At 67.1% G+C, this 56,716-nt stretch carries 52 protein-coding genes and 1 pseudogene (2 of these 53 running past the window's edge); 21 read left to right on the top strand and 32 right to left on the bottom strand.

The window, feature by feature from the left end; translation table 11 throughout:
• The 13 genes and pseudogenes from E8M01_RS26750 to E8M01_RS26685 all read right to left on the bottom strand — a co-directional run.
• Positions 1-1,341, bottom strand: the 5' portion of a protein-coding gene (locus E8M01_RS26750) for a ShlB/FhaC/HecB family hemolysin secretion/activation protein (RefSeq protein ID WP_246088446.1). The gene continues 402 nt to the left of window position 1, outside the view; 1,341 of the gene's 1,743 nt are visible here — the first part of the coding sequence; its start codon is at positions 1,339-1,341; its stop codon lies beyond the left edge, outside the window.
• Positions 1,342-1,647: 306 nt separating this feature from the next.
• A complete protein-coding gene (locus E8M01_RS26745; RefSeq protein ID WP_136962937.1) occupies positions 1,648-6,687 on the bottom strand; it encodes a beta strand repeat-containing protein in 5,040 nt (1,679 codons plus the stop codon).
• A 290-nt stretch (positions 6,688-6,977) separates the two neighbouring features.
• Positions 6,978-7,985 (bottom strand): helix-turn-helix transcriptional regulator, encoded by a 1,008-nt coding sequence (locus E8M01_RS26740; protein WP_136962936.1) that lies wholly within the window; start codon positions 7,983-7,985, stop codon positions 6,978-6,980.
• A 130-nt stretch (positions 7,986-8,115) separates the two neighbouring features.
• Entirely contained in the window at positions 8,116-8,484 is a 369-nt protein-coding gene (locus E8M01_RS26735; RefSeq protein ID WP_136962935.1) for a GFA family protein, read from the bottom strand.
• A gap of 90 nt (positions 8,485-8,574) precedes the next feature.
• Positions 8,575-9,237: a class II aldolase/adducin family protein gene (locus E8M01_RS26730; RefSeq protein WP_170182094.1), complete on the bottom strand. Its 663-nt coding sequence runs from the start codon at positions 9,235-9,237 to the stop codon at positions 8,575-8,577.
• A gap of 10 nt (positions 9,238-9,247) precedes the next feature.
• Positions 9,248-10,759 carry an amidohydrolase family protein gene (locus E8M01_RS26725; RefSeq protein ID WP_136962933.1) on the bottom strand — a complete coding sequence of 504 codons (1,512 nt, stop codon included), beginning with the start codon at positions 10,757-10,759 and terminating at the stop codon, positions 9,248-9,250.
• 16 nt (positions 10,760-10,775) lie between these two features.
• Positions 10,776-11,801, bottom strand: a complete 1,026-nt coding sequence (locus E8M01_RS26720; RefSeq protein ID WP_136962932.1) for a s-methyl-5-thioribose-1-phosphate isomerase — start codon at positions 11,799-11,801, stop codon at positions 10,776-10,778.
• A gap of 8 nt (positions 11,802-11,809) precedes the next feature.
• Positions 11,810-12,658 (bottom strand): nucleoside phosphorylase, encoded by an 849-nt coding sequence (locus tag E8M01_RS26715; protein WP_170182093.1) that lies wholly within the window; start codon positions 12,656-12,658, stop codon positions 11,810-11,812.
• 56 nt (positions 12,659-12,714) lie between these two features.
• Entirely contained in the window at positions 12,715-13,548 is an 834-nt protein-coding gene (locus tag E8M01_RS26710) for an ABC transporter permease (protein WP_246088445.1), read from the bottom strand.
• Positions 13,545-14,339, bottom strand: a complete 795-nt coding sequence (locus tag E8M01_RS26705) for an ABC transporter ATP-binding protein (protein ID WP_246088444.1) — start codon at positions 14,337-14,339, stop codon at positions 13,545-13,547. Before E8M01_RS26705 ends, E8M01_RS26710 begins: the two co-directional genes overlap by 4 nt.
• 4 nt (positions 14,340-14,343) lie before the next feature.
• Positions 14,344-15,230 (bottom strand): annotated as a pseudogene (locus tag E8M01_RS26700) (ABC transporter substrate-binding protein).
• Between the two features lie 336 nt (positions 15,231-15,566).
• Positions 15,567-17,060 (bottom strand): aminotransferase-like domain-containing protein, encoded by a 1,494-nt coding sequence (locus E8M01_RS26690; RefSeq protein WP_136962927.1) that lies wholly within the window; start codon positions 17,058-17,060, stop codon positions 15,567-15,569.
• A 47-nt stretch (positions 17,061-17,107) separates the two neighbouring features.
• Complete coding sequence (locus E8M01_RS26685; protein ID WP_136962926.1) at positions 17,108-17,596, bottom strand: hypothetical protein; 489 nt, start codon at positions 17,594-17,596, stop codon at positions 17,108-17,110.
• 334 nt (positions 17,597-17,930) lie between these two features.
• Here E8M01_RS26685 and E8M01_RS26675 point away from each other — a divergent pair, with 334 nt between their 5' ends.
• Positions 17,931-18,698 carry an SDR family oxidoreductase gene (locus tag E8M01_RS26675; RefSeq protein ID WP_136962925.1) on the top strand — a complete coding sequence of 256 codons (768 nt, stop codon included), beginning with the start codon at positions 17,931-17,933 and terminating at the stop codon, positions 18,696-18,698.
• A gap of 16 nt (positions 18,699-18,714) precedes the next feature.
• On the opposite strand, the gene E8M01_RS26670 is transcribed toward E8M01_RS26675, so the two are convergent.
• The gene (locus E8M01_RS26670) at positions 18,715-19,137 is read right to left on the bottom strand and encodes a GNAT family N-acetyltransferase (protein ID WP_136962924.1); all 423 of its coding nucleotides are present in this window, start codon (positions 19,135-19,137) and stop codon (positions 18,715-18,717) included.
• 60 nt (positions 19,138-19,197) lie between these two features.
• Here E8M01_RS26670 and E8M01_RS26665 point away from each other — a divergent pair, with 60 nt between their 5' ends.
• Positions 19,198-20,097, top strand: coding sequence for a lytic transglycosylase domain-containing protein (locus E8M01_RS26665; RefSeq protein WP_136962923.1), 900 nt, complete (start codon positions 19,198-19,200; stop codon positions 20,095-20,097).
• A gap of 149 nt (positions 20,098-20,246) precedes the next feature.
• Positions 20,247-22,145: a molecular chaperone HtpG gene (gene htpG / locus E8M01_RS26660; RefSeq protein WP_136962922.1), complete on the top strand. Its 1,899-nt coding sequence runs from the start codon at positions 20,247-20,249 to the stop codon at positions 22,143-22,145.
• Positions 22,146-22,163: 18 nt separating this feature from the next.
• On the opposite strand, the gene E8M01_RS26655 is transcribed toward htpG, so the two are convergent.
• From E8M01_RS26655 to E8M01_RS26635, 5 genes are all read right to left on the bottom strand, one after another.
• On the bottom strand, positions 22,164-23,003 hold the full coding sequence (locus E8M01_RS26655; protein ID WP_136962921.1) for an NHL repeat-containing protein: 840 nt from the start codon (positions 23,001-23,003) through the stop codon (positions 22,164-22,166).
• Positions 23,004-23,109: 106 nt separating this feature from the next.
• On the bottom strand, positions 23,110-24,414 hold the full coding sequence (locus E8M01_RS26650; protein WP_136962920.1) for an MFS transporter: 1,305 nt from the start codon (positions 24,412-24,414) through the stop codon (positions 23,110-23,112).
• Between the two features lie 221 nt (positions 24,415-24,635).
• Positions 24,636-25,304: a DUF4286 family protein gene (locus tag E8M01_RS26645; protein WP_136962919.1), complete on the bottom strand. Its 669-nt coding sequence runs from the start codon at positions 25,302-25,304 to the stop codon at positions 24,636-24,638.
• Positions 25,305-25,405: 101 nt separating this feature from the next.
• Positions 25,406-26,335 (bottom strand): LysR family transcriptional regulator, encoded by a 930-nt coding sequence (locus tag E8M01_RS26640; protein WP_136962918.1) that lies wholly within the window; start codon positions 26,333-26,335, stop codon positions 25,406-25,408.
• Positions 26,336-26,410: 75 nt separating this feature from the next.
• On the bottom strand, positions 26,411-27,373 hold the full coding sequence (locus tag E8M01_RS26635; RefSeq protein WP_136962917.1) for an SDR family NAD(P)-dependent oxidoreductase: 963 nt from the start codon (positions 27,371-27,373) through the stop codon (positions 26,411-26,413).
• A 94-nt stretch (positions 27,374-27,467) separates the two neighbouring features.
• On the opposite strand from E8M01_RS26635, the gene E8M01_RS26630 reads away from it, so the two are divergent.
• Positions 27,468-28,373, top strand: coding sequence for a LysR family transcriptional regulator (locus tag E8M01_RS26630; RefSeq protein ID WP_136962916.1), 906 nt, complete (start codon positions 27,468-27,470; stop codon positions 28,371-28,373).
• 103 nt (positions 28,374-28,476) lie between these two features.
• On the opposite strand, the gene E8M01_RS26625 is transcribed toward E8M01_RS26630, so the two are convergent.
• On the bottom strand, positions 28,477-30,063 hold the full coding sequence (locus E8M01_RS26625; RefSeq protein ID WP_136962915.1) for an AMP-binding protein: 1,587 nt from the start codon (positions 30,061-30,063) through the stop codon (positions 28,477-28,479).
• A 294-nt stretch (positions 30,064-30,357) separates the two neighbouring features.
• Here E8M01_RS26625 and E8M01_RS26620 point away from each other — a divergent pair, with 294 nt between their 5' ends.
• Complete coding sequence (locus E8M01_RS26620) at positions 30,358-30,633, top strand: GNAT family N-acetyltransferase (RefSeq protein WP_136962914.1); 276 nt, start codon at positions 30,358-30,360, stop codon at positions 30,631-30,633.
• 181 nt (positions 30,634-30,814) lie between these two features.
• Positions 30,815-31,687, top strand: coding sequence for a DMT family transporter (locus E8M01_RS26615; RefSeq protein ID WP_246088443.1), 873 nt, complete (start codon positions 30,815-30,817; stop codon positions 31,685-31,687).
• A gap of 212 nt (positions 31,688-31,899) precedes the next feature.
• On the opposite strand, the gene E8M01_RS26610 is transcribed toward E8M01_RS26615, so the two are convergent.
• From E8M01_RS26610 to E8M01_RS26600, 3 genes are all read right to left on the bottom strand, one after another.
• Entirely contained in the window at positions 31,900-32,505 is a 606-nt protein-coding gene (locus tag E8M01_RS26610; RefSeq protein WP_136962912.1) for a flavin reductase family protein, read from the bottom strand.
• Between the two features lie 8 nt (positions 32,506-32,513).
• Positions 32,514-33,464, bottom strand: coding sequence for a carbon-nitrogen hydrolase family protein (locus tag E8M01_RS26605; RefSeq protein ID WP_136962911.1), 951 nt, complete (start codon positions 33,462-33,464; stop codon positions 32,514-32,516).
• A gap of 78 nt (positions 33,465-33,542) precedes the next feature.
• Positions 33,543-35,177, bottom strand: a complete 1,635-nt coding sequence (locus E8M01_RS26600; protein WP_170182092.1) for an MFS transporter — start codon at positions 35,175-35,177, stop codon at positions 33,543-33,545.
• Between the two features lie 220 nt (positions 35,178-35,397).
• On the opposite strand from E8M01_RS26600, the gene E8M01_RS26595 reads away from it, so the two are divergent.
• Positions 35,398-36,264 carry an IclR family transcriptional regulator gene (locus E8M01_RS26595; protein WP_136962909.1) on the top strand — a complete coding sequence of 289 codons (867 nt, stop codon included), beginning with the start codon at positions 35,398-35,400 and terminating at the stop codon, positions 36,262-36,264.
• 7 nt (positions 36,265-36,271) lie between these two features.
• Here E8M01_RS26595 and E8M01_RS26590 read toward each other — a convergent pair whose 3' ends face one another.
• Positions 36,272-36,754, bottom strand: a complete 483-nt coding sequence (locus tag E8M01_RS26590; protein WP_136962908.1) for a nuclear transport factor 2 family protein — start codon at positions 36,752-36,754, stop codon at positions 36,272-36,274.
• A 160-nt stretch (positions 36,755-36,914) separates the two neighbouring features.
• Between E8M01_RS26590 and E8M01_RS26585 the strand changes: the two genes are divergently transcribed.
• Positions 36,915-37,316 (top strand): winged helix-turn-helix transcriptional regulator, encoded by a 402-nt coding sequence (locus tag E8M01_RS26585; protein ID WP_136962907.1) that lies wholly within the window; start codon positions 36,915-36,917, stop codon positions 37,314-37,316.
• A 56-nt stretch (positions 37,317-37,372) separates the two neighbouring features.
• Here the strand turns inward: E8M01_RS26585 and E8M01_RS26580 are convergent, their stop codons facing one another.
• Both E8M01_RS26580 and E8M01_RS26575 read right to left on the bottom strand, forming a co-directional pair.
• On the bottom strand, positions 37,373-38,101 hold the full coding sequence (locus tag E8M01_RS26580) for a class I SAM-dependent methyltransferase (protein ID WP_136962906.1): 729 nt from the start codon (positions 38,099-38,101) through the stop codon (positions 37,373-37,375).
• Positions 38,102-38,278: 177 nt separating this feature from the next.
• The gene (locus E8M01_RS26575) at positions 38,279-39,481 is read right to left on the bottom strand and encodes an acyltransferase family protein (protein WP_136962905.1); all 1,203 of its coding nucleotides are present in this window, start codon (positions 39,479-39,481) and stop codon (positions 38,279-38,281) included.
• A gap of 147 nt (positions 39,482-39,628) precedes the next feature.
• Here E8M01_RS26575 and E8M01_RS26570 point away from each other — a divergent pair, with 147 nt between their 5' ends.
• Both E8M01_RS26570 and E8M01_RS26565 read left to right on the top strand, forming a co-directional pair.
• On the top strand, positions 39,629-40,555 hold the full coding sequence (locus E8M01_RS26570) for a LytTR family DNA-binding domain-containing protein (protein WP_170182091.1): 927 nt from the start codon (positions 39,629-39,631) through the stop codon (positions 40,553-40,555).
• A 124-nt stretch (positions 40,556-40,679) separates the two neighbouring features.
• Positions 40,680-41,789, top strand: coding sequence for a DUF1176 domain-containing protein (locus tag E8M01_RS26565; protein ID WP_170182090.1), 1,110 nt, complete (start codon positions 40,680-40,682; stop codon positions 41,787-41,789).
• 2 nt (positions 41,790-41,791) lie between these two features.
• On the opposite strand, the gene E8M01_RS26560 is transcribed toward E8M01_RS26565, so the two are convergent.
• Complete coding sequence (locus E8M01_RS26560; protein WP_342778632.1) at positions 41,792-42,121, bottom strand: DUF6665 family protein; 330 nt, start codon at positions 42,119-42,121, stop codon at positions 41,792-41,794.
• A 169-nt stretch (positions 42,122-42,290) separates the two neighbouring features.
• On the opposite strand from E8M01_RS26560, the gene E8M01_RS26555 reads away from it, so the two are divergent.
• Complete coding sequence (locus E8M01_RS26555; RefSeq protein WP_136962902.1) at positions 42,291-43,673, top strand: DUF2252 domain-containing protein; 1,383 nt, start codon at positions 42,291-42,293, stop codon at positions 43,671-43,673.
• A gap of 81 nt (positions 43,674-43,754) precedes the next feature.
• Here E8M01_RS26555 and gcvA read toward each other — a convergent pair whose 3' ends face one another.
• Entirely contained in the window at positions 43,755-44,747 is a 993-nt protein-coding gene (gene gcvA, locus E8M01_RS26550) for a transcriptional regulator GcvA (protein WP_246088442.1), read from the bottom strand.
• A 44-nt stretch (positions 44,748-44,791) separates the two neighbouring features.
• Between gcvA and E8M01_RS26545 the strand changes: the two genes are divergently transcribed.
• The 3 genes from E8M01_RS26545 to E8M01_RS26535 all read left to right on the top strand — a co-directional run bounded on the left by E8M01_RS26545 (position 44,792) and on the right by E8M01_RS26535 (position 45,981).
• On the top strand, positions 44,792-45,028 hold the full coding sequence (locus tag E8M01_RS26545) for a DUF1127 domain-containing protein (protein WP_136962901.1): 237 nt from the start codon (positions 44,792-44,794) through the stop codon (positions 45,026-45,028).
• A 35-nt stretch (positions 45,029-45,063) separates the two neighbouring features.
• Positions 45,064-45,318 (top strand): YjiS-like domain-containing protein, encoded by a 255-nt coding sequence (locus E8M01_RS26540; protein WP_170182089.1) that lies wholly within the window; start codon positions 45,064-45,066, stop codon positions 45,316-45,318.
• A 156-nt stretch (positions 45,319-45,474) separates the two neighbouring features.
• Positions 45,475-45,981, top strand: a complete 507-nt coding sequence (locus E8M01_RS26535; RefSeq protein ID WP_136962899.1) for a histidine kinase — start codon at positions 45,475-45,477, stop codon at positions 45,979-45,981.
• A 19-nt stretch (positions 45,982-46,000) separates the two neighbouring features.
• On the opposite strand, the gene E8M01_RS26530 is transcribed toward E8M01_RS26535, so the two are convergent.
• Positions 46,001-46,540, bottom strand: a complete 540-nt coding sequence (locus tag E8M01_RS26530) for a DUF930 domain-containing protein (protein ID WP_246088441.1) — start codon at positions 46,538-46,540, stop codon at positions 46,001-46,003.
• A gap of 40 nt (positions 46,541-46,580) precedes the next feature.
• Entirely contained in the window at positions 46,581-48,221 is a 1,641-nt protein-coding gene (gene groL / locus E8M01_RS26525; protein ID WP_136964848.1) for a chaperonin GroEL, read from the bottom strand.
• A gap of 370 nt (positions 48,222-48,591) precedes the next feature.
• Between groL and E8M01_RS26520 the strand changes: the two genes are divergently transcribed.
• On the top strand, positions 48,592-49,095 hold the full coding sequence (locus tag E8M01_RS26520; RefSeq protein WP_136962898.1) for an Hsp20/alpha crystallin family protein: 504 nt from the start codon (positions 48,592-48,594) through the stop codon (positions 49,093-49,095).
• Between the two features lie 143 nt (positions 49,096-49,238).
• On the opposite strand, the gene E8M01_RS26515 is transcribed toward E8M01_RS26520, so the two are convergent.
• A complete protein-coding gene (locus E8M01_RS26515; RefSeq protein WP_136962897.1) occupies positions 49,239-49,829 on the bottom strand; it encodes a TetR/AcrR family transcriptional regulator in 591 nt (196 codons plus the stop codon).
• 178 nt (positions 49,830-50,007) lie between these two features.
• Between E8M01_RS26515 and E8M01_RS26510 the strand changes: the two genes are divergently transcribed.
• Entirely contained in the window at positions 50,008-51,018 is a 1,011-nt protein-coding gene (locus E8M01_RS26510) for an SDR family oxidoreductase (RefSeq protein WP_136962896.1), read from the top strand.
• A 27-nt stretch (positions 51,019-51,045) separates the two neighbouring features.
• Here E8M01_RS26510 and E8M01_RS26505 read toward each other — a convergent pair whose 3' ends face one another.
• A complete protein-coding gene (locus E8M01_RS26505) occupies positions 51,046-52,074 on the bottom strand; it encodes a GlxA family transcriptional regulator (RefSeq protein ID WP_215908804.1) in 1,029 nt (342 codons plus the stop codon).
• Between the two features lie 103 nt (positions 52,075-52,177).
• Between E8M01_RS26505 and E8M01_RS26500 the strand changes: the two genes are divergently transcribed.
• The 5 genes in view from E8M01_RS26500 to E8M01_RS26480 are tightly spaced (at most 28 nt apart) and all read left to right on the top strand, a layout consistent with a single transcriptional unit that may run on beyond the window.
• Positions 52,178-53,221 carry an ABC transporter substrate-binding protein gene (locus E8M01_RS26500; protein WP_136962895.1) on the top strand — a complete coding sequence of 348 codons (1,044 nt, stop codon included), beginning with the start codon at positions 52,178-52,180 and terminating at the stop codon, positions 53,219-53,221.
• 27 nt (positions 53,222-53,248) lie between these two features.
• On the top strand, positions 53,249-54,307 hold the full coding sequence (locus E8M01_RS26495) for an ABC transporter ATP-binding protein (RefSeq protein ID WP_136962894.1): 1,059 nt from the start codon (positions 53,249-53,251) through the stop codon (positions 54,305-54,307).
• Positions 54,308-54,324: 17 nt separating this feature from the next.
• Entirely contained in the window at positions 54,325-55,152 is an 828-nt protein-coding gene (locus E8M01_RS26490; RefSeq protein WP_246088440.1) for an ABC transporter permease, read from the top strand.
• The gene (locus E8M01_RS26485) at positions 55,149-55,934 is read left to right on the top strand and encodes an ABC transporter permease (protein ID WP_136962892.1); all 786 of its coding nucleotides are present in this window, start codon (positions 55,149-55,151) and stop codon (positions 55,932-55,934) included. The genes E8M01_RS26490 and E8M01_RS26485 overlap by 4 nt, the downstream gene beginning before the upstream one ends.
• A 28-nt stretch (positions 55,935-55,962) precedes the next feature.
• Positions 55,963-56,716: the 5' portion of a proline racemase family protein gene (locus E8M01_RS26480; RefSeq protein ID WP_136962891.1), read on the top strand. Its footprint extends 260 nt past the window's final position; 754 of the gene's 1,014 nt are visible here — the first part of the coding sequence; it begins with the start codon at positions 55,963-55,965; the stop codon falls past the right edge of the window.

Genomic DNA, 56,716 nt, shown 5'->3' with positions numbered 1-56,716 from the left:
GAACGAGGTCTGGGCGCGGGCGCGCAGGTCTATCGCCAGATGCTCGATCAGCTGCTGGCTATAGCCGAGATAGAGTTCGAGCTTCTGAAAGCTCGCATCGATGCCCTGGCGCGACAGGGGCAGAAGCGGGGTGGCATCTTCGGCCGAACGGGCGCCCAGCCCATTGATGCCGAAAGAACCGGTGACCCGGCCGGTCACCTGGCCGCCCCAGGGCGACAGCCACAGGACATCGCTCGCGGCCCTGACGATACGCAACCGGTCGAGCGAGATCGGTGCGCTCAAGGGGGTGATGACCGAGACGCGCTCCTCCTGGGCATCGAAGCTCAGTTCCGAGCCAAGGGTGAAGTCGCGCGACCGGATCAGCGGATAGCGCAGCCGCGCCGAGATGCGATCGAAGGACGAGGTCGAGCCGAGGCCGTTGGCCGCGGCCCGCGGCGTCGCCCGGGTATTGGTGGCTTCGAGATTGAAGGTCAGGCCGTCGAGGCCGAGCGGCATGACGATGCCGGCGGCCAGCGAACGGTTGAGCGGTTCGTTGGCGAAGACGCCGTGATCGCCGCCATTCGGATAGCCGGATGCCCTGAGATAGAGCTGTTCGCCGGCGCCCGCCGCCGAGTTGAGCTCGACGCCGAAGCCGCTGTTGATCCGACCGAGCGCAGAAGACAACGTGTTGTCGATGGTCAACTGGCCGGAAATGATCCGGTGCTTGGCCTCGACCACCAGGACGCTGGCCCCGGGCGCCACACCGGCCGTCAAGGTCGAGCGCAGGATCGTGCCAGGCGTATCGCTGGCCAGCAGCAGTTTCCGCTCGATCAGCCTTAGCGTGATGCCCCGTTCGCCGACGATCGGCGCCAGCAGCGCTTCGATCCGGCCGCGCACCGCCTCGGGCACACCCCTGACGTCGATCCGCTCGATGAAGCCATCGACCACGACAAGGCGCAGCCGTGCGCCGTTGACGATGCGCTGCGCCGGCAGGATCACCCGCACCAAGCCGTAGCCGGCACGGGCATAGGCGACTTCCAGCGCGCGGGCGACCGCGAAGATCTCGGCGGCGGTCACCGTGCGGCCAGCCAGCGGCGCGGTGATCGCACGGGTCGCTTCGGCCATGGCCGGAAGCCCGCCTTCGACGACGATGTCGCGCAGGCGGACGCTCAGCCGCTCGGCGCCGGGCGGCGCCTCCAGGCCCCGCCCCTCCGGGATGACCAGGGCACCCTGGCCGCCGATGACCGGCGGACGGAATGTCTGCGGCGTGATCTGCGATGCCGTTTGTGCCCATGCGGGGCCGGCGGCCAGCACCATGGCAACCACCCCGGCGCGCGCCAGCGCCTGTCGCGACGGCCTCACTCTCTTGGTCCGAACCCGAATCACGCGGCCCCCTGAGCACCAGCCGCGACGCACCCGGCGCGGCGACACATGGGCGAAGAAGTGCATCGATCGGGAAGGCCTGTCGTCGCATTCAGCGCAGAACGTCGTATCACCGAGCGCAAAATTTGCCTTTGGTTACGAAATTCCCGACATTTTGAGCGGCCGCCCCGATATTTCGATTCAGCCAATGCCGGCATGTGCTTGAGATCAGAGCTGAACTCCACCTGCGATGGCCGCGCCCGCCACCACCTGCGCGGGCCGCATCAAACGAATCGTCGCCTGCGTCTAAGGCGCTGCAAAACAAGCGGAAGACGCGACGCCGAGACAGACGACGGGGCGGCCGAAACGGGCATCCTCGATGAGCGCGTCGCGGTCGCGCGCCAGCATGGCAAAGGTCTTGATGCCGTCGAACGAGCCCGGCCGCGTGCTGTTCGCCCGGAACGCCCAGTCGACCACGCTGGCAACCTCCGGGCTGACCGCACCGGCCGGCGTGACCGCGAGATTGCCGGCGTTGAACGCCACGAGATAGTTGGACGAGGCCACCAGCGTGCCCTGGGTGATGGCGTAGCTGCCCGGCCCGCTCGCCGGCGTCGCCGTGGTGGCGAGCTCGCCCGCGAGGCTGTCGCCATTGGCAAGGCCGCGCCCGCCGACGGCGTAGGTGAGCTGAGGGTTCGGCTGGCCGGCAAGCCGGCTGAGATCGTTGGCCGTCACCGTGATGGCGCGCTGGGTCACCGCGAGGTTCGCGCCGACAAAGGTCAGTGCGTAGTTCGACGAGGCGGCGAGTGTCCCCTGCGTGATGCCATAGCCGCCGACATTGGAGGTCGCGGTGGCGCTGGTCGCCAGCGTGCCGGTCAGGCTGTCGCCATTGACGAGCGAGCCGGAGGTCAGGCCATAGGTCAAGGCCGGATTGGCGTCGCCATAGGTTCTGGCAGCCGCGTTGGCCGCAACCGTCACCGCGCGCTGGGTCACCGTCAGGTCAGCGCCGACATAGGTCACCGCATAGTTCGGATTGTTGGCCGTCGTCACCGTGCCCGGGCCAATGCCATAGGCGCCGACATTGCTGGTCAGGTCCGCCGACGTAGCGAGGCTGCCGGTCAGCGCGGCGCCGGCGCCGAGCGACGTCGTCGTGTAGGTCAGGGACGGATTGGCATCGCCATAGACCCGGCTCGCGCCATTGGCGGTCACCGTCACCGCCCGCTGCTTCACCGTCAGGTCAGCGCCGACATAGGTGACGGCATAGTTGGCGGAGATCCCGACGCTGCCCTGGGCCAGGCCATAGGTCCCGACATCGGAGGATGCGGTCGCCGACGTCGCCAGGGCACCGGTCAGCGTGTCGCCGTTGACGAGGGAACCTGAGGTCAGGCCATAGGTGAAGGTCGGGTTGGCGTCGCCATAGCTCCGGCTGGCGGCATTGGCGGTCACCGTGACGGCGCGCTGGTTCACCGTCAGGTCGGCCCCGACATAGGTGACAGCGTAATTGGCCGAGACCGCGACGGTACCCTGGGCGATGCCATAGGCACCGACATTGGAGGCGCCGTTGGCCGCGGTCGTGAGATTGCCGCTGAAGCCGTCAGCATTGACCAGCGAGCCCGAGGTCAAGGCATAGGTCAAGGCCGGATTGGCGTCGCCATAGCTCCGGCTCTGCGCGTCGGCGGTCACGGTTATGGCCCGCTGGGTCACCGTCAGGTCGGCGCCGACATAGGTCACGGCATAGTTCGGATTGTTCGCCGTCGTCACGGTCCCTTGCGTGATGCCGTAAGCGCCGACACCGCTGGTGCCGTCGGCGGAGCTCGCCAGGCTGCCTGATATCGCAGCCCCCGCGCCAAGCGAGGTCGTGGTGAAGCCGAACAGCGGGTTGGCATCGCCATATTGGCGGCTCGCCGCATTGGCGGTGACCGTCACGGCGCGCTGCGCCACCGTCAGGTCGGCGCCGACAAAGGTGACGGCATAGTTGGCCGAAATCCCGACGCTGCCCTGGGTCAGGCCATAGGTCCCGACATCCGAGCCGGCGGAGGCCGTGGTCCCCAAGGCGCCGGCCAGGACGTCGCCGTTGGCGAGGGAACCCGAGGTCAGCCCATAGCTGAAGGCCGGATTGGCGTCGCCATAGGTCCGGCTGGCGGCATTGGCGGTGACCGTCACCGCGCGTGGCGTCACGGTCAGGTTTGCGCCGACATAGGTGATCGCGTAGTTCGCCGTGGCCGCGACCGAACCGAGCGTGATGGCGTAGTCACCGATGCCGGAGGTTCCATTGGCGCTGGTAGCGAGAGCCCCCGAAAGCACGTCGCCACCAACAAGCGAGCCGGAGGTCAGGCTGTAGGTCAAAGCCGGATTGGCGTCGCCGTAACCGCGCGTCGCCGCATTGGCCGTCACCGTCAATGGACGCGGCGCGACGGTCAGCTGCCCGCCGGTGAGATAGACAAAGCGTGTCGCGCCGCCATTGGCGAAGGTGCCGACCGCGCCCGTGCCGACCGATGTCGAATAGCTGCCGACGCCACTCGCCGGGGTCGCCGTGGTCGAATAGCTCACCCCCGTCGTAATGGTGTTCCAGCGGCCCGCACCATAAAAAGTGGCGCTGGTCGGGTTGGCATCGCCGTAATAGCGGGTCGCGGCGCCGGTCACGCCGACGACACCGGACACGCCGAAGAGCTCGGGCCGGTAGCTGGAACTGGCCGGCGCCCAGACAGCCGCGTCGAAGCCGGCGAAACTGGCCGCCACCTGCATCTGCGCCGTGGTCAGTCCTGTGCCGCCATCGCTGGTGGATTGACCCGAGGTCTCGACGTTCCAGTAGGAATTGGTCGTGGTGCCCCCGTTATTGGTGGTGCCGACCAGGCCGCCGAGATAAGTGCCGGCGCTGACCGCGCCGGTGGAATAGGATTGGCTGATCGCACCGCCCGCATTCCAGCCGACCAGGCCGCCGGCACCCCAATTGCCGTTGACCGTGCCGGTCGCATAGGACTGGGTGACGACGCCGTAATTGGTGCCGACCAGGCCGCCGGCCCAGAATGACGAGGCGCCGTTGATGGTGCCGGTGGCATAGGACTGAACGACAGTACCGAAATTGGTGCCGACAAGCCCACCGACTCCCTGGCTCCCGGACGAAGCTGTGACACTGCCGGTGGCATAGGACTGGCTAACCCTCCCCACCCCCTCGTTCAGGCCGACGAGGCCGCCAGTGTGAGACGCCCCGCTGACGGTGGCCGAACTCGAAGCACCACTCACCATCGTGCCCCAGCTTCGGCCGATGACAGTGCCCGTATACTGGCCGCCGGTGATACTCCCTCCAACGAAAGATACGTTGCTGACCGACGCTTGCCAGGTGAGGCCGAAGAGACCGACATATTCCTCGGTCGGCCGGTTGATCGTCAGATTGGTGATCTTGTGGCCCTGGCCGTCGAAATGGCCGTAATATTCGGTGCCGAAGCTCTGGCCGATCGGGACGAAGCCGGCGCCGCCGTTCCAGCCGCTGGTGGCGGTGGCGTCGATATCGCGGCCGAGCGCATAATTGCCGCCGCTATTGGTCGTCATGGCCTGCAACTGGCTGAGCGTATTGACCAGCATATAGGCCGTGGTCGGGCCGGTCGACGCCGCGCTGTAATCGGTCGGCGCGGCATAGTTGGCGGCGTTGTAGTAGATCCGCGTCGTGCCGTTGGCGAGGCTGACGGTGCCGAGAAGGCTGACCGTGCCGGTGCCGGTGCCGGTCGCGTCGGACTGCAGGACAAGCCCGGCTCCGCTGGTGCTATTGGTGATGCTGACGCCGGCATTCACGGTGATGTTGCGAAAAGCCGACAGCGTCAGGGTCGTCGGCCTCGACCAGGTGACATTGTTGGCCACCATGATGTCGCCGGACTGGGCGCCACCCGAACCGGTGGTCACAGTCACATTGGCGCCGGCGAGCGCGTTCTGCAGCGTCGTGACATTGATGACGCTGTCATTTCCGGTGGCGCCGAAGCCGGAATGGTTTGAATCGGCACCGTTGGAAATCGTCACGTTGTAGGGGTCGAGCAGCAAGGTGCCGAAGCGGCCAAGCGTCGCCGAGAGATCGGTGAAGCCGGTGTAACCGAGATGGGCCTTGCCGGAAACCTCGGCGAAACCGCCATCGCCACCCTGAGCCCCGCCGCGCGCGGTGATCAGGCCGGCGAAACGGGTGTCGAGATCCGACCAGACGATCACCCGGCCGCCATTGCCGCGCGAAAGCGCATCGGCGCGGATCGTCGTCGCTGCGTCGATCGTCGTGGTCTCGGCGCGTTGCAGCGGGCCTGATCCCTGATAGTCGCCGCCAATGCGGATCTGGCCGCCGCCGTCGCGGCCGGAGGCGTCGAGATGGGCGCCACGCATGTCGATGGTGCGCGCAGTGACCGTGATCCGCCCGCCGGTCGCCGGTGCAGCGGCCCGGTTCGTGCGCGCCGGCCGCGCGGGGCTCGCCTGGCGCTGGCGCGTCGAGACGTCGAGCCGGCCGGTCACCGACACGGCACCGTCGCCGCCGCCCAGCACGATCTCACCCTGCCGGCCGGAGACCGAACGGGCCTCGACCACACCGGAGAGATTGACCGCCTGGCGCACCGCATCGCGCGCCTGCGCTGCCCGGATCTCGACCCGGCCGCCATCGGCGCTGATCCACCCGGAATGGCTGACCAGGGCGCCATTGCCTGACGCTTTCGTCGGCAGGGCCACCTGCAGGAAGCCGTCGCCGGAGAGATCGAGCGTCGCCCGTTCGCCGGAGCCGAGGCCGACCCGCCCGAGTGGCACCGAGATGGTGCCGGCATTGTCGACCGAGCCGCCGATCAGGGCAGCATAACCGCCCCGGCTAATGGTGATCGCGCCGGCGTTGGAGACCGCCGCGGAAGCGCCGTTGCCGGTGAAGTTGCGCCGGCCGGCGTTGAAATCTTCATCCGAAATGCCGAGCGTCGAGGCGACGAAACCGGCGGCATTGACCGCACCGCTCCGGGTGATGGCGATGCCGTTGGGATTGACCAGGAAGACCTGGCCATTGGCATTGACCTGGCCTGATATGGTCGAAGGCGTATTGCCGGTGACCCGGTTGAGCAGAGCCGAAGAGGCCGAGGGCTGGACGATGTTGACGGTCGACCCCGCCCCCACCGAGAAGCTCTGCCAATTGACCACCGCCGAGCCGGTCGACTGGTTGATGGTCATCTGGGTCGCCGAGGGTGTCGCGATGGTGACCCCACCCGAGGCCACCGTGCCACCGGTCGGCAAGGCCTGGCCATAAGCGGCGGAGGCGCTGATCAGCGCCGTCGAGGCCAAGAGGACGGTGGCGAGCGATCCGCGCGGCGACCTGGTCGGAGCTTCGACTTGGGCGTGGCTCATCGTGACCTCTTTAGACTGCACGCGGACCGGAACAGCGGCCCCGGGCCGCGGACACGTGCCGCAGCCTCAGGCGGGCTAGCTGTGCATCGATCGAGGGCGGCCGTCGTCGCATTCAGCGCAAGAAGCTGTCTCACATCGCGCAAAATGGTCGATTTGCCGGATTTCGGGCGGTCTCACGGCGGTGTTCAGCGCTTGCGCGCCCGCAAAGCCTGCATCTGCGCCCGCCGTACGCCGGTCGCGAAAACCCGGTCAAAAACCGGAATGCCTGTATCCGTGGAGCGCCCGCCGTCCTAGTCAGCCATGCCGAGCGTGGCGCGGAATTCGCCCGAGGTCATGCCATGGGCGGCGCGGAAAGCGCGGTAGAAGGCCGACAGACTGTTGAAGCCGCAGGCCAGCGCCACCGCCGTGACCGGCAGGCGCGGCTCATAGGCCAGCAATTGCCGCGCCTGGTCCATGCGCCGCTCCATGACGGTGGTCGAGAAGCTCTTGCCGGTCGGTTGAAACAGCGCGTGCAAATGGCGAACCGAGATGCCGAGCGCGTCCGAGACCATGGCTGGGCTTAGATCCGGGTGATCGAGATGGGCCAGGATCAGGCCCTGCGCCTGATGCAGGAGGCCGGCGTGAATCGCGGCGCGTCTCGGCTCATCGCGTGGGGAGGCGAAGCCGCGCACCATCAAGGCAAGCTTGGCCAAGGTATCCACCGCCGTCTCGGCAGCGGCTCCGGACAGATGCGGCGCAGCCAGGACGAGTGCATCGAAATGCGCAGCCATCAGCGCGGTCAGGCCGGGCTCGATCCGGACCGGCCGGAGCGACAGGTCGGTAGCGGATGCCAGCAGCGGCCGATAACGGGCAAACGGGATCGTCAGCATGCGCGCCCGGAAGCCTTCCTGCGGCGCCGGCAGGCTGGCATAGGGCAGGTCGGAATGGGCGATGCTGAGCGTTCCCGGCGGCACCTCATATTCGTTGGCGCCGACGATCGCGCGCCCACCGCCAACGACCTGCATCGCAATCACCAGCGCATCGCCGGCACGATTGGCGACATCGGCCTCGGTCCGCGCGACCCGGTAAGCCGAGGCGCGCATGTCGACGAGCGTCCCGCCGCCGAGCGGCCGCGCCGAAAATCGGCCCCGGAACTGCTCGTGACGGCTCCGGTCGAGCTCGATGGTCACGCCATGGACCGCCTTGCCGCGTTCCTCGCGCCAATGGGTGAAGCGATCGCGCGCCGGAAGCATGTCGGTGGAGAATGTCACGACGCCGCCGGCGCTCATCGATCGTCCCTGGTCATCGCGATCGCGCATCGAGGCGGCGCGACGCGATCCCGATATAACCGATCCGCCGGCGACATCGCCAGCACTTGCTCACCTATGGGAAACTCGGCGGGCACCCCGATTGGCGATCGACCGGGGCCGGACCGGCGGCAGGCCGCCGCTACCACATGGTCTTGCCGTCGATGACCTCCACCGGCACGGCGGCGAGATCGAAATCATCCAGAAGCCGCGTATTGACGCTGATCTTCGGGTTGTCGAAATCCGCCGTGCCGGTCGACCAGTCAGGCGTTTCGGAATAGGTGCCGCAGCCGCAGCTGGCGCAGAAACGATGCGCGACGGTGTTCGAACCCCAGCGATAGGTCGCGACCTGTTCGACCGGCGTCGTCAGCCGGAACTGCCGCGGCTTGTAATAGGCCCAGAGCGCGCCGCGCTTCGAACAAAACGAACAGGTGCATTGGGTGACGCTGGCCGGCGCCTCGTCGACCTCGAAACGTGTCGCGCCGCAATGGCAGCTGCCCTTGATCGTCATGACGCTCCTCCGCCGGCCACTGTCCTGCAACCGTTCCCGCGGCTCGCATAGCAGGCCCCTGCTGACAGGGGATGGCAGCAGCCGCACCGGCTAGGAATGCAGCCGCGCCGGCTGCTGCCCGTAGCTTTGATATTTGCCGACCACCGTCATGATCTCCGCTTCGGCAAGAGCCGGCGGCACGCCCATGCCGCGACAGAGGATATATTGCTTGGCGAGCTCTTCGACGGTGACCGCGAGCGACAGGGCCTTGGCCATCGAGACATGGGCGGCGACCACGCCGTGATGGGCCAGCAGGCAGGCGCGCCGGTCCCGCAGCGCCGCCAGCACGGCATCGGCAAGCTCCTGCGTTCCAAACGTCGCGTAAGCAGCGCAACGAATGTCCGGGCCGCCGGCCGCGGCGATCGAATAATGGATGGCGGGAATGTCGAGCCCCATGATCGCCAGCGCGGTCGCGTGGGTCGAGTGGGTGTGCACGATGGCGCCGAGGTCGTCGCGCTCGCGCAGGATGTCGCGATGCAGGCGCCACTCGCTCGACGGCAGCACGTCGCCGTCGAAGCTGCCATCGAAGCGGACCTGGACGATCAGCTCGGGTCTCAGCGCATCGTAATCGACGCCGGTCGGTGAGATCAGGAACCCCTCGCCGTGGCGAACGCTGACATTGCCGGATGTTCCCTTGTTGATGCCGAGGCGGTTCATCTTCCGGCAGGTCTCGATCAATTCCGCGCGCAGTCCGGTCTCGTCGGTCATCGTCATCTCCTGCCGGTCATTCGGCCTTGAAACCACGCGCCGCCGCGCCACAGGCCGGGCAGCGGCCCCACGCGTCGAACACCCGCTTCTGCCAGGCGCCAAAAGGTGCGTGCAGCGCCTTGAGATCGTCATTGAAGGCACCGAGCTCGCGCAATTGCTCGGCGCAGGCCGCAGCCTCTAAGAGCGCATCGTCCTCGTCGAAGCTCTCGATGCGGCCATGGCGCATGAGCCATTCGCCGCCAACCATCAGGGCCGTCACCGCGCGTGCATCGGCATGCATCACCAGGCTCTCGATCGAAATCGGAGCGACGGTCAGCGGTTCGCGGCGGAAATTCAGCACCATGAGGTCGGCGGCTGCACCTGGCGCCAGCCGTCCGCCGACATGATCGACGCCGAGCGCCCCTGCCCCGCCCGCGGTCGCGGCCCGGAAGGCCTCTACCGGCCGCAGCCAGGTGTCATGATCCGATCCCGGCTCGCGCCCGGACATGACGGCGAGCCGCATGGCCTCGAACAGGTCGTGGCGACCGCCGGTATTGGAACAATCCGTGCCGAGCGCCAGCTTGACGCCGGCATCGAGGCAGGCGCGCAGGTTCAATCGCCCGGAGCCGAGCATGCGGTTGCTCGCGGGATTGTGCACGAGCGTCACGCCATGGCGCGCCAGGCGCCGGTGGTCGCCGTCCTCCAGCCAGAGGCCGTGTGCCACCGACAGCTTGGCGGTGAGCAATCCCTGTCGCTCCATCTCGCTCACCAGGCCGCCAGGCCATTTGGCGCGGCTCGCGGCCGCCTGCGGCAGGGTTTCCAACAGGTGGGTATGGGCGCCGAGCCCGAGCTCGTCCTGCAGCCTGCGCCAGAGCGCGATCATGTCGGGCGAACAGCGCTGGGGGCCGTTTGGACCCAACAGAAGACTGATACGGGACGCCTCGCCGCGCCCGGCGCGCGCCGCGAGGTCGACGAACGAGGCGCGCACCTGGTCAGGCGTGCGCATGACACGAGGGGCAAGTTCGGCCAGGACGTCGCGCGGCAGGGGAATGTCCAGGAAGTCGTGATCGGCGACATCCTGGAAGAACGGCGCGAAGCCGATCCGCATGCCGGTCCGAGCATGGGTCTCGAAGGCGGTGTCGAGAAAACCGACCTGCGGATAGTGATCGACGTAACCGGCAATGCCGTTGCGGATCATCTCGGCCGCGGTGAGCAGGATGGCCGCTTTCGCGCAACGGTCGGAGAAGCCCCGGCCGTAGCTGGTCGCGTAATAGGACCAGAGCTCCAGCGGCAGCGAATTTTCGGTGCCGCGCAGCAGGGTCGAGCTCGAATGGACATGGCCGTCGTAAAGCGGCGGCGCGATCAGCGATCCCTGAACATAAAGAACGGCGTCGGCGGTGGCGGCAGCGGCCTCGACCTCGTGCGGCGCCAGGACCGCGGCGATCCGGTCGCCGTCGATCAGCACCCCACCGGGAACCGGCGCGCGGTCATTCTCACCGGTCCAGACCGCGCCGCCGGCGATGCAGATGCGTCTGGTCGCATGGCCCATGGTGCTCAGGTTTCCTTCAGCCGCCGAAATGCGCGCGCAGCGCGTTGGCCGCGAAGACCCCGTCGCCGGTCGCGATGGCACCGACAAATTCCGGCGGCGTCACGTCGAACGCGGGATACCAGCCGCGCGCCAGCGGCGTCGCGGTCGGCTGGCCGAGACACATCAGGCTTTCGCGCCCGTCGCGCTGTTCCATCGGCACGTCGTCGGGGGTCGCGGCATGGCGGTCCGGCGCCGGCACCATGGCAATGTAGGGAATGCCGAAATGGCGCGCCGCAATGGCGATCTGCAAGGTGCCGACCTTGTTGATGACATGGCCCGACAGCGTGACGCGATCGGCGGCGGTCATGTAGCGGCTGACCAGGCCGCGATCCATGGCATGCGCCGCCATGTTGTCGGTGATGACAGTCACGTCGATGCCCATTTCAGCGACGCTGTGGGCAGTCAGCCGCGAGCCCTGCAGATAGGGCCGGGTCTCGGTGCAGACGACCTTGACCCGCTTGCCGGCACGCAGCGTCGCCGCCAGCGTCTCGATCAGGCTCGCCTCGGCCCAGCAATGGGTGAGAATGGTATCGCCGTCCGCGACCAGTTCCGCGGCGTTCCGACCCAGCCGGCGGTTGCCTGCGTAGCGCTTCTCCCAGGCCTCTTCCATCACCGCCTGCATGGCGGCGGCGAAATCGTCCTGAGGCAGGCCGCGCGCGGCCTCGGCCATCATCGTGACGACGCTGCGGATATGGTTGTTGGTCGGCCGCGTCGCGATCAGCCGGGCCGCGGCCCGATCGATGATGGCGAGCCGCTGCTCGGCGCCGGCGCTGCGCGCCGCCAGACGCGCCGCCAGCACCATGCCGGCGCTCGCCGCAAAAAACGGCCCGCTGCTCTGGGTCACCATGTCTTCGATGGCCACCGCGACCTCGTCGTGGCTGGTGCAGGTGACGAAGCGGATGTCGAAGGGAAAGGTCCGCCGATCGAGAATGCGCACGGCATCCTCGTCGAGCAGGACGCTCTGGCGCACCAGGGTCGGCGCGGTGAAGCTGATGTCATGCATGGCCGTGCTCAAGCCTGGCCGAGCGGGCTGACGGTGGCGGCGGTGAGCGAGGCGACCCCCTCGGAGGTCTTGCGCTTGTCCCAGAGCGTCAGGCGGCGGATCGCCTCGGCGCCAGTCTGGCAGGCGCGCAGGATGCCGCCATTGTCGCCCCATTCGCCGGTCATCCGGTTGGCGATGACCGAGCAGACCGAGCCGGCGCGCAGGCCCGAGAGCCGGGCAAGGGTGAACAGCGCGGCGGTTTCCATCTCGAAATTCAGCACCTCGGCGCGCTTCATCTCCTCGAAGATCCGCTCGCCCTCCAGCGACTTGTGGCCGTTGACGCCCGGCCGGCCTTGACCCGCCAGGAACGAGCCCGAGGTCGCGCCGGTGCCGACGCGATAATCATGGCCAAGGGTTGCTGCCGCATCGGCGAGCGCGAAGGTCACCTCATGCGAGGCGGCGGCCGGATATTCGGGCCGGACATAGAGGTTGGTGGTGCCGTCGAGCCGGACCGAGGCGTCGTTGATGATCAGCGAGCCGGTCTTGATGTCGTCGCGCAGCGCGCCGGTCGTGCCAACCCGGATGAAGGTGTCGATGCCGAGCCGGAACAGGTCGTGCAGGATGATCTCGAGCGAGGGCGCGCCAATGCTGGTCGACACCGCGCCGATGTGCACGCCGCCATAGCTGCCGACCGCGGCGCGGTAGCCGCGCGGCAGGTCGACCACATGGGCCTCCTGCCATTGCTCCGCCATCACCTTGACCCGGTCCGGATCGCCGGGAAGCAGCACGTAGCGCGGCAGATTGAGGGTCGCGAGCAGGTCATGGCGCCGGCTGTCGCCGGTATCGGCGGTCGCTTTGGTGCGCACTGGGGCGTTCATCGGAAAAACTCCTCGGATATCAGGCGGACGGAGGCCAGGCCCCGGTCCGAAGCGGGTCAGGCCGTGCGCCAGCGGACGAAGCGCCATTCCAAGGCGGAGACCGTGCCGAACATGGCGAGCGCCAGGGCCGACGAGGTCAGGATGGCGGCATAGAGCAGATCGGTGCGGTAGTTGAAGGTCGCCTGGATGATCAGGGCGCCGATGCCGGATTCGGAGCCGATCCATTCGCTGACGATGGCGCCGATGACACTGGTCGTGCAGGCGATCCGCAGCGCTGAAAACAGGAAGGGCATGGAGCGCGGCAGGCGCAGCCGGAAGAACACCTCGCTGCGGGTCGCCGACATCATGCGCATCAGTTCGAGCTCGGACGCCGAGACGGATTCGAAACCCCGGATCATGTTCACCAGCGTCGGGAAGAAGCAGATGATCGCCGCGATCAGGATCTTCGAGGCGATCGACAGGCCGAAAATGGTGATCAGGACCGGCGACAGCGCAATGACGGGGATCGTGTTGAAGATGATCGCCACGGGGAAATACATGCGCTTCAAGGTGGCGCTATGGACGAAGACGGAGGCCACCGCGACCGCCGCGACATTGCCGATGAGGAAGCCCGACAAGGCTTCGATCAGGGTTGGCCAGAGATTGGTCAGCAGCAGGCCACGGTGGACGCCGACCGCCTCGATGACGCCGAACGGGCTCGGCGCGATGAACGGCTTGACGTCGAAGACGACGATCGCCGCCCACCACAGCGCCAGGAGCGACAGCACGCCGAAAATCGGCCAGAGCAGGTTCGCCAGGCGTCGATTGGACATGGCGGCGGCAACACCCTTTGATGGTGCGGCCGGCGCCGCCGGAGCGACTTCGGGGCGCGTGGTCTCGGTGATGGTCATGCCGCGCTCCCATAAGCGCGTTCGAGAACGGCGCGCAGATCCGATGTCATGGCGAAAAAGGCCGGATCGTTGCGGTCGATCCGATTGTCGGGTTTGCGCGGCTTCAGGTCGATCGTCTCGATGATCCGGCCGGGGCCCGCCCCCATGACCACCACGGACTGGCCGAGAAAGGCTGCCTCGGTCAGGCTGTGGGTGACGAAGACGATGGTGGTGTCGGTCTCGCGCCAGATGCGCAGCAATTCGTCGTTGAGCCGGTCGCGGGTGATCTCGTCGAGCGCGCCGAAGGGCTCGTCCATCAGCAGCACATCCGGATTGGTGACCAGCGCACGGGCGATCGAGACCCGCTGGCGTTGGCCACCGGACAGTTCATGCGGCAGTGCCGCCTCGCGGCCCTTGAGGCCGACCAGTTCGACCAGCTCTTCGGGCGTGCGGCCCGGGCGCTGCCGGCCGGTCCAGCCGCCGACCTGCAGCGGTAGGCGGACATTGTCGATGACGCTGCGCCAGGGCAGCAGCGTCGCATCCTGGAAGACGAAGGAGATCCGGCGCTGTTCGCGCGCTCGCGCCGGTTCGGAGCCGAACACCGCAACCTCGCCTTCGGTGCAGGGCAAGAGATCGGCGATGGCCCTGAGCAAGGTCGACTTGCCGCAGCCGGAGGGACCGATGAGCACGACGAAGGCGCCGGCCAGGGCCTTCAGGGACACGCCGGTAAAGGCGAGGATTTCCTGATCGCCGCGGGCGAAAGCGACGCCGGCATCGGCGACATCGATCGCCCATTGAGTCGGTTGCAGCATCGGATCAGCCCAGTCGCGGCCGCACATCGGCGGTCATGTCGAGGATTTCATGGGTGGCGAAGCCGGCGGCATCGGGCACCCGGCTTTCGAACCGCTTGATGCTGTCGAACAGCTTGATCTGCCGTTCGATCCGCTCGGCATCGAACCATCCCCAGCCCTTGGTCCGGGTGACCCGGTCGAACGAGATCTCCATGACGATGTCGACGGTGGCGCGTTCGATCTCGCGGTCGAGATTGGGATAGGCGTCGCATAGGATATCGATCGCCTCGGCGCGGTTCTGGAAAGCCCAGCCCCAGCCCTTGCCGACAGCCCTGATGAAACGGCCGAGCACCGGCTTCTGCGCCTCATAGGTCTCGGCCGAGGTGAAATAGGCATTGGCGTAATTGGTGATGCCGGCCGATTCCGAGGTCATCACGATGCGATCCGGGCCAATCACCGACATGGCCTTGGTATTGGTGATGAAACCGGTGACCGCATCGACCTGGCCGGTGGTCAGCGCCGTCATGTCATGGCCCATATTGACCACCCTGACCTTGGCGGGGTCGATCCGGTGCTGCGTCAGGATCAGGTCCAGGATGAACCGGCCGGTCGGCTGAACCGCCACGGTCTTGCCGACGAAATCGGAGGGAATGCGGATCGGCGCGCGCGGCAGCGAGATGAAGGCATAGGGTGAATATTGATAACCGCAGGCGAACATCTTGACCGGCCGGCGCCGTAAGCCATCAGCGCCTGCGAGGTGCCGGAGAGCTGGCCGACCAGCGCCTGGCCGGTCAGCACCGGCGGCACGGTCTGGGCATTCGGGCCGCCCGGCACGAAGCTGACGTTCAGGCCCTCCTCGGCGAAAAAGCCCTTCTTCGCCGCAACGACATCGCCGATCTGGCCATTGCTCATCAGCCAGTCATATTGGACCTTGAGCGTCGTCAGCCCTTGCGCGTCGGCCGGGCCGACGGCGGCCAGGCCACCGCCGAGACCGAGGCCAGCCAGGCTGCCGCCGAGGCCAGTTAAGACCGCTGCAGACGAGCGGAGCAGGTCGCGACGGCTTGGTGCCGGTGCATGCGGACGATCTGGCTCAGGTTTCGACATCGACGCCTCCGGTCCCGATTTCGGTGGTTTTTGGTCTTTTTGCGCGGCCGGTTGCCGCCTGCCGGGAACACTAGGAGCGATGGCCCACGAGGGTGAAGGGCCAGATGGGGTGAATCTCGAAGGCCAGAGCCGGAGTAGCCAGGTTTACGGCTGGCATTCCCGCGCCGCCTCGGCCAGCGCGCGGATACCGGCATCGATCCTGGTCACGGCAATCGACGAGACGCCGAGCCGCATGAAGCGGCGGCACGGATCAGGCCCGTGGAAAAACCGGTCGCCGGAATCGAACTGCACGCCCTTGGCGGTGGCGACCGCAGCCGTCCGCCGGCAGTCGAAGCCCTCGGGGCCCTCGACCCAGAAACTCGACGCACCCGGCGAATGCCGCCAGGCAAAGGCCGGCATCCAGCGGCGAAGGGCTTGGTCGAGCGCCAGCGACCTGTCACTCAAGGCCTTGGCGGCGCGGCGCAGATAGCCGCGGTAATAACCGCGCTCGATGAAGATCGCCAAGGCCCGCTGATTGTTGCCGGGCGGATGACGGTGGATCAGCCGCCTGAGCGCCCTCACCTGGCGGATGACCACGGCCGGCGCGACGATGAAGCCGAGGCGAAGCCCCGGCGCGACCAGTTTCGACAGGCTGCCGATATGAATGACCCGCTGATGCCGGTCGAGGCCCTTCAAGGCGGCGAGCGTCGCCGGCTCGCGTAGCAGTTCATTGTCGTAGCTGTCTTCGATGACGATGAAATCCTTGTCCGCCGCCCGCTCCAGCAGGGCCAGGCGGCGCTCGGCCGGCATCACCGCGGTCGTCGGGCACTGGTGGCCGCCGGAGACATAGACATAGTCGCAGCTGTCCAGCGCCTCCGATACGACCAGGCCGCCGGCATCGATGGCGAGTTCGCGGATCCGCGCGGCGGTCGCCCCCAGGATGTGCCGGAAATCGGCCAGGCCGGGATTTTCCATGCCTACCACCGTGTCCCGGCCGGCCAGCAGCTGGGCCACCAGATAGCGCGCCTGCTGGCCGCCGAGCGTAATGATGATCTCGTCCGGCCGGGCCCAGATGCCATGATGCGGCAGGATGTGCCGGCGCAATTGCTCGACCAGTTCGACGTCGTCCTCGTCGACCACGTCGCGCCCCCATTGGGCGATTTCCAGCACGCTGAGCGCCGCCCGCTCGCATTCCCGCCAATGGTTGGTCGGAAACAGGCTCGGGTCGAACTGGCCATAGGTGAAGGGATAGGCCGGCTCGTCGCCGGCGCGCGGCGCCCCGGCGCCGTCTTCGGCGAGCACGATCTTGAAGCGGCCGCGCCAGTCCGGGACCACCGCGCCCGCGGCATCGACGGTCGGCGGCGCCGGGCCCGGCAGCCGCTCGGCGACGACCACGCCGGAGCGCGGCCGCACCACCAGATAGCCCTGTTCGACCAGGCCACCATAGGCAAGCATCGCGGTATTGCGGCCGATCTTGAGCATGCGCGCGAGGTCCCGGCCCGAAGGCAGGCGTGTGCCACGCGCCAGCCGCCGATCCTCGATCGCCTGGATCACCGCGCGCATGATCGCGACATAGCTCAGCCGGTCTCCGGCTTCGCGCGGCGGGAAGACGGATGCCCAGGCGAGGTCGGCCACGGTGCCTTTGGTCTTTGACGCCATCGCCGCTTAGTAGAGTGCCGCAGGGGTGCGTGGAAGTGCCCGTCGCCTCACATCGCGTCGGCGGAACTGGGACGGAAGGTCTTCGATGCGGCAATCGACAGCGCCACGAAGATCACCAGGGTCAGACCCTGCGACAGGGCGAAGGGCAATTCCGATTGGGTCGGAGCCAGCGCTCGCAAGGCCGGGACTTTCATGAAGGCCTGCGCGATCGCGACAAAAACCAGGAAATAGAGGCTGAACACCATGCCCGCCGCATAGATCCACCGCCATGGGCCGGCGCCATGAAAGACGTAGCGGGCGACGATCACCAGCGCCAGGATGACCAGCGCGATGGCGCCGACCACATGCGAGGGCAGGACGCCGTTGAACGGGAAACCGAAGCCGGTGGCGCTGGTCAGCACTGCGGTGACCAGAAAAAGCGTCGTCCAGAACGAATTCACCGTCGCGCCGAACAGGCCGTAGATCACCGGAATTCCGGCGATGATGGCGATGATGCTGATCGCGGTGTGAATCGTCGTGAATGTCGAGAGATCCATGACATGGCCCCTGTTGTCGTCGCACTGCACTGACTGATCACGCTATGGCCGGTCCTGACGCCGGCGCCGCCCATCGCCGTCCGGATCCCGCCGCCGTTGCCCCCGAGGCCATGCCGGCCTGCGGCCCCAGCACCTGCGGAACCGGGCATTGGTCCGGCGCCTCCGCCAACGACCACGCACCGGACGACCCGGCGCGCGTGATCTTGTCGCATGGAACTGTTTTAAACAAGGATGCTCAAGCAGGCTTTGCCGCCCATCCTCCGCGTTTCGGGCGAGTATTCACGGGGGCCCGAACCGGGCATCCTGCAGGCCAACCAACAGAGGGAGGCCACGCATGACATTGTTCGATCTCGCCGGGAAAACCGCCATCATCACCGGCTCGTCGCGCGGCATCGGCAAGGCGATCGCCGAACGCTTCGCCGAGCATGGCGCCAGGGTCGTGATCTCCTCCCGCAAGGCCGCCGCTTGCGAGGCGGTGGCCGCCGAGATCAACGGCCGGTACGGGCCCGGCCGGGCCATTGCCGTGCCGGCCAACATCTCGTCGAAGGACGATCTCCAGCGGCTGGTCGACGAGACCCGCCATGCCCTCGGCCCGGTCATCGACGTGCTCGTCTGCAATGCCGCGTCCAACCCCTATTACGGCCCGCTCGCCGATATCACCGACGATCAGTTCAGTAAGATCCTGGGCAATAATATCATTGCCAACAACTGGCTGATCTCGATGGTCGTACCCGGGATGATCGAGCGCCGCGACGGCTCGGTGATCATCATCTCGTCGATCGGCGGATTGCGGGGGTCGCCGATCATCGGCGCCTATTGCATCTCGAAAGCCGCCGACATGCAGCTGGCGCGCAACCTGGCGGTCGAATATGGCCCGCACAATGTGCGGGTCAACTGCATCGCCCCCGGCCTGATCAAGACCGATTTCGCCAAGGCGCTGTGGGAGGATCCGCAGGGCCTGGCCGAACGGACCGCCACGACGCCGCTGCGCCGCATCGGCGAGCCCGACGAGATCGCCGGCGCCGCCGTCTTCCTGGCCTCCAAGGCCGGCTCGTTCGTCACCGGCCAGAACATCGTCATCGACGGCGGCGTCACCATTTGACCATCAGGGCGGAGGCTCAGAGATCGACCACATACATGACGAAGGTCTCGCCCGCAGGGCCACCACGCTCGGCATAAAGAGCCCGGGCCGGAACATTGTCGGGCTCGGTGCCGACCCAGGCTTCGCTGCAGCCGAGGTTCCGTCCGAGCGCGAACATCCGGTCGAGCATGGCCCGCCCAATGCCTTGTCTCTGCAGGTCCGGCGTCACCCCGACCTCGTCGATATAGAGCTCGGTCGCTTTGTCGGGATGGCGGTGCACCACCGCCATGACCTGGCCGACAATCCAGCCGTCATGTAACGCGACGATCATGTGATGGCTCGGCTCGGCCAGATAGGCTGCCAGGCGCCGTGCGTCGATCGGCTCGTCGAAGACGTCCTCGGCAACACGCTCGAACAGCCTTTCGTCGCCTTGCCTGACCTGTCTGAATTCGACCAGCATGGTGTGCCCTTTGTCCGGATCGTCTGAAATGATAATGCGCTGGCCATGCGAAACCAGGGAATGCCCTTGAACAGCCGCCGGTTCACGTGTGGCGCGGTGGGACTGGCGCTTTGGCTGGCCGGCGGCCTGTTTGCCTTAGCCCCTGGGCGCGCCCTCGCCCAGGCCCCTGATGGCGAGACCCTTGAACAGACGCTTTGCCGGCTGATCGAGACCGGTGCCAGGCGACAGGGCCTGCCGGTGCATTTCTTCACCCGGCTGATCTGGGCGGAAAGCAGTTTCCGCATCGGCGCGGTGAGCCCGGCCGGAGCCCAAGGGGTTGCCCAGTTCATGCCCGGGACCGCGCGCGAACGCGGGCTTGCCGACCCCTTCGATCCGGAACAGGCGATTGCCGCCTCGGCAGCCCTGCTGGCCGACCACGTCAAGCAGTTCGGCAATCTCGGCCTGGCGGCGGCCGCCTATAATGGCGGCCCGACCCGGGTCGCCAATTTTCTCGAGGGCCGCGGCGGCTTGCCGGCCGAGACCCAGGATTATGTTTATCGGATCACCGGCCGCACGGCCCAGGATTGGGCCGAGGAGATCCGGCGAGGCACGCCGCCGGCAGGCATCGCCCATGACCTGCCACCGCAGACCTGCCCGCAGGTGACGGCGCAACTGCGCCGGCCGGGCGGCATCCTGGCCGCTGTCGAAGGGCCGTTCGCTCCTTGGGGCGTTCAGCTCGCCGGCCATTTCTCCAAGGCTATCGCGCTCGCCAGCTATGGCCGGGCGCGCCAGCGGCTGGCCGGCATTCTCGGCGACGTCCAGCCGATGATCCTCGGCTCCAGGCTGCGCAGCCGCGGATCGAGCCCGTTTTACCGGGTGCGCGTGCCGTCGCCGACGCGCCGCGCGGCCGACGTCCTCTGCGACCGGATCCGCGCCGCCGGCGGCGCCTGCATCGTGCTGAGGAACGGCGGGCGCACCTGAGCGGGCGCGATGGCCGTCCGGTATTGTGGCCTGCGCCGGAGCCGCCGCCCGCGCCGCCGCCGCGACAGGTCGAGATCAGCACCCTTGAAATCCCCGCCGGTTCCCGCCATCTGGTGCCTCGCCCGCAACGAAGAGAGCCGTAGCCTGCCATGACCACAGTCGACGCCGCCGCCCCCGAGAGCCGCACCTTCGAGGCCGATGTCGCCAAGCTGCTGCACCTGATGGTGCATTCGGTCTATTCGGACAAGGACGTCTTCCTGCGCGAGCTGATCTCGAACGCGGCCGATGCCTGCGAAAAGCTGCGTTATGAGGCGATCGCCCACCCGGCCCTGCTCGGCGACGACCCGAAGCCCAGGATCACGCTGACGCTCGATGCCGACAACCGCCGCCTGACGGTCGAGGACAATGGCATCGGCATGAGCCTCGCCGACATGGTGGAAGCGCTCGGCACCATCGCCCGCTCCGGCACGAAGGCCTTCATGGAGCGGATCGAGGCGAACAAGGCAGGCGAAGGCGCCCAATTGATCGGCCAGTTCGGCGTCGGCTTCTATTCGGTCTTCATGGTCGCCGACCGGGTCGACGTCGTCTCGCGCCGCGCCGGTGGCGACGAGGCGGCCATCTGGTCCTCCGACGGCAAGGGCTCCTATACGGTTGGCCATGCCGGCCTCGACGAGGCGCCGGTCCGCGGCACCCGCGTCGTCCTGCACCTGATGGAGGACGCCAAGTCTTATGCCGAGCGCTTCACGCTCGAACGCATCGTCAAGGCGCAGTCCGGCCATGTGCCGGTGCCGATCGCCATTCTCGACAAGCCCGGCGCCGAACCCGCCGAAATCGCCGACGGCGCGGCGCTCTGGACCAAGGCCAAATCCGAGATCAGCGAAGACGACTATGCCGATTTCTACCGCAGCGTCGCCGGCCAGTTCGACAAGCCGGCGCTGACCCTGCACTACCGCGCCGAAGGCCGGCACGAATATTCGGTGCTCGCCTTCGTGCCCGAAACCAAGCCGTTCGACCTGTTCGATCCGGATCGCCACGGCCGGATGAAGCTTTACGTGAAGCGGATCTTCATCACCGACGAGGCCGAGCTCCTGCCGCGCTACCTGCGCTTCGTGCGCGGGCTGATCGATTCGGCCGACCTGCCGCTCAATGTCTCGCGCGAGATGATCCAGGAAAGCGCGATCCTCGGTGCCATCAAGAAGGGCGTCACGCACCGCGTGCTCGGCGAGCTCGACAAGCTCGCGGCGAGCGATGCCGAAGCCTATGCCAAGATCTGGGAAACCTTCGGCGCGGTCCTCAAGGAAGGCCTCTACGAAGATTTCGAGCGGCGCGAAGCGCTGCTCGGCCTCGCCCGCTTCAAGACCACCGCTTCCGGCGGCGCCTGGCGCACGCTGAAAGACTATGTCGGCGCGCTCAAGGACAATCAGACCGCCATCTATTACGTCACCGGCAACGACCTGGAGCGGCTCGAGGTCTCGCCGCAGCTCGAGGGGTTCCGTGCCCGCGGCATCGAGGTGCTGCTGCTGCCCGACCAGGTCGACAGCTTCTGGGTCACCGCCGGCATCGATTATGACGGCAAGCCGTTCAAATCGGTGACGCAGGGCGCGGCCGACCTGCATCTGATCCCGCTCGCCGATGGGCAACAGCAGCCTTCGGCCGAAGCGAGCGAGGCGGTGACCGGCTTCATCGCCTTCGTCAAGCTGACGCTTGGCGATCAGGTCTCCGACGTCCGCGCCTCCGACCGCCTGACCGAAAGCGCGGTCTGCCTGGTGGCGCCCGACCACGGCATGGACCGGCAGCTGGAGAAGCTGCTGGCCGGCTCCGGCCGGCTGCCGTCGGCCGCCAAGCCGGTTCTGGAAATCAACCCGAGCCATGATCTCGTCGTGCGGCTGGCAGCACTTGGCGAGGCTGAAGCCACATTTCGCGAGGATGCCGCCCGCCTGTTGCTCGACGAGGCGCAAATCCTCGACGGCGAGCGCCCGGTCGACGCCAAGGCTTTTTCCGGGCGGTTGGGACGGCTCATTGGTCGCGGCCTGAAGGCGGCCGGATAGAACCCGCGACGTGCGCTCTCAGGCGATCGCCCGGTATTTGGCGAGGCCCGAGGGCTGCAGTTCGGCAACGAAGAGATTGCCGGCGCCATCGCCCGAGAGGCCGTGCGGATAGGCTGCGAAGGCGCGCATCGCGCCTTTGACCTGGCCGTCGCCGCCGAGCCTGACGATGCGTGGCGTCTGGTCGGAGACGAAGAGGTCACCGGCGGCATCGCCCCAGATGTCCATTGGCTTGGTGAAACCCGTCCAGACCGCCAGGAACACGCCGTCGCGATCGAAGACCTGGATCCGGTTGTTGTCGCGATCGAGCACGATCACCCTGTCGTCGCCGGTCACCCAAACCGCGTGGGGACAGGCGAACTGCCCGGCGGCCGTGCCCGGCTCGCCCCAGCTGCCGATCAGCCGCCCGTCGGCGCCGAAGCGATGAACCCGGGCATTGCCATAACCGTCGGTGACATAGATCTCGCCGTCGGCGGCAATGGCCATATCGGTCGGATGGTTGAACGGCGCCGACCAGCTCGGCCGGTTGAAGGCGCCGAGCTCCAGCGTGATGTTGCGCCCGGCATCGAAGCGCAGCACCTGATGGGCGTCGAACGAGGTGATGAAGAGGTTGTCGCCGGCGTCGAAGGCAATGCCGTGCACGCTCGGCAATTGCGCATGATGCCAGCTCTCTTCCAGCTGGCCGTCGGGAGCAAAGACCAGCACCGCCGGCTCGGCGCGCCGCACGACAACGACGCGCCCGTCGCGGCGCACCGCCACTTGGCTGATCGGCCCGAAGTCCCGCCCGGCGGGCAGCTTTGCCCAATTGCGCTCGACGGCGTAGTGGCGGACGCCATCCGTCGTAACCAGTTCCTGCGACACGGCCGCCCCCTTGCGAGATCGTTCGCAACCCTTGTAGCGGTCCCCCGCCCCCGGCCGCCACCTCTCCCCGATGAGGGAGAGAGGTGAAGCACGGGTCTCCTGCCGATCACTCGTTGAGGTGATCGCGGGAGGTTTCACGCGCCACGGCCAGCATGGTCAGCGTGATCGCCAGGGCCGCCACCACATAGAGCGAAATCGCCGTGGTGCTGCCATAGTGCTGGAACAGCGCGGCGATGATCAGCGGCGCGAAGCCGCCGCCGACCACGCCGGCAAAGGTATAGGCCAGCGACGAGCCGCTGTAGCGGACATGGGTCGGAAACTGCTCGACGATGAAGGCCGCCTGCGGACCATACATGGCGGCATGGAACAGCAGGCCGACGGTCGCGCCCAGCACGATCATCAGCGGCTCCCGGGTGTCGAGCAGGACGAAGAAGGCGAAGGCCCAGACGATGCCGCCAATGGCGCCGAGCGCATAGACCGGCCGCCGGCCGATCTTGTCGGAGAGCAGCCCGAACAGCGGCACGGCGGCCGCGTTGAAGCCGGCGCCGACGAGCACGGCGGTCAAGGCCAGCGAACGCGGCAGGTTCAAGACCTGCGTGACATAGGTCAGGATGAACACCACGACGAGGGCATAGAGCACGTCCGAGCCAATGCGCACGCCACCGGCGACGATCAGGCGGCGCCAGTGCTGGCTCAGCACCTCGCCGATCGGCGCCTCGGCCTTGGTGTTGTGCTCTTCCATCTGCTTGAACATCGGCGTCTCGTCGACGCCGCGGCGGATCCACAGGCCGAAGATCACCAGGACGACGCTGAGGATGAAGGGGATGCGCCAGCCCCAGGCGAGGAAATCCTGGTCCGACAGGCCGAAGGTGACGAGCGCGATGACGGCGGTCGCGATCAGCGTGCCGGCGGAAGGCCCCATCTGGGTCCAGGAGGCGTTGAGGCCGCGCCGGTCCTGGCGGCCGTGCTCGACCGACAGCAGCACCGCGCCGGCCCATTCGCCGCCGAGCGCCACGCCTTGCACGAAACGCAGCGCGACCAGCAGGATCGGGCTCATCACGCCGATCGTCTCATAGGTCGGCAGGAGGCCCATGAGCAGGGTCGTCACGCCCATTAGCACGAGGGTCGCCACCAGCACGAAGCGCCGGCCGAGCTTGTCGCCGAGATGCCCGAAGATGACGCCGCCGAACGGCCTGGAGACATAACCCACGGCATAGGTGGAGAAGGCCAGGATAATGCCGACCAGCGGGTCGAAGGAGGGAAAGAACACCTTGTTGAAGATCAGCGCAGCCATCGTGTTGTAGATGGTGAACTCATACCATTCGAGGGTTGTCCCGATCAGACTGGCGGAGGCCAGTTTGCGCATGTCGGGGCTCTCGGGCAGTTGCTCGGTCGCCGTGATGGCCGTCATTTGGTTCTCCCTCTGGATTGTTCCCATGCCTGTCGGACGCCATGGCTTTGCCGGCGGAGCGCTGCGGCCCCTTGACCTGAACTCGTGACGAAGATGTGGCCTGGCGGATCGGCCGAGCCTTGGCCGCCCAAGCGGTCAGTCGCTCCTTGGCCGGCCGGTACCAGCCCGATCGACACGCCGTCTGGCCTGTCGGGCAGCCGGATCGGCGAGCAGCCCTGCCCTCATGCGGCCTGACGGCGGATTTCAGTCGATTGCAGGCGCCACATCATCTGCATGGTGGCGATCTCCGCGGCCGGGATGCCCATCTGCTCGGTGACCAGGCGCGAGGCATTGGACACCGCGGGCTCCGATGTCCCTTCGATCAGCAGGATCGGATCAAGGAGGCGGTTCTCCGCCGGCTCGGCCGGCAGCGGTGTCGAAAGCTCCGGATCCGGCTCGAGCAGGCGGGTGGCGATCACGCCGTCGATGTTCGACACGGTGCGGCCGAGATCGGCCAGCGTCAGGAGATCGACCGGCGTCGCCTGGCGGCCGAGCCGGATGATGGCGAGCCAGGTGCCGGCGCCGATGCCGGTCTCCGCCGTGATCGCGCAGACCCTCCGGAACGCGTTGCGCATCCGGCCGAAATTGGTCACCGACCAGGCGGTCTGGTGCTCGAAGGCCTGGCGATAATCCGCGCTCTTGAAGACATCTAGGTTCTCGGTCCTGTAGAGGCCGAGGTATTTGCGCGGCGCCTGGCTGGAAATATAGCGGGTTCCGACCACGAAGCCCCTGATCGCGATACGTTCTTCCACGTGTTCGCGGTCATACCATTTGTTGAAATCAGCCTCGAACAGCGGATCGATATCGGTCCATACGAATAGCAAGCCCGGGCAATTCGTTTGATCAGCCATTTGCACTCTCGATAGACTGGCAACATGGGCTGCCATATCGATATCCGGCCGGGCCAGGGTCAAACGGGGAATTTTGATGGCTGGCGATAGAATTTTCCGCGTCAGCCTTCGCGGGCAGGCGTCGCCATCTCCGCGCCGACGTCGAGCGCGAATTTCAGCGCTTCCTCCGAGGCGAGCGCCGCGACCACTTCGGCCGCCCGTGTGGTCGGGTCGATGCGGTGGCTGACGACCAGGCGCAACGGGCCAAGGCTCGCCGTGCACGGGATGATGGAGAGCGTACCGGCGGCGAGCTCAGCGCGAATGGCGGCAAGCGGCAGCACCGCCGCGCCGAAACCGGCGCCGGCGAGCCGGATGATCGCGGCGATCGAACTGACGCAATGAATGGTCTTCGGCGTGACCCCTTCGCGCCGGCAGGTGTCGAGCAAGGCGAGATGCGGCTGCGAGCCGCGGGTCATGGCGATCAGCGGCCGTTCGGCGAGTTCGGCCAGCGTCAGCATCGTCTTGGCCGCGCCGGCGCCGGACGGCGGCCCGATCCAGCCCATCGGCATGAGGCCGATCTCGCGGTTGCGGATGGTTTCGTCGAGCACCGCGTCGGTCTGGATCGCGATATCCAGCTGGCCGCGCCTGAGATCGTCGTGCAGGCGGTGCGTCGGTTCGGCGGTCAGCTGGATCTCGAGCGCCCCATGCCGGCTCTTCAAGGCATTGAGGAAGTCAATCAGCCAGGTGTGCACAATGGTCTCGACCACGCCGATGCGCAGGGTGCCCGAGAGCTCCGAATTGGTGCGCATCGCGGCCTGCATGTCACGGCCGATTTCGAGCATGCGTTCGGCATAGCTCAACAGCACGCGTCCGGCCGAGGTGAGTTTGAGTTCGCGCGGGTCACGATCGAACAGGCGCTGGCCGAAATCCTCCTCGAGCGAGGCGATGCGGCTCGAAATCGCCGCCTGGGTCAGGTTCAGCCGTTCCGCGGCTCCGCGGAAACTGCCGAGCCTGACCACCCAGACGAAGGCTTCGAGAAAGCGTGTGTTCACCGATCGGACTCGCTCGCAAGGGCTTGGGATCGCGCGGGGCGGAATGAACGGCCCTTCTAGCATGGACCGCCCGGGTCAGCCGAGCGAGCCGAGCCCCTTGAGCGTCGCCCGCACGGCCGCGTCGAGCGGCGTATGCGGCTCTTCGCCAAGCACCGACCTGAGCCGTTGATTGCCCATGCGCAAAGGCACCTGCCAGAGATAACGCATCTCGCCCATTTCCTTGAACAACGGCACGACGGGCGAGGCCAGGGTGACGAGCCACCAGGGAAAAGCGCCGGCCTTCAGCCCCGGCTTGCCGGTGGCCCGGCGGATCGCCCCGATCATCTCGCTGCCGTCGGCGTCCCAATGGCCTTCCATGTGAAAGACCGCGAAAGCGTCCAGTGCGCCCTCGCGCTCGATCAGCCGGACCATGGTTTCCGCGACATCCGGCAGGTAGGCCCATTGGTGGCCGGTGCCGCGCTTGCCGGGATAGGAAATGCGCGAGACCGGCTGGCCGGGCTTCACCAGGCCTTGCGAGAACCAGTTATTGGCAGCCTTCGGCCCGAAGAAATCGCCGGCCCGGACAATCAGCGTCCGCACGCCCTCGCCCGACGCCGCCTCTAGACGGCGTTCCATCTCGACGCGAATGGCGCCCTTGCGGGTCCCCGGCTTCTGCGCCGAGGTCTCGTCGACCTCGGGGAAAGCATCCGGGCCGAAATTATAGACGGTGCCCGGCAGCACGATGCGCGCGCCGGAGGCCCGCGCCGCCGCAATGGTGCTCTCCAGCATGGGCAGCACCAATTCGCTCCAGCGCCGGTAGCCGGGCGGGTTGACCGCGTGGACGATCAGCGAGGCGCCGCGGGCGGCTGCCACGACATCGTCGGTGCGCATGGCGTCGCCCTCGATCCAGGTGATACCCGCCTTGGCCTCGTTGGTCAGCTTGGCGGGATCGCGGTTCAGCGCCCGCACCTGCCAGCCGCGCTCGGCCAGCCGCCGCGCAACCTCGCCGCCGATACCGCCGGTCGCGCCCAGAACCAGTGCCGTCTTCTCGTGTGCCATCTCGTGTCTCCGTTGGCCCGTTGTGAGGACAAGATGGGAGAGGCGGGACTTAAACGAAATTGCCCAAATCCGTGCCGATGCTATACATATATGTATGACGCAGATCGACCCGAGCTGGGATCTCTATCGCACTTTCCTCGCGGTCATGGACGAGGGCTCGCTTTCCGGCGCGGCGCGGACGCTGGGACTGGCGCAGCCGACCATCGGCCGCCATGTCGACACGCTCGAACAGGCGCTCGGCCTGGAGCTGTTCACCCGGTCCCAGCACGGCCTCGCCCCGACCGATGCGGCCGTGCAGCTGCGGCCCTATGCGGAAAGCCTGGCGGCAACCACGGCCGCCCTGGTCCGGGCCGCTTCCGGCGAACGCGAGGCCGTGCATGGCGTGGTCAGGATCGCCGCGAGCGAGGTGATCGGCGTCGAAGTGCTGCCGCCGATCCTGACACCCCTGCGCCAGCGCTATCCGGGGCTGGTGATCGAGCTGACCCTGTCGAGTAGCGCCGAAAATCTGATCCGCCGCGAGGCCGATATCGCCGTGCGCATGTTCAAGCCGCGCCAGGAGGCGCTGGTGGCGCGCCATATCGGCCGGATCGAGGTCAGGCTTCACGCCCACAGGCGCTATCTCGACCGCGCGGGCACGCCGACCACCGTCGAGGACCTTGCCGGCCATACGCTGATCGGCTTCGACAAGGAGACCGCGGCGATCCGCAGCATGAGCCGGCGCGTCGCCGGCTTCGACCGCACGCTGTTCGGCCTGCGCGCCGACAGCGACCTCGCCCAGCTCGCCATGATCCGCGCCGGCTATGGTATCGGCGGCTGCCAGATCGGCGTCGCCAAGCGCGATCCCGCGCTGGTGCTGGTGGTGCCGGAAGCGTTCCAGCTCACGCTCGACACCTGGGTGGCAATGCATGAGGACCTGCGCTCGAGCCGCCGCTGCCGCGTGGTGTTCGACGCGCTGGTGGCCGGGCTTGGGGATTACATCAAGTGGCAGGATGCGCCCTAGGCGCAAGCAGTGAAATCAACCCTCTCCCTCTGGGAGAGAGTTGATTCATCAGCGCTTTTCGCCCTGCGGTCGGCTACGCTGAGGGCTTACGGTCTCTCCACCCTCACTCCAACCGCTTGCGCAGTTCAGCCTTGGCGATCTTTTCGAGCGTCGCGCGCGGCATGTCGTCGACCAAATGGACCTCGCGCGGCACCTTGAAATCGGCCAATGCCTTGCGGCAGGCAACCAGGATATCGTCCTGCAAGGCCGGCGGCGCCTGCGCGGTGCCGCCGTGCGGGATGATGAAGGCGACCGGCACCTCGTCGAGCATGGCGTGCTTCTTGGCAACCACTGCCGCCTCGCGCACGCCCGGCACGGTCAGGATGACCTGCTCGACCTCGGAGGCCGCGACGTTCTCGCCGCCCACCTTCAGCATGTCCTTGTTGCGGTCGGCAAAACGGATGAACCCCTGTTCCAGGAGCGTCACCCGGTCGCCGGTGATGAAGCAGCCGTCGGCGTCAAAACTGTCCCGCATGGCCTTGTCATTGTGCAGATATTCCGCGAACAGCGACAGGCCGGGAATGCCACGGATCAGGAGATTGCCGGTGCCGCCGACAGAGGTCGGGGTGCCGTCGTCCTCGACCACCCGGATCTCGTATTCGGTCGCCGCGCGGCCGATCGACATCGGAATGTTCGGCTGGTTGGCGTCGCCAATGATGCCATGGGTGATGGTCTCGGTCATGCCCCACCAGCCGATGGTCCGGACCCCGAAGATGGCGTCGGTCGGCGGCGACGAGACGGCGCTGCCCCAGAGCCGGAACGTGTGGCTTTTCGGGATTTCGTTTTCCATCAGCGCCCGCACGCAGAACGGCACCACCGAAGTCCAGGTGCAGCGGTGTTCGGCCGCGACCTTCCAGAACCGGCTTGCCGAAAACCGCGGCTGGATGACGGCGGTGGCGCCAACCCAGAGCGCGGCAAGCACCGAATAGGCCTGGGCATTGGTATGGAACAGCGGCAGGTGGACGAGATGCACGTCGTCGGCCCGCAGATCCTCGTGCGTGGCATTGACCTTGGCGCCCCAGAGCGCATTGGCATGGGTCCAGAGCACCGCTTTCGGCCGCGCCGTGGTGCCGGAGGTATATTGCACACTGCAGGGATGAAGCGGATCGGCTGGCCGTCGCGGCCGATCGGCGCTGTCGGCGAACAGCGCCTCGAAGCTCTCGGTGTTTGGTGTGCCGCGGCCTTGGGCCAGCGTCACCCCGGCATCATGGGCCGTGACCGCGATCCAGCGCAGGTTCCTGCACGAACGCGCCACCAGTTCGCCATAGGCAGGCTGGGTGATCGCCGCCACCGCTTGCGAATGGTCGGCGTAATAGTCCATTTCGGCCGGCGCCGAGCGGGTGTTGGTGGTGACCGCCACCGCGCCGAGCTCGACCAGCGCATACCAGGCGAGTAGCGCCTCGATGCAATTGTCGAGATGAACGAGCACGAACTCACCCGGCCTGATGCCGCGCCGGGCCAGGCCGTCGGCAAGCGCGCCGACCCGCTCGTGGAATTCGCCATAGGTCCAGGTCCGGGCCGGCTGGTCGAAGGGCGCCCAGATCAGGAAGGGGTGATCGCGCCGCGTCTCGGCACGCAGCCGGAGAAGCCAGGGTACGTCGAGGCCGGCGAAGGGCCCGACACGGCCCGGTGATGGCGGCAAAGCCGGCATGTATCGTGACCTCCCATGGCGCCGGTTCGTTCAGAGGGATGACCGGCCTGCTCGAACGAAGTGTCGCGCGCGAGCCTCGTCTTGAAAAGGCGGTTCGCGACGCCCCCGGCCATGACGGGGCCAGCCGTTCGGCCGATGCTCGCCGATCGCCGGGCCATCCGGCCCGGCGGCGCCCTGCCCCAGCCGCAGGTCAGGCCCGACCGGCATGCGCCGCTTGTCTCTTGATCCCGGCCGGAACGCGCTCCATGTCTGCAGCGTTGGTCATGAAAGGGTGTGACCGGGGACCGAGCGACCATGAGCAGTGCCATCCACGACAATATCGACGACCGCCGGTTCGAGTTGACCGTCGACGGCCGGATCGTCTTCGCCGATTACCGGCGTGAGCCGTCGTCGATCGTCATCTTCCATGTCGAGGCGCCCGTGCCCTTGCGCGGAACCGGCGCGGCCGGCCGCCTGATGGAAGGCATCGTCGAACTCGCCCGCGCCGAGAACCGCGAACTGGTGCCGCTCTGCTCCTATGCCTCCGCCTGGATGCGGCGGCACAAACAGGAAGTCGGCGTTTCCGGCTGAGACCAGCCGGCCGGCGCGCCTCGCCCTCGTTCGCCTGCGTTGAAATGCCGCCCCCGGCGTGGAACCGCTTGCGGTTTGGCCCCGGCCTCGGCCAATGAGCACCGGCGCGTCCGCGCCGTCAGCTCGAAGGGCAGCGATCCTGGCCAAAATCTTCGAAAGCAAGATCTTCGAAAAGCAGAACGTGTCGCTGGGCATCGTCATGATGCTGGCCGGCTTCTTCCTGTTCGCCGCCAATGACACGCTGGGCAAATGGCTGCTCGGCACCTTCACGGTCGGCCAGATCATGCTGGTGCGCGCGGTGGTGGGCTTGAGCATCATCCTGCCCTTGATCGTCCGCGGCGGGGTCACGCCGATCCGCAGCCAACCGAAACCCTGGCTGCAGGTCCTGCGCGGCGTCCTGTCGACGCTCGAGGCCTCATTGTTCTTCTGGGCGCTGAGCACCCTGCCGCTCGCCAGTGTCATGACCTATTACCTGGCCGGCCCGATCTATGTGACGGCGCTGTCGCCCTGGCTGCTCGGCGAACATGTCGGCTGGCGGCGCTGGAGCGCCGTCTGCGTCGGCTTTTTCGGCGTGGTGCTGGCGCTGTCGCCGTCCGGTGACAGCCTGTCGTTTGGCGCCTTCTGCGCGCTGGCGGGAAGCTTCAGCTATGCCTGCTTCATGATCGCCACCCGCAAGCTCGCCGGCACCAGCAACGCCGTGCTGATGGGCTGGCAGCTGGCCACGGCGCTGGTCTTCGGCATCGTCATGGTGGCCTCGCAGGGCTGGACACCGCCGAGCCAGATCGACGCGCTGTTGCTCGCGGTGCTCGGCATAGGCTCGCTCGCCGGAAATCTCTGCGTCAACCTGGCGTTGAAGCTTGCGCCGGCATCGGTGGTGGTGCCCTATCAATACACGCTGATCGTGTGGGGAATTCTGTTCGGCTATGTGGTGTTCGGCGAGGTCTCGGACATCAAGACGCTGGCCGGAGCCGCGATCATCGTCGGCGCTGGCCTGTTCATCTTCCTGCGCGAACAGCAGTTGCAGCGGCAAAAGCGGCGGCAGGCGGCGGTTTAGGCCTCTGGGCGCCTCGGCAGCACGTTCGCCGCCTTGGTCATGCGCGCCGTATTCACAGGCGGCGCGCACTTCGCTATAACGCCACCAACCAGTCTCCCGCAGTGATGAGCCATGAATTTCGCGAACCAATTGACCGGACGCGCCATGCTCATCTGGGGTGGCCTCGTGGCGGCTCTCATGTTCTCCTTGTGGTTGTGGAGCTGAGCCGCAGCTCAGGGCCTGATCATCTGGAACAGGTCGGCTGAGCGGGCATACCAGCCGCTGCCATGCATGCGGCTGACCAGATCCAGCGCCAGCGTGTCGATATGGCCGCGGGCGGCATCGAGCACGAATTCGTCCGACACATGGGCGCAGACGACTTCGCCGATCACCGTGACCTGGCGGGGGCCGGTCACCACCGAGGCCAGGTTGCGGCATTCGAACGCCACCGGACTGTCGGCGATGCGCGGCGGCGCGACCTTGACCGAAGCCACGGTGTGCAGCCCGGCGAGCGCCAGTTCGTCGACCTCGGCCGGTGCGTCGACGCAGGTCGCGTTCATCGCCGCCGCCAGGCGTGCCGGCACCAGATGGACCACGAATTCGCCGGTCGACAGGATGTTCTCGGCGGTGTCCTTGAAGCCCTTTTCCGGATGGCGCATCACGCCGATCGCGACCGTCGGCGGCTCATGGCCCATGATGTTGAAAAAGCTGAACGGCGCGGCATTGGCGACACCCTCGGGCGAACGGGTCGTCACCCAGGCGATCGGCCGCGGCGTCACGGTGGCGGTGAGGATCTTGTAGCGGACATCGGCGGCCAGCGTGGTCATGTCGAACAGCATGGCGAGCCTCAGGTTCCGGCCAGCGTCGAGACGGCAGCCTTTGGCCTGATATCGACGGTCAGCTGGAACACGTCCGGCCGGGCGTAATGGCCGGTGGCGTCGAAATCGAACTTGCCGCGCGCGACCTCGTCGAGGTCGATCTCGGCATAAAGCAGGGTCTCACCGGTGAAATCCGGACCCGCCAGCACCTTGCCGAGCGGGTCGACGATGGCGCTGCCGCCGCGCATCAACACGGTCTCCGGATCGTCGCCTAGGGCGCATTCGAAATCCGCAGCATAGGCGCCGCGCCGGATGTGCTGGCATGCGGTCAGCACGAAGCAGCGGCCTTCCAGCGCGATGTGGCGCATCGACGGCAGCCAGGTGTCGCGATCGTCGGCGGTCGGTGCGCAATAGATGCTAATGCCCTGGCTGAACATGTGCATGCGCAGCATGGGCATGTAGTTTTCCCAGCAGATCACCGCGCCGATCCGGCCGAGCGAGGTATCGAAGACCGGCATGGTGGAACCGTCGCCGAAGCCCCAGATCAGCCGCTCACCGGCCGTCGGCATCAGTTTGCGATGTTTGCCGACCAGACCGGCCCCACCGTCGAAGAACAGCACGGTGCAATAGAGCGTCGCCTGGTCGCGTTCGATGCAGCCGACCACGGCGAACAGGCCGGTGGCCGCGGTGGCGGCGGCGATCGTCTCGACCTCGGGGCCGTCCAGGTCGATCGCCTGTTCCCAATAGAGCCGGAACGCCTCGCGACCCTCGGGCTTGCGCATGCCGACCGGCGCACCGAACGAGGCGCCTTTCGGATAGCCGCCGAGGAAAGCCTCGGGAAAGACGATGAGGCGGGCGCCGGCCCTGGCGGCCTCGCCGATCAGGCGCGCCGCCTTGGCCGCGGAGGCCGTCGTATCATCAGGGCATGAAGCCGCCTGGGCAACGGCGGCCTTGTAGCTGGCGGTCTTGATGCGGCTCATGGTGTCGATCCGGAATGCGAAGCGCGGGTAAGAACCACGGGCGGCCCGAGGGCGGCCCGTGGCACGGGAACGCCGGGTTCAGAGTTCTTTGGCGAGTTGCGGCTTGTTCGGCAGCACGATGACACCGATCAGCAAGGTGACCGACGTGATGACGACCGGGTACCAGAGACCGGCAAAGACATCGCCGACCGCCAGCGACAGATAGGTCGCGAAGAACGGCAGGAAGCCGCCGAAGATGCCGGCGCCGATGTGATAGGGGAACGACAGCGCGGTGTAGCGGATATTGGCCGGGAACAGCTCGACCAGGAAGGACGCGACCGGGCCGTAGATCATCGCCACCACGATGGTCATGATCACCAGGAGCAGGACGATCTTCGCCGAGGCGACCTGGGCGGGATCCGCCTTGGCCGGATAGCCGGCCTCGCCCAGCACTTTGCGATAGGCGGCGGGATCGTAGCCCTGGACAGTCCTGCCCTGGACCGAGATCGCCACCGCCTGGCCTTCGAGCGGCGCGGCATAGCTGAAGTTGATGCCACCGGCGATCAACAGCTTCTTGGCCTGGACGCAAGGCTTGGCATGATCGCCATGGGTGTTCAAAAGCGAGGCGGCGAGCCCGAAGCTGCAGGCATCGCTGGCGGTGTCGGCATGCACGGTCACCGGCGCGCTGCGGGTCGCGGCGACCAGTTGCGGATTGCCGGCCTCCATCAGCGACGCGAACATCGGCCGGTAGCACACCGCCGCCAGCAGCAGGCCCGCCATCATCAGCCACTTGCGGCCGATCCGGTCGGACAGCCAGCCGAACAGGATGAAGCTCGGCGAGCCGATCAGCAGGCCGACGGCCATCAGCATATAGGAGGTCTGCAGGTCGATCTTCACCACCTGCTGCATGAAGATCATGACGTAGAACTGGCCGGTGAAATAGGACGCGCCCATGCCGGCGGTGACGCCGAACAGCGCGATCAGGATGAGGCGCAGGCTGGACCAGCGGCCGAAGGTGTCGCGCACCGGATTTTTCGACAGGCGGCGCTCGGCCTTCATGCGCGCGAAGACCGGCGATTCATGCAGCTTGGCGCGGACATAGATCGAGAAGGCCAGCATCGCGATCGACAGGATGAAAGGCAGGCGCCAGCCCCAGACCTTGAACGCTTCTTCGGTCATGAAGGCCTGGGTGCCGAGGATGACGATGATCGACAGGGCGAGCCCGATCGACGAGGTGATCTGGATCCAGCCGGTCAGCAGGCCGCGCCGGTCGGCGCGCGAATGCTCGGCGACATAGATCACCGCGCCGCCATATTCGCCGCCGACGGCGAGCCCCTGCACCAGCCGCAGCACGAGAAGCGAGATCCAGGCGGCATGGCCGACGGTCGCATAGCTCGGCAGGAAGCCGATCAGCGCAGTGCTGCCGCCCATCATCACGATGGTGATCAGGAAGGTGTATTTGCGGCCGACCATGTCGCCGATGCGGCCGAACAGGATGGCACCGATCGGGCGGATGACGAAACCGGCGGCCAGCGCGCCGAGCGAGGCCAGCAGCGCCGCGGTCGGATTATCGGGCGGGAACAGCACCGAGCTCATGAACACGGCCAGCGAGCCGTAGATGAAGAAGTCGTACCACTCGAACACCGTGCCGAGTGTCGAGGCCAGCACGACCTGGCGCTCCTCGGAGCGTGTGAAGTCGCGATCGGCCGCGGCCGTCATCGTCGTCGCATCCATTGCCATTCCCCTGATCTGGCATTGCCGAGGCCGCCCGAATGGTCTTCGGTCAGCTCTTCAATTCTCTATCGTCAAAAAGATATGATATTGTCAAATATCGCAAGCTTGAATTTTCGGCTGCCAGCGCCCAAGCTTGCGGCACGCTCAGGACCAGACAGAAGCGTTTGATTCCAAAGGATATTCAGTGGCAGAGCCGCGCGAACCCAGAGCCCGCCGGGCCGTGGAAAAGTCGTTTCCCGATCAGTCGGTTGCCGAGCCGAAGCGGACAAAAGCGGCGAAACCTCCCAAGACGGAGCGCTCCGGCCGGCGCGGCATCCAGTCGATCGAGATCGGCTTCAAGATCCTCGACGTCCTGCGCACCGAGCGAAGCCCGGTGCCGCTCAAGATGATCGCTGCCGGCACCGGCATGTCGGCCGCCAATGTCCATTATTACCTGGTGAGCTTTCAGGCCGTCGGCATCGTCCGCCAGGAGGCCGATACCGGCTGCTACGCGCTCGGGCCCTATGCCCTGAAGCTCGGCATGGCGGCGATCGAGCAGTTCGACGTGTTCACCGCGGCCCGGCCGGTGATGGCGGAACTGGCCACCACCATCGGCCATACCGTATTTCTCGGCGTCTGGGGCAATCGCGGACCGACCATCGTTTATCGGGTGGAGGGCGGCAGCAGCCGGCCGATCATCGAATTGCGGGTCGGCAGCGTGCTGACCTTGCTGCGATCGGCGCTCGGCCGCAATTTCCTGGCGCATCTGCCGCGCGACATCACCGGCGCCATGCTCGACCAGGAACTCCTGGAGGAGCGGTCGCAGGCCGCCCTCGTCAGGGCCGACGACACGCCGGCCGCCAAGACCGAGGTCGAGGACATGGTGGCGACGATCCGGAAGAACGGCATCAGCCGCTGCCGCGACGCACTGCTGGCGAATTTCACCTCGCTGTCGGCTCCGATCTTCGACCAGGGCGGTTTCATGATCGCCGCCATCACCCTCATGGGGCCGATCGGCACGCTCGACGACGACCTCGGCGGCCCGACGGCGGAAGCCCTGCGCAGCCAGGCCCGCATCATCTCGGCGACCGCCGGCTGGGCGCCGTGACCGGCCTCTATCCCGGAAACAGCACGGTCCGATCACCGGTCAGCCAGACATTGTCGATCGTCATGTGATCGATCGTCCAGCGGTCGGCTTGGCGCGACAGCTCGACCGTATAGATGTTCTTCAACAGGAGATGGCGGCTGTGGTCGCCCTTTGGCAGATGTTGCGCTTCGACCAGCGCGAACAGGGTCGCGCGCCGGCCGTCATAAGCGGTGACCCTGGGATTGGTGACGGTGTGGGTCGTGTCGAGCCCGCCGACATTGGCCAGGATGATGTCGGCGATGGCCTGCCGACCGTGGAATACCGGGATCTCCGCCCCCAGGCGGCGCGCCGGGCCGGTGAAGTCGACGGTCGCAGGCTCCGAGAAGGCCGACAGGAACAGGGCACGATCGGCCAGGTCCTGGCCAGCCCCGAAACGGTAGAGTGCGTCGACGATGGCCGAGCGCTCGAGCGGCGGAACGGCAGTGATGACGGCGGTCGAAGCGGTGTCCATGCGGGCCTCCAGGCGTGGTTGGAAGCCTGCACTGGTCGCAGAGTTGGAGTAGGCTCGACAAGAACGCACCTCAAGGCAACGAGCCTCCCTCATGCATAGCGATGCTGCCCGCCCCCAAGATCCCCACCGCCAAGATCCGGACCACCCAGATCCGCGCCCGATGGATCCGTGCTCCGAGCAATGCCCGATCCTGATTCGCGAAACGCTTGACCTGATCGCAGCGAAATGGACCGTGCCGATCTTCTTCGCCCTCGATGCCGCGGCAGCGCCGCTGCGTTATGCCGACCTGCAGCGGCGGGTCGGCGCGATCACGCCGAAAGAACTCGCCAAACACCTGCGCCAGCTCGAAGCCGCCGGCCTGGTCAGCCGCCAGGTGCATCCGACCGTGCCGCCGCGCGTCGACTACGCGCTGACCGAGCTCGGCCACAGCCTGCATCCGAGCCTCGAAAGCCTTGCCAACTGGGCCGCCCGTTTCGGCGAGACGGTCGCCAGCAACCGCAAGGCCAACGAACGGCCGCCGGCGGTGCGGCTGATCAAGCCGGTCTATCGCGTGCCGGATTGAGGATGGCGCGGCGCGCTCCGGGCGGCGCCGCGTGCCGGCACATCACTTGGGCAACGTCACTTGCGCCCCGCGACGAGCAGGAACGCCGGGCGCTGACGCTCGTCGGCAAGCGCGGGCTGGGCGGCGATCTGGGCCGGCGTCGGGCCCCATTCCTCGACATGAACAATGGTCACGCCGAGGCCGATCAGCAGGTTGAGATAGCTGCCGATGGTCCGGTGCTGCTTGATCACGCCCTTGGCGAGCCAGTCGGTGGTGCGCGGGCTCTCGTCGAGGTAGCCGTCGACCGGCCAGACGGTGCGGCCGGCCGCGTCGATGGTCCACCCCGGCGTCGACGGCGCGGTGTAGATCGGGTGCTCCACCGAGAAAACGAAACGGCCGCCGGGGACGAGCGCCCGGCTGACCTCGCCCATCAGCCGTTCGAGATTCTCGACATAGTGAAAGGCCAGCGAGCTGTAGATCAGGTCGAAGGCATTGGGCTGCAGCACGACCTGCTCCAGATCGCCCTTGGCATAGCTGATCGCGCCGTCAACGGTCGCCGCCCTCGCCCTGGCCAGCATGTTCTCGGAGACATCGATGCCGAGAACCTTGCCAGCCCCCATCTCGCGCGCGGCGCGGCAGAACCAGCCGAAACCGCAGCCGAGGTCGAGCACGCTCGCGCCCGCAAGATTTGGCAGCAGCGCCCTTAGCGCCGGCCATTCCGGCGCGGCATCCAGCCCTTCGACCGAGCGCGGCAGCCGGCTGTAGCCCTCGAAAAACGTCGGTTGGTCATAGATATTCTGGGTCATCGTCAGGCTCTGCAACGATCGTGGCGCTGAAGGCGGCGACCAGGCCACGAAAAGGCCCCGCCTGTCGCCGGCGGGGCCCGAACGGTCGAACGACCGTGGACTTGGCGAACCATCATCGGCCGACGGCGAGGCGTCAAGACTGGACGCCGCGCCACGGTGCTCTCCGCCAGACGGCCGCTATCGTGTCGCCGGCGCCAGATCGGCCACCGGCCGGCCACGTGGCTTCAGCCCGAACAGCGGCCGCAGCCAGCCGACACGACGCACCACCTCATAGGTCAGAACGCAGGTCGCGGCAGTCGCCAGGATGACGAGCGTGGCCTCGAGCCAGGCCGGCAAGCCGTAAGATTTGAGGCCATAGGCCGCAACGATGATCGCCGTCTGGTGGACGATGTAATAGGGAAACACCGCGTCGGTCAGATAGCGCCGGGCCGGCGTATCCCGCACGCTCAGCCAGCGCCGGCCGAAGCCGAGGACCGCGGCGATCCAGCACCATTGATCGATGCCGTAGATGAGGCGCAGGCCAGCCAGCACGAGTTCCGAGGACAGCCCCTGCCGGCGCAGGACGAGATAGAGCCCATAGGCGACAAGAGCCCCGGCGAGGGCCGGCCAGCGCCATTGCTCCAGCGCCTGCCAGACGGCGTCCGAGCGGGCGACCAGAAAGCCGAACATGAAGACCGAGAAATAGAGCGCGTGGGCATACCAGTCGTCGATGAGCGTATGGGTCACGGGGAAGCGCGGGAACAGCACGACCCGGTAGACCACCAGCACGGCGCAAGGCCACAGCAGGATACCCGGCCCGGCGAGCATCCGCGCAAGCCCGGCTTCGGCGCGCCGGACAAGGCCCGGCGCCAGCCAGAGAATCGCCGCCAGCACCATGGAATAGGCCCAGAGGTAGATCACGAACCACAGGTGGTTCCAGGTCGGCAGGATGAGACAAGGCGGCCGCCCGCCAGGCCCCGCGCAAAATTGCCCTGGAAGCGTCAGATAGTGCTGCCGGTAAAATTCGCCGAAGCTGCCGACATAACCGAAGCTGTCGACGACCTGCAGGTAGGCCTGGGGCGCCACGATGACCAGCATGCCGAAGATGAGCGGCGGCAGCAGTCTGGCCGAGCGCAGGCCGGCCAGCTGGCCCGCCCGCAGCTTGCTCGCCATGAAACAGGTCGCGGTGCCCGAGACCAGAAACAACAGTGCCAGCCGCCAGGGGTTGAGCGCCAGCATCAGCGGTTCGAGGCCGGGAACCCTGCTTGAGCTCTTCACGTGGAAGGTCCAGGTCACGTAGAGCAAGCCGACGTGGTAGAGGATGAGGAGGCCGAAGGCCGCGATGCGGATCCAGTCGAGATCGATGCGACGTTCAGCCGGCTCTGGTGTTGCTTCAGCCATGATGTTCGGTCCCGTGATGGTTCATGGACAAATCCGTCTCCGCCAAGTCACATCCGTCCGACCGGCGTCCGCGTCCAGATGGCGCGGGAGGAAAGGCGCTTTCGATGGGATGGGCGGCACCGCACCGGGACAAGCGGTGGTGACGACGTGACGAGCGGAATTGGTCAAGCGGGCCCGACCGAGCCGCCGGCGCGTGTCTCGCCCTGGAAAATCTATGTCGTCCTGGCGGTGGTGCTGGTCGCGGTCGCCGTCGTCAATGCGGTGTCGGTCGTCGATGACGCGGCGCGCTTTGCCGGACGGACCCTGCCTCTGCCGCTGATCCTGCTCTGGGAACTGTCGAGCGTGCTTGTCGTTTTCGCGCTCGCGCCGATGATCCGATGGGGCGCTTTGCAGGTACGCGGCGGCGGCATCGCAGAGGTCGCGCGCGCCGTCGTCGTCAATGCCGGGCTGGTGGTTCTCTTCTCGGCGCTGCACGTCGCTGGAATGGTGCTGCTGCGCAAGCTTGGCCATGCGGCCTTTGGCGCCGGGCCCTATGTCTTCGACCTGTCGCTCGCCAAACTCGTCTACGAACTGCGCAAGGACGCGCTGACCTATCTTCTGATCGGCTCGGTCTTCTGGCTCAACAAGGGCTGGGCCGACCGGCCGCAGGACGACGCCGCGCAAGCCGACGCCGTGCAAGCCAGCGGCGCGGCCGAGACCGGCGTCGCGAGCGCAACGACCGTCGCGACGCCGCAGGCCTTCTGGCTCCGCGACGGTTCGGCCAGCATCAAGATCGACCCTGCCATGATCGTCTGGGTCCAGTCGGCCGGCAATTATGTCGAATATTGCCTGGTGGACGGCCAGCGCCACCTGATCCGCGCGACGCTTCGCGCCGAAGAGCAGCGCCTGCAGCCGTTCGGCATCATCCGCGTGCATCGCACCCGGCTGGTCAATCCGGCGCGAATCGAGCGGATCGAGATGCGCCCCTCGGGCGACGCCGAACTGAAGCTCGAGACCGGCGAGACCATTGCCGGCAGCCGCCGTTACGGCATCGGCGAAACCCTGAGACACGTCGTCCGGACGCCGGGCGCATGACTGGCGACATAATGGCGCGGCCTATCGCTACTTGACCTTACGTCATGCCCATGCAGGATCGGCACGGGCGACGTCAGACGACAAGATGAATGCCACCGCGCAAGCGGTGGCTCAAGGGAATGCCATGCCGTTTTACCATGCAATGCGCGCCGGCCTCGTGGTCGCGCTGACAGGCTTCGCCACAGGCTCCGCCGTGGCCGCCTCCGGGATCAGGACCTTCGACAACTGGATCGTCGGCTGTGACAATACGCTGGCCTGCCGGGCCATCGGCACCATGGCCGGCGAAGGCGATGGCGGCTCCTATGTCGTGATCGACCGCGCCGCCGGGCCCGAGGCGACCGCGAAGCTGCGTTTCGTCCGCGAGAGCGCGCCGGCCGGCGATGCCCAGGGACTGGTGCTCAGTGTCGACGCCGGCCCGGCGCTGACGCTTGCCGGCACGGCGTTCCGGGTCATCGAGCAGGAGTTCGACGACAAGCCGGAGGCGTCCGAACTGGTCGAGCCGGCAGCGGTGGCGCGCGTCATCGAGGCCATGGGCAAGGGGCGAGCACTGCGCTTCGGCAAGGAAGCTCCGCGCGCCAACGCGCCCGCGGTGTCGCTCGACGGCTTTGCCGCGGCGCTGCAGTTCATCGACACCGCGCAGGGCCGCCTGGATACCGTGACCGCCCTGGTCGCCAGGGGGGCCAGGGCGGCGGCCACGGTGTCGGCGCCACCGGCCGTGCCGTTCCTGACGGTTGCCATGCCGAACCCGACCAGGCCGGCGCCCACCGTGGTGCCGCGCGCGCTGGTGCAGCGGCATGTTCGCGAGACCAGGGACGACGAATGCGACCTGGGCAACCGGGCGCCCGCCACCCGCATCGTCCGCCTGTCCAACAGCACCGTGCTGTACCAGATCGGCTGCTGGCGCGCGGCGTCGCAGGCCGGCGCGATGTTCTACCTTGCGACCGAAGCACAGCCGGCCAACGCCCGCCGGGTCGATTTCGAAACGCTCGATGCCGAAACCGGCCGCATGGGCCAGCCGATCCAGACCCTGACCAGTCCCAGCGGCCTGGAGGAGATGAGCGCGGCCACCCTGTCTGCCCTGCACAAGGATCGCGGTGCCGGCGATTGCGGCACGGCGGCGAGCTGGGCCTGGACGGCGCGAGGCTTCCGCCTGAGCGCCTATGCGACCATGCCGGCCTGCAAGGGTGTGCCACCGGAGGACTGGATCACGCTCTGGCGCACCGAACCGCGCTGATCTCAGCGGGGCGGCGGCGCCGTGGCGCCGACCCGCACCAGCACCTCGCGCGGGATGGCATAGTCGCGGATCGCGTCGTCATGCCTGCGGAAACCGCACAACTCGCGCTGGACGAAATAGCCGAACACCGCGTCGGCCGCGGCCTGCACCAGCGCGGCGCGCTGCGGCCCGTCACCGGTGAAGGCGCCGAGCGCCGCGAGGCTCGCGGCCACCGCCCGCCCGGCGCGACCGAGCGAGGAGGCCTGCTCGGCGATGATCTCGTGGGCGAGCGCCGTATCGACCGCTTCCATCGAGCGCTGCGACAGCCGGCTTCGCGGCGAATGCAAGGTCAAGGATCGCTCCCTTTGCACTGATCGTCCGCAGCCAAGCAGCAGCCGGCGAGACTGGCAAGACCCCTCCCCGCGGCAGGGCCACCTGGCTTGACAGGCGCCGGTGTCCCGCGCCTCACTCGCGGCCAGCATGCATCCGCCGCCTCAGCCGCGTCTCCCGGATTTCGCCACCATGCCAGCTTCGACCAAGACCGAAACCGCCCCGATGCCGTCGCGGACCGACCGGGCGGCGGCCGGCAAGGCGCTGCGCGCCCGTGTTTCGCGCGAGAGCCATGCCGATTTCGAGCCGGCCGCCGGCCGCGATCCATCCGCGGTCCTGGCGGAGGTCGATGCCGGCCGGATCGCCGCGCTGATCCCGATCCGCTATGAGCGGATGCTGGTCTCGCCCTTCACCTTCCTGCGCGGTGCGGCCGCCGTGATGGCCGCCGATCTCGCGGCCCAGCCGACGATCGGCATCCCCGTGCAGGCCTGCGGCGACTGCCACCTGATGAATTTCGGCGCCTTCGGCACGCCCGAGGGACGCATCCTGTTCGACATCAACGACTTCGACGAGACCTTGCCGGGTATCGACTTCACCGTCGACCTGAAGCGCCTGGTGGCCAGTGTCGCGGTGGCGGCGCTCGACGCCGGCTATTCCGACAAGAAAGCCCGCAGCTTCGCCGCCGCCACCGCGCAGGCCTATCGCGATTTCATGCGCGAGCTGGCCGACCTGTCGCCGCTGGCCATCTGGCACAGCCGGATGGACCTCGCCCGCGAGACCGAACGGATCGACGACCGCAAGCTTCGCCGGACGCTGTTGAAGACCATCGTGAAGGCGAAAAAGACGCTGTCGCTGGACGACAATTTCCCCCACCTGGCCAGGACCAAGGCCGGCGTCTGCAGGATCGAGGACCGGCCGCCGCTGATCTATCATCTCGACGCCGATGGCGGCGGCCACCACGCGGTCGACGCCCGCGCTGCGCTGGCGATCTACCAGGCGACGCTGCCACCCGACCGGCATGTGCTGCTGACCCGCTTCCGGCTGGAGGATGTCGCCTTCAAGGTCGTCGGCGTCGGCAGTGTCGGCACGTTCTGCGCCATCGGCCTCTATATGAGCGGCGACGACGAGCCGCTGTTCCTGCAGATCAAGGAAGCGCAGAGTTCGGTGCTCGAGCGCTTCCGGCCCGCCGGCAAGCACCGGCGCCATCAGGGCCACCGTGTGGTCGAGGGCCAGCGGGTCATGCAAGCCGCGAGCGACGCCTTTCTCGGCTGGGCGGAGGACCGCAAGTCCGGCCGGCATTTTTATGTCAGGCAGTTGAAGAACCGGCGGCTCGGCTCGGTCGGCGAGGTCATGGAAGGCAATGCCCTGCTGGAATATGCCGCGCTCTGCGGCCGGACGCTGGCCCGCGCCCATGCCCGTTCCGGCGACCCCGCCGTGATATCGGGCTATATCGGCAAGTCCGGCGTGTTCGAGGACGCCCTGGCGTCGTTCTCGCTGAGCTATGCCCGCCAGACGGCGGCCGACCATGCCGTCGTTGCGCGCGACCGGGCCGGCCGCAAACGCCGGCGGGCCTGACGATTTCGCGCGCCCCGCCAGCGCTTTGGCCGGTTCCGCTGATGCCGTGATTCAATCCGCGCAAGACACGACGGCAGGCGATCAGCCGGTCGCCCGCGCGGCATGGGCCGCGGCCTCTTCGAGCAGCCAGCCGCGAAAGGCGGCGATCGCCGCCCGCGAGGCGGAGGCTTCCGGGCAGACCACGTAATATTGGTAGGGTCCGGGCACCTGATGGGGAAACGGCCGCACCAGGCGGCCGGCATCCAGATAGTCGCCGATCAGCACATTGGTCGCCAGGGCGACGCCCTGGCCCGAGGCCGCCGCCTGCAAGGCCAGGAAGGTGTGGGAGAATTGCGGGCCGCGACCGCCGTCGACCCCCTCGACGCCAATCAGCTCCAGCCAGCGCGACCAGCTGACGAAATCCGGCAGGCCCTCCTGGATCTCCTGGATCAGCGTGTGATGGCGCAGATCCGCCGGCTCGCGCAGCGGCCGCTCGGGATCGTGGAGCAGGGCCGCGCTGCAGACGGGGAAGAAATTCTCTTCCATCAGCAGGTCACTTCGCAAACCCGGATAGACGCCCCGGCCGGAGCGGATGCCCACGTCGACATCCTCGCGGGCGAAATCGGTCAGGCCGTGCGACACCGAAATGCGCACATCGAGTTCTGGATGGCGGGCCTTGAAGCCGCCGAGCCGCGGGATGAGCCAGCTTGCGGCGAAGCTCGGCAAGGTCGCCACCGTCAGCACATTGGACGCGTCCGGCCGCAACGCCTGAATGGTGGCCTCGTTCAACTGGTCGAGCAGTTGGGAAATGGCGGCGGCGTAGCGTTCGCCCGCCACCGTCAGCGCGACGCCCTTGCTCGGCAGCCGGACGAATAGCGGGCGTTGCAGCCAGGCCTCCAGCGTCCGGACCTGCTGGCCGATCGCGCTCGCCGTGACGGCGATCTCGTCGCCCGCCCGTTCGAAGTTCAGATGGCGGGCGGCGGCCTCGAAGGCGCGCAGTGCGGTGAGCGGCGGCAGGTGGCGGCGGGTCATTGGATGGCCAAGCTGTACTTGGGCTGAAGCCAAGAACATCTCATTTGCTTCGGACCAGCGCAAGGAGCAACGTCCATATAGGAAATTCGACAGCAAGGACCATCGTCATGAACGCGGCATGTGCAACAGAGGATCTTTTCCACCACCACCACGAAACGCCGGCAGCCAAGAGCCGTCTGCTCACTCTGGTCCTGCGCGTGGAGGCCTGGTTCGCGGCGCGCAACAGCGCCCGCACCCTGTACGGCCTGGATGACCGGGCACTGTCGGATATTGGCCTGTCACGCGCCGATGTCGAACGGATCAACATCAAGGCGACGGCCGTCGACCCGATTCCGTCGGTCTGACTGGCCCGCCTCACCACCTGACAAGGATGCCTGCCATGACCTGCTCAGCCTGCCTGCCCGTGCAATCCGCCGCCAAGACGGGACTTCTTCAGACGCTGCTCGACCGGGCGGCGGATGTTCTGGCGCTTGGCCCGGCGTCGCACCGGCGCGCCGAGACGCGGGCGGCGGTCGGCGAGTTGTCGGCCAGGCAATTGGCCGATGCCGGCATCGACCGGTCGATCGTCTGCCGGGTCCGCCCGGTGATCGAGATCAGGGCCGGCTTGATGGCCAATCTGATCTCCCTGCAATAGGCTACCGCGACGGCGCCCCAGCGCGCCGCCGGTCCATGCCGGGCTCGTCCTCGCGCCGGCGTCTCACAAAATAGTCGCGGCCCTGCGCCGAGTGAGAGGACAGCCCGTCGCGGTCATGCCAAGGCCTGCCGATCTTCAATCGGAAGGTTTTGTGCCATGCCCAGATTGCTCCTCGCCGCCGCGCTTGCCCTGCTGCTCCCAGCCTTCCTGATGCCGCCCCTGGCCGAAGCCAAGAGCTTCCGGCTGGGCGCGCCGGCAGTCGCCACCGTCGCCATTCCCGACGCCTGGTCGCCAAGCGTGACCGAACGCGGCGTCGAAGCGACCACCGACGATGACGAGATCTATGTGGCGGTGACGATCGCCAGCGCCGGCAATGTCGAGGATTCGACCAAGCAGGCGCTCGCCTATCTGGTGTCGCAAGGGGTCGAGATCGATCCGGCGACCCAGCGCCAGCAATCCATGACGATCAACGGCATGCCGACCATTTTCCTCGGCTTCAGCGGCAAGGACTCGGACGGCGAACAGGCCGAGATCAGCGTCGGCATTTTGATCGTCAATCCGTCAACCGTGCTGATCCTCAGCTATTGGGGGTCGAAGGAGGGCGAGAAGACCTATGCCAGCGAGCTGAACGGCATCCTGCAGAGCCTGACCAAGGTCGAGTAGGCTCGGGCTTCGGTCACGCTCAGGGGTAGAGGCCGTAATCGTCCCAGTCGCGTACCGGAATCTGCTCGCCAATGGTGTAGTTCAGCGACAGGACGCGCATGCGGTCGGGCGACGCCTGGCACTCGAAGCTCAGGCGATACCAGTGGCCGCCGCTGCGGAACGCCCCGCCCTCGCTGTCGAGCGAGTCGCCGGAGCGGCGCGGCTCCGAGATGGCGCCGGCCAGAACCTTGTCGGGCCGGTAAGGACTGGTGTCGCCCTTGATGCGCTGCATCACCGCGATGTCGCAGACCTGCTCGAGCCGGGTGTCCGGCTCGAGCCGACGAAGCGCGGCTTCAAGCCGCGCATCCGCGGCGAGCGCGCCCGACAGCGTCAGACCGGCTCCGATGAGGCCAAGCACACACGCCTTCATGCTGAACGATTCCTTACCATTGCGACGGCCGGCTTCTAACAGCCCGATCTTGGCACCAGCAAGGCAAGGCAACAGCGCACCGGCCATGCCGCCGGCCCATTGGGCCGGCGCTGTTTCCTGATCCCGTCCCGGATCGCCGGAGCCCGCCAAGCCGCGCTCGTTCGCGCGGTCGCGGCACCAGGCAAGGCCTTCAGAAGTCCATGTCTCCCATGCCACCGCCCGGACCTGCACCGGCGCCGGCCTTCTGCGGCTTCGGCAGTTCGGCGATCAAGGCCTCGGTGGTGATCATCAGCGACGCGACCGACGCCGCGTCCTGCAGCGCAGTCCGCACCACCTTGGCCGGATCGATCACGCCGGCCGCCACCAGGTCCTGATAGACGCCGGTCGCAGCATTGAAACCCCAGTTGTAATCCTTCTTTTCCATCAGCTTGCCGATAATGACCGAGCCGTCCTCGCCGGCATTCTCGGCAATCTGCCGGGCCGGCGCCTGCAGCGCGCGGCGCACGATGTCGATACCGGTCTTCTGGTCGTCATTGCCCGGCTTGACCGGATCGAGCGCCTTGAGCGCGCGTAACAGCGCCACGCCGCCACCGGGCAGGATGCCCTCCTCGACCGCCGCGCGCGTCGCATGCAGCGCGTCATCGACCCGGTCCTTACGTTCCTTCACCTCGACCTCGGTGGAACCGCCGACCCGGATCACCGCGACGCCGCCGGCCAGCTTGGCCAGCCGCTCCTGCAGCTTTTCCTTGTCGTAGCTGGAGGTCGTCTCCTCGATCTGCAGGCGGATCTGGGCAATGCGCGCGTCGATGTCCTTGCGCGCGCCGGCGCCGCCGACAAGCGTGGTCGAATCCTTTTCCACCACCACCTTCTTGGCCCGGCCGAGCATGGCCAGCGTGACATTGTCCAGCTTGATGCCGAGATCCTCGCTCACCGCGGTGCCGCCGGTGAGGATCGCGATATCCTCCAGCATCGCCTTGCGGCGATCGCCGAAACCCGGCGCCTTGACCGCGACGACGCGCAGACCCGCCCTGAGCTTGTTGACCACCAGCGTTGCCAGCACCTCGCCCTCGACATCCTCGGCGACGATCAGCAGCGGCTTGCCCGACTGGACGACGGCTTCGAGCAGCGGCAGCAGCGCCTGCAGCCCGGAAAGCTTCTGCTCATGGATCAGGATATAGGCATCCTCGAGCTCGACCCGCATCTTCTCGGCATTGGTGACGAAATAGGGCGAGACATAGCCGCGGTCGAACGCCATGCCTTCGACCACTTCGAGTTCGGTGGTCAGGCTCCTGGCCTCCTCCACCGTGATGACGCCCTCATTGCCGACCTTTTGCATGGCATCCGCCAGGAAACGGCCGATCTCGGTATCGCCATTGGCCGAGATGGTGCCGACCTGGGCGATCTCGTCATTGGACTTGATCTTGCGGGCATGGCGCTTGAGATCCGCGACCACCGCGGCGACGGCCAGGTCGATGCCACGCTTCAGGTCCATCGGGTTCATGCCGGCGGCCACCGATTTGGCGCCTTCGCGCACGATCGTCTGGGCCAGCACGGTGGCGGTGGTGGTGCCGTCGCCGGCGGTATCGCTGGTCTTCGAGGCCACCTCGCGCACCATCTGCGCGCCCATGTTCTCGAACCTGTCGGAAAGCTCGATCTCCTTGGCAACGGTGACGCCATCCTTGGTGATGCGCGGCGCCCCGAACGACTTCTCGATCACCACGTTGCGGCCCTTCGGCCCGAGCGTGATCTTCACGGCTTCGGCGAGAATATCGACACCGCGCAGCATCTTCTCGCGCGCTTCCGTCGAGAATTTCAGTTCCTTGGCGGCCATTGCGCTCCCTCCCTGGTTTTGACGCCCGGTCTGCCGGCGGGTCCAGGCCGCCGTCCCGAGCGGATTGCAGCGATGCGGATCAAGCCTTGAGGCAATGCGATGTCTTCGCGCCAGGCAGGCTCCGCCGGGCGCATCTCTCGAATTAGGAAGTAGAAAATTCCGGTTCAAGGCCGCGACCGGGCGTTGGCGGGGCGCAGCCCCAAAAAATGCCGCGGCACCCTCTTGAAACAGCGGAAACACGTCCCAAAATCGAGAAACGCCGGTGGCCCCGGGGCGGGCAAGCCAAAAGGTCCGGACAACGGACCGAAGCCTGCCGGGCACCCCGCCACGGCTGAATCAGGAGGTCACGACCAGACGAGAGGAGAAGACCATGGGTGTTCGAGACATCATGCCCTGGGGTCGCCCCCACAACCAGGCCCCCACCGGCTTCCGCGAGGCCGAGCAAAGCCCGTTCCTGGCGCTGCATCGCGACGTCAACCGCCTGTTCGACGATCTTTTCCACGGCTTCGACCTGCCGATGCCGGCCGGCCGCCCTTCGCACTGGGCGGGCGGATGGCCAAGCATGGAGATGTCCGAGACCGACAGGGAGGTCCGTATCGCGGCCGAGGTGCCGGGTCTCGACGAAAAGGACGTCGAGGTCCTGCTGCAGGATGGCGTGCTGACGCTGCGCGGTGAGAAGCGTGCGGAGACCGAAGACAAGGACCGCCAGTTCACCGAGCGGCTCTATGGACGTTTCGAGCGGCGTATCGCAGTCGGCGAAGTCGACGAAGACAGGGTCAAGGCGACATTCAAGAACGGCGTCCTCACGGTCACGCTGCCCAAGACCGAGCGGGCGGCGGCCGCCGCCAGGCGGATCGCGATCAACGAGAGGTAGCGGCCAGGGACGTGAGGTCTGGCGGGCCGGCGTCGCCATGCGCCCGCCAGTTGCCGCGCCGAAGGTCCGATCGCCGCGGACACCGCAATCCCGGCAAGCCGGTCAAGCCGCAAGAACCGCCTCCGGCCCGCCGGCGCAGCACATCAGACTTTCGGCGACAGCCAGCCCGTGATCAGCGAGGCGAGCGTCGCGGCAGCCGTCGGCTCGTCGACATGGCCGCGGATCATGTCGCGCGAGATCGCCTCCGCTGCTCCGATAATGCCGACGCAGCGCAGCTGCAGATCCGCGGCCGGCAGGTCTGTGAAAGGGCGCAACGCGTCGCGATAGATCGCCACATAATGGTCGATCAACTGGTCCTGGAAGGCTTCCATCTCGCCGTCGCCCTTGAGCGCCGCGGAGACCGCATGCCAATCCGGCCCGGCCTCGGTATAGCAGGCCATATAGGCGCGGCTGACGACGCCCGCGACCTCGTCCAGCCGGCGCGGCGCCCGGGCGAGCGCCTCGAGCAGAGCCGCCACCTGCCGATCGTCGATCTCCTTGTAGAGGGCAATCAACAGGCCCGGGCGCGATTTGAAATGTTCATAGGCGACCGGTTTGCTGACCCCGGCGCGCTCGGCGAGACGGCCGAGCGTCAATGCGTCGGTTCCCTCCTCACGCACGATCGCATGCGCGACATCGATCAGCTGATCACGCCGCCCGGCCTTGGTCAGTCTCTTCGCGGGTATTTCGGCCATCGAGACGGCGACCCCTTTCCCATCAATTTCGCTGCGCCGGCCGCTTGACAGGCTCACTTGATCGACTACCTACCATTGGTAACTTACTTTTAGTAGGTCAACGTCACGCCTGTCAGCACCGCCATCAGCGGGCTGTCGACCTCCAGCACACCAGCCTGGCCAAGGAGCCTGAGCCGCCATGTCGACGCAAGAGAAGAAATCCGTGCTCATCATCGGCGGCTCCGGCCTTGTCGGTGCGCAGGCGGCGAAAACGCTGCGCCAATTGCACCCGGACCTGCCGATCACCATTGGCGGACGGGACCTCGGCAAGGCCGAAGCGGTCGCCAAGGCGGTCGGCCTTGCCGATGCCGTGGCCATCGACCTCGGCCGGCCGGACCTCGGCCAGGCCGACGGCAAGGCCTATGGCGCCGTGGTGATGTTCCTCAAGGACGGCGGCCTGAATTCGCTCAAATTCGCCCAGGCGCGTGGCCTGCCCTATCTCAGCATCTCCTCCGGCGTCTTCGAGGTCGGGCCCGAAATGGCGCTCTATATCCACAAGCCCAAGAGCGCGCCGATCCTGATGGACAGCAATTGGCTGGCCGGCGCCGCCACCTTTCCCGTCCTCCACTTCGCCAAGGAGTTCCGCAGCATCGAGGCGATCGAGATTGCCGCGGTCCTCGACGAGCAGGATATGGGCGGGCCGGCGGCCCATGCCGATTTCGAACGCCTGACGACGGCCGCTCCTCATGCGCTGATCCTGAAGCAGGGCCAATGGCTCTGGTCGCAAGGCGAGGATGCCGCGCGCAAGTTCAGGACCGTCGACGGCATGGAGCTGCAGGGGCAGGCCTATTCGCCGCTCGACGTGCTGAGCCTCGCCGGTGCGACCGACGCACGCTCGATCCGGTTCGATCTGGTGCTCGGCGAGACCGCCAGCCGCCGGCGCGGTGAGCCCTTCTCGAGCGAGATCGTCATCGAGATCAGCGGCGAAAAGCGTGATGGCACGCGCGGACGCGAGCGTCACGAGATCGTCCATCCGGCCGGCCAGGCGCCGCTGACGGCGCTCGGCGTGGCGCTCGGCGTCGAGCGGCTGCTCGGCCTTGCCGGCGGTGCGCCGGTCGAGCCCGGGCTCTATTTGCCCGAGGTGCTGATCGAGCCGGACTATTTCCTGCGCCGCCTGACGGAGTTCGGCGCGATCATCCGGCGCGCCTGACCGGCGACTGCCAGGGCTCTTGCTGCGTCACGCCGCCTGGCGAAAGCGGCGTGGCGAAGTCCCGAAGGCATGCTTGAAATCCCGCGCGAAATGCGCGCTGTCGGCGAAACCCGCGTCGATCGCGATGTCGGTGATCTTGCGCTTGCTGTTGAGCAACAGCCAACGGCCATATTCCAGCCTCAGCCGCCGCTGGAAGGCGGCTGGCCCGACACCCAGCCAGAGATGGAACAGGCGCTCGAGCTGGCGCGCGCTGACCCCGACATATCGGGCGATGGCCGCGACCGGCGGCGGATTGTCCAGGCGCTGCTCGATGAACTGGGCCGCCTGGCGAATGCGCATATCCGAGATGCCGTCCAGCTGGGCGTAGAAATGCGGCTGCGGCACGCCGCCGGGCCGGATGTCCTGCAGCATCATGTGGCGCATCGCCTGTTGCGCCTTGTCGCGCCCGCAATGCCGGGCAATCAGATAGAGCCCGAGATCGATGGCGGCGGTCGAGCCGGCGCAGGTGATCAGGTCGCCCTCGTCGATGAACAGGCGGTCGACGGCGGCGTTGAGGCGTGGAAAGCGCTCGTTGAAGGCGTCCAGCACGTTCCAGTGGATGCAGACCCGCCTGACGCCAACGAGCCCGGCCTTGGCGATCACGAAAGTGCCCGTGCAGATGCCGAGCAGGCGGACGCCCCGGCGCGCCGCCGCCCTGAGATAGTCGAGCAGGGTCGCCGAGGGATGATCGTTCAGATAGTCGTTGCCGCCGCAGACCGCGAGATAATCGAACTCGCCGGGATCGATGAGGTCGGCATTGGGCTGAAGCGAGACGCCGCAACTGGAGTTGCGCGGCCCGCCCCCGACGCTCATCACCGTCCAGGCGACATGCACCTGCCGCGAGCGGCCGCCGTGATCGGCCGCCAGCCTGAGCGCGTCGATCAGCCCCGAGAAGGCGGCCAGCGTGAACTGGTCGAGCACGATGAAACCAATGCGCAGGCGTGGCCGCGCGGCGCCGGCCGGTGCCGCGTCGGCATCGCCTGTCACCCTGAACCCTGTTCCAATCATCTCGGTCATGTCGGGATTATTCTACTTTCAGGCTGGTTCATTCTAGTGGAAATCGACGCCGGGGGTGATGGTGACGGGAACAAGGCCAAGAGGCCGACGGAGGAGACCCACCATGACCCTATCCAGGCGCCTCGTATTGCAAGGCTTGGCCGCCAGCACTCTGGCGGCGCCGGCCCTGGCCCAGCAGCCGGCTTCGATCACGGTTGCCTGGTATGGCGGCAATTGGGGCGATGCCTTCCGCACCTGTGTCGCCGAGCCCTTCACCAAGGCGACCGGCATTGCCGTCAATGCCGAGATCGGCACGTCGACCGTGACGCTCGCCAAGCTGCAGCAGCAGAAGGCCGCCCCGACCATCGACGTCGCCTGGATGGACGGCGGGATCAGCGAACTGGCGCTGGCCGCCGACGTCACCGACAGCCTCGACCCCGGCGCCATCCGCAACCTCGCCAATGTCGCGCCCGAGGCGGTCTACAAATCCGGCGCCAATATCCACGCCGTCGGCACCGGCTATTATTCGCTCGGCCTCACCTACAACACCCAGAAGGTGCGGCAGACGCCAACCTCCTGGAACGATCTCTGGAACAAGGAATTCGAAGACGCGGTGACGATCCCGTCGCCGTCGAACTCATCCGGCGTGCCCTTCCTGTTGTTCCTGTCGAAGATCTGGGGGGCGCCGGCGGGCGACCTGACGGCGACGTTCAAGAAGATCCGGGAGCTCAAGGCCGCGCTGTTTTTCGACTCCTCGGGCGCCGCCACCAATGCCTATCAGAGCGGCGAAGCGATCATTGGCGCGCATTTTAATGTCGGCGCCTGGGATCTCGCGGACAAGGGCCTGCCGATCGGTTTCGTCGTGCCGAAAGAGGGCGTCTGGGCGACCGATGCCCGGCTCCACCTGGTCAAGGGCACGCCGAAACGCGATGCCGCGCAGAAATTCATCGACCATGCACTGACGGTCCAGGCCTCCGCCGGGCTTGCCGACAAGCTCTATCTCGGTCCCTCGGTCAGGGATGTCGCGGTCAAGCCGGAAACGGCACGCAAGCTGCCCTGGGGCGAGAGAGGCTCGGTGAAGGACCTGCAGCTGTTCGACTGGACGACGATCAACGCCGAGCGCGCCAGGATCGTCGACCTGTGGAATCGCGAAATCGCGCGCCGGTAAGTGCCGCCTCTCCGGATTGGATCCGCCATGAACGCGCCCCTGCTTGAGATCAGTGGCCTGTCGAAGAGGTTCGGCTCGCAGCCGGCCCTGACGGACATCGCGCTCGAGGTCGCGCAAGGCGAATTCATCGCCTTGCTCGGGCCCTCGGGCTGCGGCAAGACCACGCTGCTGCGGTGCATCGCCGGCTTCCTGACGCCCGAGGCCGGCGCCATCCGCATCGCCGGCGACGACGTCACCGGCCTGCCGCCCTATCGGCGCCCCCTCAATACCGTGTTCCAGAACTACGCGCTGTTCCCGCACATGAGCGTGACCGAGAACGTCGCTTATGGCCCGCGTCGCCAGGGCACGCCGCGCGCCGAGGCGGGCGGCCTGGCCGCTGATGCGCTGGCGCTGGTCGGATTGACGGGTTTCGGCGACCGCTATCCCCGCCAGCTCTCCGGCGGCCAGCAGCAGCGTGTGGCGCTTGCCCGCGCCATCGTCAACAAACCCAAGCTGCTGCTGCTCGACGAACCGCTGAGCGCGCTCGACCTCAAGCTGCGCAAGCGCGTGCAGATCGAGCTCAAACACCTGCAGGAGAAACTCGGCATCGCCTTCGTCTTCGTGACCCATGACCAGGAGGAGGCTCTGACCATGGCCGACCGGGTCGTCGTCATGAATGGCGGCCGGGTCGAGCAGATCGGCCGCGGGCAGGACATCTACCGGGCGCCCCGGACCCGCTTCGTCGCCGACTTCATCGGCGATGCCAATCTCTTGCCGGGCAAGCTCATGGCCGACGGCCGCGTCGAACTCGCGCTCGGAGCGATCACGCTTGCGGGCCAAACCCCGGCCGCCGGCACCGAGCCGGTCGCGGTGCTGCGGCCCGAGGCCATCGTCCTCCTGAAGGAGGCGGCGGGTCACGGGCTTTCCACCGTCCCGGCCGTCGTCGAGGACGTCATCCATATCGGCAGCCACGTCCTGGTCACGCTCAGGAGCGGCGATGTGCCGTTGACCTGCCGCCTGAGCGGCTCGGTTCCCGCCCATGTCGTCGAGGGCGCGCATGTCTTCGCGGGCTTTCGCCCCGACGACCTGCACCTGATCACGGGCTGACGGCGATGACGGCCTCCGTGCGCACCATCGCCCTTTTGACCGGACTGCCGGCGCTGTTCTTCGTCGCCTTCTTCCTGGCGCCGATGGCGGTCGTCGCCATTGCCAGCCTGACCAATCCGGCCGGCGAACTCACCGCCGCGAACTATGTCCGCATCCTGCTCGACCGCTATCACTGGGATGTGCTGTGGGTGACCTTCCGGATCGGCGCGCTGACCACCATCGCCTGCGTGCTGATCGGCTATCCGCTCGCCTGGTATCTCGTGCGGGTGGTCAAATGGCCGCTCTGGCGCCGCGCCTGCGTGATCCTGCTGATCGTGCCGCTGTTCACCAGCAATATCGTCCGCTCGTTCGGCTGGATGGTGCTGCTCGGGCGCAATGGCCTGATCAATGACGGCCTGGTGGCGAGTGGCCTGATCGAACGGCCGATGCGCTTCATCGGCACCGAAACAGGCATTCTGATCGGGCTCGTCTACATTCTCCTGCCCTTCGTCGTGCTGGCGGTCGGCAATGCGCTCGCCAAGGTCGATCCGTCGCTGGAACAGGCCTCGGCCGATCTCGGCGCGACGCCCGCCGCCACGTTCTGGACCATCACCTTTCCCTTGAGCCTGCCCGGGCTGATGGCCGGCGGCATCATGGTCTTCATGCTGGCGGTCAGCGCCTATGTCACACCCGCCTTGCTCAGCGGCGGGCGCATCACCGTGTTCTCGATGCTGATCTTCCAGCAATACAGCTCGGTCTTCGATTTTCACTATGGCGGGGCGCTCAGCATCACCATGCTGGTGCTGACGCTGATCCTCGTGGCGCTCGCCGGCCGCATCGGCGAACCGAAGGGAGGATCGAGATGATCACCGTCGCGATCCGCCTCGTCTCTTATGCCGCGCTGGCCTATCTGGTGCTGCCGCTGGCCGTCATCGTCGGGTCGTCGCTCACGACGACCAGCTTTCTCGCCTTTCCGCCCCAAGGCGTGACGCTCGCCTGGTACGGCAAGATGCTCGGCGATCCCTCCTATGTCGCGGCTTTCGCGACCAGCACCGTCCTGGCCGCCGCGGCCACCATCATCGCAATCCTGCTGGCGGTGCCCGCGGCGCTGGCGATCGCGCGTCATGCCTTTCCCGGCAGCCGCCTGCTCTCCGCGACGCTGATGTCGCCGCTGATCCTGCCGCATGTGGTGCTCGGCGCCGCCCTGCTGCAATACGGCTCGGCGATCGGGCTCACCCGCAGCTTCAACGCGCTGCTGGTCGGCCATGTCGTCATCATCATGCCCTTCGTGCTGCGCGCCGTGCTGCCCCAGCTCACCGACGACCAGCGAAGCCTCGAGGAGGCCTCCGCCGATCTGGGGGCCGGTCCGCTGACGACCTTCTTCCTGGTCACGCTGCCGCAGATCCGCAGCGGCATCGCCAGCGGCGCGATCTTCGCGTTCATCTCGTCCTGGATCAATGTCGAGCTCAGCATCTTCAACACGACCGCCGAGCTGACGACCATCCCGGTCAAGCTGTTCAACTACGTCCAGTACACGATCGACCCGACCATTGCCGCGGTGTCGTCGATCACGATCCTCGTCGCGGCCGTCACCATCATCGTCCTCGATCTCACCATCGGCCTCGACGTCCTGTCCGAGCGCCGCTGAGACCTGTCGAACCAAGGAGCCCAATGTCATGCGCCAGCAGGATGTCTTCGACGTCGTCTATACCCATACCGAGGGCGAACCCCTCTGCATCATCCATAGCGGCATCCCCTATCCCGCGGGATCCAGCATCCTGGAGAAGCGCCGCTTCCTGGAGGAGAATTACGACTGGCTGCGCCAGGCCCTGATGCGCGAGCCGCGCGGGCACAAGGACATGTTCGGCGTGTTCCTGACACCGCCGTCCAGCCCCGAATTCGACGCCGGGCTGATCTATATCGACGGCACGCAATATTCCCACATGTGCGGCCACGGCACGATCGCGGTCGGCATGGCCATGGTGGCGCTCGGCCTCGTGCGCCGCGGCGAGAACGGCCTGACCACGATCCGCTTCGAGACCACGGCCGGCGCGGTGACCGCCGAGGTCGCCAATGACGGCCCGCAGGTGCAGTGGACCCGGTTCGAGAACGTCCCGGCCTATGTCGCGGCGCAGGACGTGCCGCTCGAGCTGCCCGGCGTCGGCGCGCTCAAGGCCGACATCGTCTGGGGCGGCAATTATTTCGGCATCATCGACCTGCGCGGCACCACGCTGCGCATCGCGCCCGGGAACGGCTCGGAACTGTCGCGCCTCGGCATCATGGCCCGCGAGCAGCTCCGCCAGAAGGTGGCGATCCAGCACCCGGCCTCCAGCCATATCAACAATTTCAACTTCGTGACCTTCTGGCACGAGCCGACCATCGACGGCGCCTTCTACAAGAACGTCCATGTCTTCTCGGCCGGACAGCTCG

This window comes from Phreatobacter stygius (genome assembly GCF_005144885.1).
In the GTDB taxonomy this organism is placed as follows: domain Bacteria; phylum Pseudomonadota; class Alphaproteobacteria; order Rhizobiales; family Phreatobacteraceae; genus Phreatobacter; species Phreatobacter stygius.
Note: the sequence above shows the minus strand (reverse complement) of the source record. Positions and strands in the feature narration are given on the sequence as shown.

What these genes read in the sequence shown, in the direction of transcription:
- E8M01_RS26745 (WP_136962937.1), bottom strand. Translation starts at nt 6,687, where the DNA reads ATGAGCCACGCCCAAGTCGAAGCTCCGACCAGGTCGCCGCGCGGATCG.
- E8M01_RS26740 (WP_136962936.1), bottom strand. Translation starts at nt 7,985, where the DNA reads ATGCGCGATCGCGATGACCAGGGACGATCGATGAGCGCCGGCGGCGTC.
- E8M01_RS26735 (WP_136962935.1), bottom strand. Translation starts at nt 8,484, where the DNA reads ATGACGATCAAGGGCAGCTGCCATTGCGGCGCGACACGTTTCGAGGTC.
- E8M01_RS26730 (WP_170182094.1), bottom strand. Translation starts at nt 9,237, where the DNA reads ATGACGATGACCGACGAGACCGGACTGCGCGCGGAATTGATCGAGACC.
- E8M01_RS26725 (WP_136962933.1), bottom strand. Translation starts at nt 10,759, where the DNA reads ATGGGCCATGCGACCAGACGCATCTGCATCGCCGGCGGCGCGGTCTGG.
- E8M01_RS26720 (WP_136962932.1), bottom strand. Translation starts at nt 11,801, where the DNA reads ATGCATGACATCAGCTTCACCGCGCCGACCCTGGTGCGCCAGAGCGTC.
- E8M01_RS26715 (WP_170182093.1), bottom strand. Translation starts at nt 12,658, where the DNA reads ATGAACGCCCCAGTGCGCACCAAAGCGACCGCCGATACCGGCGACAGC.
- E8M01_RS26710 (WP_246088445.1), bottom strand. Translation starts at nt 13,548, where the DNA reads ATGACCATCACCGAGACCACGCGCCCCGAAGTCGCTCCGGCGGCGCCG.
- E8M01_RS26705 (WP_246088444.1), bottom strand. Translation starts at nt 14,339, where the DNA reads ATGCTGCAACCGACTCAATGGGCGATCGATGTCGCCGATGCCGGCGTC.
- E8M01_RS26690 (WP_136962927.1), bottom strand. Translation starts at nt 17,060, where the DNA reads ATGGCGTCAAAGACCAAAGGCACCGTGGCCGACCTCGCCTGGGCATCC.
- E8M01_RS26685 (WP_136962926.1), bottom strand. Translation starts at nt 17,596, where the DNA reads ATGGATCTCTCGACATTCACGACGATTCACACCGCGATCAGCATCATC.
- E8M01_RS26675 (WP_136962925.1), top strand. Translation starts at nt 17,931, where the DNA reads ATGACATTGTTCGATCTCGCCGGGAAAACCGCCATCATCACCGGCTCG.
- E8M01_RS26670 (WP_136962924.1), bottom strand. Translation starts at nt 19,137, where the DNA reads ATGCTGGTCGAATTCAGACAGGTCAGGCAAGGCGACGAAAGGCTGTTC.
- E8M01_RS26665 (WP_136962923.1), top strand. Translation starts at nt 19,198, where the DNA reads ATGCCCTTGAACAGCCGCCGGTTCACGTGTGGCGCGGTGGGACTGGCG.
- htpG (WP_136962922.1), top strand. Translation starts at nt 20,247, where the DNA reads ATGACCACAGTCGACGCCGCCGCCCCCGAGAGCCGCACCTTCGAGGCC.
- E8M01_RS26650 (WP_136962920.1), bottom strand. Translation starts at nt 24,414, where the DNA reads ATGACGGCCATCACGGCGACCGAGCAACTGCCCGAGAGCCCCGACATG.
- E8M01_RS26645 (WP_136962919.1), bottom strand. Translation starts at nt 25,304, where the DNA reads ATGGCTGATCAAACGAATTGCCCGGGCTTGCTATTCGTATGGACCGAT.
- E8M01_RS26635 (WP_136962917.1), bottom strand. Translation starts at nt 27,373, where the DNA reads ATGGCACACGAGAAGACGGCACTGGTTCTGGGCGCGACCGGCGGTATC.
- E8M01_RS26630 (WP_136962916.1), top strand. Translation starts at nt 27,468, where the DNA reads ATGACGCAGATCGACCCGAGCTGGGATCTCTATCGCACTTTCCTCGCG.
- E8M01_RS26625 (WP_136962915.1), bottom strand. Translation starts at nt 30,063, where the DNA reads ATGCCGGCTTTGCCGCCATCACCGGGCCGTGTCGGGCCCTTCGCCGGC.
- E8M01_RS26620 (WP_136962914.1), top strand. Translation starts at nt 30,358, where the DNA reads ATGAGCAGTGCCATCCACGACAATATCGACGACCGCCGGTTCGAGTTG.
- E8M01_RS26610 (WP_136962912.1), bottom strand. Translation starts at nt 32,505, where the DNA reads ATGCTGTTCGACATGACCACGCTGGCCGCCGATGTCCGCTACAAGATC.
- E8M01_RS26605 (WP_136962911.1), bottom strand. Translation starts at nt 33,464, where the DNA reads ATGAGCCGCATCAAGACCGCCAGCTACAAGGCCGCCGTTGCCCAGGCG.
- E8M01_RS26600 (WP_170182092.1), bottom strand. Translation starts at nt 35,177, where the DNA reads ATGGATGCGACGACGATGACGGCCGCGGCCGATCGCGACTTCACACGC.
- E8M01_RS26590 (WP_136962908.1), bottom strand. Translation starts at nt 36,754, where the DNA reads ATGGACACCGCTTCGACCGCCGTCATCACTGCCGTTCCGCCGCTCGAG.
- E8M01_RS26585 (WP_136962907.1), top strand. Translation starts at nt 36,915, where the DNA reads ATGGATCCGTGCTCCGAGCAATGCCCGATCCTGATTCGCGAAACGCTT.
- E8M01_RS26580 (WP_136962906.1), bottom strand. Translation starts at nt 38,101, where the DNA reads ATGACCCAGAATATCTATGACCAACCGACGTTTTTCGAGGGCTACAGC.
- E8M01_RS26575 (WP_136962905.1), bottom strand. Translation starts at nt 39,481, where the DNA reads ATGGCTGAAGCAACACCAGAGCCGGCTGAACGTCGCATCGATCTCGAC.
- E8M01_RS26565 (WP_170182090.1), top strand. Translation starts at nt 40,680, where the DNA reads ATGCCGTTTTACCATGCAATGCGCGCCGGCCTCGTGGTCGCGCTGACA.
- E8M01_RS26555 (WP_136962902.1), top strand. Translation starts at nt 42,291, where the DNA reads ATGCCAGCTTCGACCAAGACCGAAACCGCCCCGATGCCGTCGCGGACC.
- E8M01_RS26545 (WP_136962901.1), top strand. Translation starts at nt 44,792, where the DNA reads ATGAACGCGGCATGTGCAACAGAGGATCTTTTCCACCACCACCACGAA.
- E8M01_RS26540 (WP_170182089.1), top strand. Translation starts at nt 45,064, where the DNA reads ATGACCTGCTCAGCCTGCCTGCCCGTGCAATCCGCCGCCAAGACGGGA.
- E8M01_RS26535 (WP_136962899.1), top strand. Translation starts at nt 45,475, where the DNA reads ATGCCCAGATTGCTCCTCGCCGCCGCGCTTGCCCTGCTGCTCCCAGCC.
- groL (WP_136964848.1), bottom strand. Translation starts at nt 48,221, where the DNA reads ATGGCCGCCAAGGAACTGAAATTCTCGACGGAAGCGCGCGAGAAGATG.
- E8M01_RS26520 (WP_136962898.1), top strand. Translation starts at nt 48,592, where the DNA reads ATGGGTGTTCGAGACATCATGCCCTGGGGTCGCCCCCACAACCAGGCC.
- E8M01_RS26515 (WP_136962897.1), bottom strand. Translation starts at nt 49,829, where the DNA reads ATGGCCGAAATACCCGCGAAGAGACTGACCAAGGCCGGGCGGCGTGAT.
- E8M01_RS26510 (WP_136962896.1), top strand. Translation starts at nt 50,008, where the DNA reads ATGTCGACGCAAGAGAAGAAATCCGTGCTCATCATCGGCGGCTCCGGC.
- E8M01_RS26505 (WP_215908804.1), bottom strand. Translation starts at nt 52,074, where the DNA reads ATGACCGAGATGATTGGAACAGGGTTCAGGGTGACAGGCGATGCCGAC.
- E8M01_RS26500 (WP_136962895.1), top strand. Translation starts at nt 52,178, where the DNA reads ATGACCCTATCCAGGCGCCTCGTATTGCAAGGCTTGGCCGCCAGCACT.
- E8M01_RS26495 (WP_136962894.1), top strand. Translation starts at nt 53,249, where the DNA reads ATGAACGCGCCCCTGCTTGAGATCAGTGGCCTGTCGAAGAGGTTCGGC.
- E8M01_RS26485 (WP_136962892.1), top strand. Translation starts at nt 55,149, where the DNA reads ATGATCACCGTCGCGATCCGCCTCGTCTCTTATGCCGCGCTGGCCTAT.